The 57,671-nt window shown below is 40.2% G+C and carries 54 protein-coding genes (2 of these 54 cut by a window edge); 19 read left to right on the top strand and 35 right to left on the bottom strand.

Features of this window, described 5'->3' with window-relative positions:
- Positions 1–100, bottom strand: partial view of a surface-displayed alpha-enolase gene (gene eno / locus FBF73_RS04795; protein ID WP_000022813.1) — the start only. The gene continues 1,205 nt to the left of window position 1, outside the view; 100 of the gene's 1,305 nt are visible here — the first part of the coding sequence; the start codon lies at positions 98–100; its stop codon lies off the left edge, out of view.
- Positions 101–263: 163 nt separating this feature from the next.
- Here eno and FBF73_RS04790 point away from each other — a divergent pair, with 163 nt between their 5' ends.
- Entirely contained in the window at positions 264–710 is a 447-nt protein-coding gene (locus FBF73_RS04790; protein ID WP_033681759.1) for a YueI family protein, read from the top strand.
- On the opposite strand, the gene FBF73_RS04785 is transcribed toward FBF73_RS04790, so the two are convergent.
- The 11 genes from FBF73_RS04785 to FBF73_RS04735 form a co-directional block, all read right to left on the bottom strand.
- A complete protein-coding gene (locus FBF73_RS04785) occupies positions 707–1,822 on the bottom strand; it encodes a glycerate kinase (RefSeq protein ID WP_136937133.1) in 1,116 nt (371 codons plus the stop codon). The two genes, FBF73_RS04790 and FBF73_RS04785, sit on opposite strands and share 4 nt — an antisense overlap.
- Complete coding sequence (serB, locus tag FBF73_RS04780; protein WP_136937132.1) at positions 1,819–2,475, bottom strand: phosphoserine phosphatase SerB; 657 nt, start codon at positions 2,473–2,475, stop codon at positions 1,819–1,821. The genes FBF73_RS04785 and serB overlap by 4 nt, the downstream gene beginning before the upstream one ends.
- Positions 2,476–2,533: 58 nt before the next feature.
- On the bottom strand, positions 2,534–3,967 hold the full coding sequence (gene glgA / locus FBF73_RS04775) for a glycogen synthase GlgA (protein ID WP_136937131.1): 1,434 nt from the start codon (positions 3,965–3,967) through the stop codon (positions 2,534–2,536).
- On the bottom strand, positions 3,964–5,103 hold the full coding sequence (glgD, locus tag FBF73_RS04770) for a glucose-1-phosphate adenylyltransferase subunit GlgD (protein ID WP_136937130.1): 1,140 nt from the start codon (positions 5,101–5,103) through the stop codon (positions 3,964–3,966). The genes glgA and glgD overlap by 4 nt, the downstream gene beginning before the upstream one ends.
- Positions 5,093–6,235, bottom strand: a complete 1,143-nt coding sequence (locus FBF73_RS04765) for a glucose-1-phosphate adenylyltransferase (protein ID WP_000787283.1) — start codon at positions 6,233–6,235, stop codon at positions 5,093–5,095. The genes glgD and FBF73_RS04765 overlap by 11 nt, the downstream gene beginning before the upstream one ends.
- The gene (gene glgB / locus FBF73_RS04760) at positions 6,225–8,153 is read right to left on the bottom strand and encodes a 1,4-alpha-glucan branching protein GlgB (RefSeq protein WP_136937129.1); all 1,929 of its coding nucleotides are present in this window, start codon (positions 8,151–8,153) and stop codon (positions 6,225–6,227) included. Before glgB ends, FBF73_RS04765 begins: the two co-directional genes overlap by 11 nt.
- 319 nt (positions 8,154–8,472) lie before the next feature.
- Positions 8,473–10,752: a type I pullulanase gene (pulA, locus tag FBF73_RS04755; protein WP_125411406.1), complete on the bottom strand. Its 2,280-nt coding sequence runs from the start codon at positions 10,750–10,752 to the stop codon at positions 8,473–8,475.
- A 117-nt stretch (positions 10,753–10,869) separates the two neighbouring features.
- Positions 10,870–12,828: an NAD-dependent DNA ligase LigA gene (ligA, locus tag FBF73_RS04750; RefSeq protein WP_136937128.1), complete on the bottom strand. Its 1,959-nt coding sequence runs from the start codon at positions 12,826–12,828 to the stop codon at positions 10,870–10,872.
- Between the two features lie 92 nt (positions 12,829–12,920).
- A complete protein-coding gene (locus FBF73_RS04745) occupies positions 12,921–14,099 on the bottom strand; it encodes an MFS transporter (RefSeq protein WP_124787683.1) in 1,179 nt (392 codons plus the stop codon).
- A 79-nt stretch (positions 14,100–14,178) separates the two neighbouring features.
- On the bottom strand, positions 14,179–15,042 hold the full coding sequence (locus tag FBF73_RS04740; protein WP_124787726.1) for an XRE/MutR family transcriptional regulator: 864 nt from the start codon (positions 15,040–15,042) through the stop codon (positions 14,179–14,181).
- Between the two features lie 2 nt (positions 15,043–15,044).
- Positions 15,045–16,946 carry an ABC-F family ATP-binding cassette domain-containing protein gene (locus tag FBF73_RS04735; RefSeq protein ID WP_124787684.1) on the bottom strand — a complete coding sequence of 634 codons (1,902 nt, stop codon included), beginning with the start codon at positions 16,944–16,946 and terminating at the stop codon, positions 15,045–15,047.
- A gap of 153 nt (positions 16,947–17,099) precedes the next feature.
- Between FBF73_RS04735 and FBF73_RS04730 the strand changes: the two genes are divergently transcribed.
- Positions 17,100–18,818 (top strand): phospho-sugar mutase, encoded by a 1,719-nt coding sequence (locus tag FBF73_RS04730; protein ID WP_124787685.1) that lies wholly within the window; start codon positions 17,100–17,102, stop codon positions 18,816–18,818.
- A gap of 110 nt (positions 18,819–18,928) precedes the next feature.
- The gene (locus FBF73_RS04725) at positions 18,929–19,276 is read left to right on the top strand and encodes a thioredoxin (RefSeq protein WP_070479057.1); all 348 of its coding nucleotides are present in this window, start codon (positions 18,929–18,931) and stop codon (positions 19,274–19,276) included.
- A gap of 32 nt (positions 19,277–19,308) precedes the next feature.
- Here the strand turns inward: FBF73_RS04725 and FBF73_RS04720 are convergent, their stop codons facing one another.
- The 8 genes from FBF73_RS04720 to FBF73_RS04685 form a co-directional block, all read right to left on the bottom strand.
- Positions 19,309–20,118 carry an MBL fold metallo-hydrolase gene (locus FBF73_RS04720; RefSeq protein WP_054384038.1) on the bottom strand — a complete coding sequence of 270 codons (810 nt, stop codon included), beginning with the start codon at positions 20,116–20,118 and terminating at the stop codon, positions 19,309–19,311.
- A gap of 1 nt (position 20,119) precedes the next feature.
- Positions 20,120–21,469: a cell wall metabolism sensor histidine kinase VicK gene (vicK, locus tag FBF73_RS04715; RefSeq protein WP_124787686.1), complete on the bottom strand. Its 1,350-nt coding sequence runs from the start codon at positions 21,467–21,469 to the stop codon at positions 20,120–20,122.
- A complete protein-coding gene (gene yycF, locus FBF73_RS04710) occupies positions 21,462–22,169 on the bottom strand; it encodes a response regulator YycF (RefSeq protein ID WP_033681745.1) in 708 nt (235 codons plus the stop codon). The genes vicK and yycF overlap by 8 nt, the downstream gene beginning before the upstream one ends.
- A 54-nt stretch (positions 22,170–22,223) precedes the next feature.
- Positions 22,224–23,399: an A/G-specific adenine glycosylase gene (mutY, locus tag FBF73_RS04705; RefSeq protein WP_136937127.1), complete on the bottom strand. Its 1,176-nt coding sequence runs from the start codon at positions 23,397–23,399 to the stop codon at positions 22,224–22,226.
- A gap of 82 nt (positions 23,400–23,481) precedes the next feature.
- Complete coding sequence (gene pta / locus FBF73_RS04700; protein WP_136937126.1) at positions 23,482–24,456, bottom strand: phosphate acetyltransferase; 975 nt, start codon at positions 24,454–24,456, stop codon at positions 23,482–23,484.
- Between the two features lie 43 nt (positions 24,457–24,499).
- Complete coding sequence (locus FBF73_RS04695; RefSeq protein ID WP_124787688.1) at positions 24,500–25,396, bottom strand: RluA family pseudouridine synthase; 897 nt, start codon at positions 25,394–25,396, stop codon at positions 24,500–24,502.
- Positions 25,393–26,211 (bottom strand): NAD kinase, encoded by an 819-nt coding sequence (locus FBF73_RS04690; protein WP_033681742.1) that lies wholly within the window; start codon positions 26,209–26,211, stop codon positions 25,393–25,395. Before FBF73_RS04690 ends, FBF73_RS04695 begins: the two co-directional genes overlap by 4 nt.
- Positions 26,195–26,866, bottom strand: coding sequence for a GTP pyrophosphokinase (locus tag FBF73_RS04685; RefSeq protein ID WP_136937125.1), 672 nt, complete (start codon positions 26,864–26,866; stop codon positions 26,195–26,197). Before FBF73_RS04685 ends, FBF73_RS04690 begins: the two co-directional genes overlap by 17 nt.
- 127 nt (positions 26,867–26,993) lie before the next feature.
- Between FBF73_RS04685 and FBF73_RS04680 the strand changes: the two genes are divergently transcribed.
- From FBF73_RS04680 to FBF73_RS04650, 7 genes are all read left to right on the top strand, one after another.
- Complete coding sequence (locus FBF73_RS04680) at positions 26,994–27,563, top strand: CYTH domain-containing protein (protein ID WP_136937124.1); 570 nt, start codon at positions 26,994–26,996, stop codon at positions 27,561–27,563.
- Positions 27,564–27,675: 112 nt separating this feature from the next.
- Positions 27,676–28,635, top strand: coding sequence for a ribose-phosphate diphosphokinase (locus tag FBF73_RS04675; protein WP_136937123.1), 960 nt, complete (start codon positions 27,676–27,678; stop codon positions 28,633–28,635).
- 9 nt (positions 28,636–28,644) lie between these two features.
- Positions 28,645–29,760, top strand: a complete 1,116-nt coding sequence (locus FBF73_RS04670) for a cysteine desulfurase family protein (RefSeq protein ID WP_136937122.1) — start codon at positions 28,645–28,647, stop codon at positions 29,758–29,760.
- 4 nt (positions 29,761–29,764) lie between these two features.
- A complete protein-coding gene (locus tag FBF73_RS04665) occupies positions 29,765–30,112 on the top strand; it encodes a DUF1831 domain-containing protein (protein ID WP_000863540.1) in 348 nt (115 codons plus the stop codon).
- Positions 30,113–30,119: 7 nt separating this feature from the next.
- Complete coding sequence (locus tag FBF73_RS04660) at positions 30,120–30,335, top strand: DUF4649 family protein (RefSeq protein WP_000462491.1); 216 nt, start codon at positions 30,120–30,122, stop codon at positions 30,333–30,335.
- A gap of 82 nt (positions 30,336–30,417) precedes the next feature.
- Positions 30,418–31,059: a redox-sensing transcriptional repressor Rex gene (locus tag FBF73_RS04655; RefSeq protein WP_020901411.1), complete on the top strand. Its 642-nt coding sequence runs from the start codon at positions 30,418–30,420 to the stop codon at positions 31,057–31,059.
- Positions 31,060–31,076: 17 nt separating this feature from the next.
- Positions 31,077–31,766: a gamma-glutamyl-gamma-aminobutyrate hydrolase family protein gene (locus FBF73_RS04650; protein WP_136937121.1), complete on the top strand. Its 690-nt coding sequence runs from the start codon at positions 31,077–31,079 to the stop codon at positions 31,764–31,766.
- Here the strand turns inward: FBF73_RS04650 and radC are convergent.
- The 3 genes from radC to FBF73_RS04635 all read right to left on the bottom strand — a co-directional run bounded on the left by radC (position 31,763) and on the right by FBF73_RS04635 (position 36,609).
- Positions 31,763–32,443 carry a RadC family protein gene (gene radC, locus FBF73_RS04645; RefSeq protein WP_136937120.1) on the bottom strand — a complete coding sequence of 227 codons (681 nt, stop codon included), beginning with the start codon at positions 32,441–32,443 and terminating at the stop codon, positions 31,763–31,765. The genes FBF73_RS04650 and radC overlap by 4 nt on opposite strands.
- 42 nt (positions 32,444–32,485) lie before the next feature.
- Positions 32,486–34,777: a DNA helicase PcrA gene (pcrA, locus tag FBF73_RS04640; RefSeq protein WP_136937119.1), complete on the bottom strand. Its 2,292-nt coding sequence runs from the start codon at positions 34,775–34,777 to the stop codon at positions 32,486–32,488.
- A 161-nt stretch (positions 34,778–34,938) separates the two neighbouring features.
- Positions 34,939–36,609 (bottom strand): formate--tetrahydrofolate ligase, encoded by a 1,671-nt coding sequence (locus tag FBF73_RS04635; RefSeq protein WP_136937118.1) that lies wholly within the window; start codon positions 36,607–36,609, stop codon positions 34,939–34,941.
- A gap of 226 nt (positions 36,610–36,835) precedes the next feature.
- Between FBF73_RS04635 and coaB the strand changes: the two genes are divergently transcribed.
- The 5 genes from coaB (at position 36,836) to FBF73_RS04610 (ending at position 39,981) form a co-directional block, all read left to right on the top strand.
- Positions 36,836–37,525 (top strand): phosphopantothenate--cysteine ligase, encoded by a 690-nt coding sequence (coaB, locus tag FBF73_RS04630; RefSeq protein WP_136937117.1) that lies wholly within the window; start codon positions 36,836–36,838, stop codon positions 37,523–37,525.
- A gap of 11 nt (positions 37,526–37,536) precedes the next feature.
- Positions 37,537–38,088 carry a phosphopantothenoylcysteine decarboxylase gene (gene coaC, locus FBF73_RS04625; protein ID WP_136937116.1) on the top strand — a complete coding sequence of 184 codons (552 nt, stop codon included), beginning with the start codon at positions 37,537–37,539 and terminating at the stop codon, positions 38,086–38,088.
- Positions 38,072–38,635, top strand: a complete 564-nt coding sequence (locus FBF73_RS04620; protein WP_033688884.1) for an ECF transporter S component — start codon at positions 38,072–38,074, stop codon at positions 38,633–38,635. Before coaC ends, FBF73_RS04620 begins: the two co-directional genes overlap by 17 nt.
- A gap of 291 nt (positions 38,636–38,926) precedes the next feature.
- A complete protein-coding gene (locus tag FBF73_RS04615) occupies positions 38,927–39,454 on the top strand; it encodes an ECF transporter S component (protein WP_136937115.1) in 528 nt (175 codons plus the stop codon).
- An 11-nt stretch (positions 39,455–39,465) separates the two neighbouring features.
- Positions 39,466–39,981, top strand: a complete 516-nt coding sequence (locus FBF73_RS04610) for a transcription repressor NadR (protein WP_020902811.1) — start codon at positions 39,466–39,468, stop codon at positions 39,979–39,981.
- Here the strand turns inward: FBF73_RS04610 and FBF73_RS04605 are convergent.
- The 5 genes from FBF73_RS04605 to FBF73_RS04585 all read right to left on the bottom strand — a co-directional run bounded on the left by FBF73_RS04605 (position 39,978) and on the right by FBF73_RS04585 (position 44,675).
- Entirely contained in the window at positions 39,978–40,445 is a 468-nt protein-coding gene (locus FBF73_RS04605; RefSeq protein ID WP_136937114.1) for an 8-oxo-dGTP diphosphatase, read from the bottom strand. The genes FBF73_RS04610 and FBF73_RS04605 overlap by 4 nt on opposite strands.
- A 72-nt stretch (positions 40,446–40,517) precedes the next feature.
- The gene (locus FBF73_RS04600) at positions 40,518–41,006 is read right to left on the bottom strand and encodes a GNAT family N-acetyltransferase (protein WP_136937113.1); all 489 of its coding nucleotides are present in this window, start codon (positions 41,004–41,006) and stop codon (positions 40,518–40,520) included.
- Positions 41,007–41,020: 14 nt separating this feature from the next.
- The gene (locus tag FBF73_RS04595) at positions 41,021–41,647 is read right to left on the bottom strand and encodes an NAD(P)H-dependent oxidoreductase (RefSeq protein ID WP_136937112.1); all 627 of its coding nucleotides are present in this window, start codon (positions 41,645–41,647) and stop codon (positions 41,021–41,023) included.
- A 9-nt stretch (positions 41,648–41,656) separates the two neighbouring features.
- Positions 41,657–43,645, bottom strand: a complete 1,989-nt coding sequence (gene uvrB, locus FBF73_RS04590) for an excinuclease ABC subunit UvrB (protein WP_136937111.1) — start codon at positions 43,643–43,645, stop codon at positions 41,657–41,659.
- 76 nt (positions 43,646–43,721) lie between these two features.
- The gene (locus tag FBF73_RS04585) at positions 43,722–44,675 is read right to left on the bottom strand and encodes a CPBP family intramembrane glutamic endopeptidase (RefSeq protein ID WP_136937110.1); all 954 of its coding nucleotides are present in this window, start codon (positions 44,673–44,675) and stop codon (positions 43,722–43,724) included.
- 169 nt (positions 44,676–44,844) lie between these two features.
- On the opposite strand from FBF73_RS04585, the gene FBF73_RS04580 reads away from it, so the two are divergent.
- The 3 genes from FBF73_RS04580 to zwf all read left to right on the top strand — a co-directional run bounded on the left by FBF73_RS04580 (position 44,845) and on the right by zwf (position 49,388).
- Positions 44,845–47,010, top strand: a complete 2,166-nt coding sequence (locus FBF73_RS04580) for an ABC transporter substrate-binding protein/permease (RefSeq protein ID WP_136937109.1) — start codon at positions 44,845–44,847, stop codon at positions 47,008–47,010.
- Positions 47,010–47,750 carry an amino acid ABC transporter ATP-binding protein gene (locus tag FBF73_RS04575; protein ID WP_125411699.1) on the top strand — a complete coding sequence of 247 codons (741 nt, stop codon included), beginning with the start codon at positions 47,010–47,012 and terminating at the stop codon, positions 47,748–47,750. The genes FBF73_RS04580 and FBF73_RS04575 overlap by 1 nt, the downstream gene beginning before the upstream one ends.
- Positions 47,751–47,900: 150 nt before the next feature.
- Positions 47,901–49,388, top strand: a complete 1,488-nt coding sequence (gene zwf / locus FBF73_RS04570) for a glucose-6-phosphate dehydrogenase (RefSeq protein WP_070479013.1) — start codon at positions 47,901–47,903, stop codon at positions 49,386–49,388.
- A 44-nt stretch (positions 49,389–49,432) separates the two neighbouring features.
- Here the strand turns inward: zwf and ftsY are convergent, their stop codons facing one another.
- Genes ftsY through FBF73_RS04555 form a run of 3 tightly spaced genes read right to left on the bottom strand, consistent with a single transcriptional unit; the run spans position 49,433 to position 52,251 of the window.
- Complete coding sequence (gene ftsY / locus FBF73_RS04565) at positions 49,433–50,638, bottom strand: signal recognition particle-docking protein FtsY (protein WP_136937108.1); 1,206 nt, start codon at positions 50,636–50,638, stop codon at positions 49,433–49,435.
- 3 nt (positions 50,639–50,641) lie between these two features.
- Positions 50,642–51,460: a Cof-type HAD-IIB family hydrolase gene (locus FBF73_RS04560; RefSeq protein WP_124787701.1), complete on the bottom strand. Its 819-nt coding sequence runs from the start codon at positions 51,458–51,460 to the stop codon at positions 50,642–50,644.
- Positions 51,460–52,251, bottom strand: coding sequence for a Cof-type HAD-IIB family hydrolase (locus tag FBF73_RS04555; protein ID WP_124787702.1), 792 nt, complete (start codon positions 52,249–52,251; stop codon positions 51,460–51,462). Before FBF73_RS04555 ends, FBF73_RS04560 begins: the two co-directional genes overlap by 1 nt.
- 230 nt (positions 52,252–52,481) lie before the next feature.
- Between FBF73_RS04555 and FBF73_RS04550 the strand changes: the two genes are divergently transcribed.
- Positions 52,482–53,177 carry a VIT1/CCC1 transporter family protein gene (locus FBF73_RS04550; RefSeq protein ID WP_136937107.1) on the top strand — a complete coding sequence of 232 codons (696 nt, stop codon included), beginning with the start codon at positions 52,482–52,484 and terminating at the stop codon, positions 53,175–53,177.
- Between the two features lie 41 nt (positions 53,178–53,218).
- Here the strand turns inward: FBF73_RS04550 and FBF73_RS04545 are convergent, their stop codons facing one another.
- The 4 genes from FBF73_RS04545 to FBF73_RS04530 all read right to left on the bottom strand — a co-directional run.
- The gene (locus tag FBF73_RS04545) at positions 53,219–55,207 is read right to left on the bottom strand and encodes an ABC transporter permease (RefSeq protein WP_136937106.1); all 1,989 of its coding nucleotides are present in this window, start codon (positions 55,205–55,207) and stop codon (positions 53,219–53,221) included.
- 1 nt (position 55,208) lies between these two features.
- Complete coding sequence (locus tag FBF73_RS04540; protein ID WP_000173358.1) at positions 55,209–55,967, bottom strand: ABC transporter ATP-binding protein; 759 nt, start codon at positions 55,965–55,967, stop codon at positions 55,209–55,211.
- 383 nt (positions 55,968–56,350) lie between these two features.
- On the bottom strand, positions 56,351–57,472 hold the full coding sequence (locus tag FBF73_RS04535; protein WP_136937105.1) for an AAA family ATPase: 1,122 nt from the start codon (positions 57,470–57,472) through the stop codon (positions 56,351–56,353).
- Positions 57,473–57,475: 3 nt separating this feature from the next.
- Positions 57,476–57,671, bottom strand: partial view of a hypothetical protein gene (locus FBF73_RS04530; RefSeq protein ID WP_136937104.1) — the end only. 527 nt of this gene lie beyond the right edge of the window; 196 of the gene's 723 nt are visible here — the last part of the coding sequence; the start codon falls outside the window, past its right edge — the gene reads right to left on this strand; its stop codon occupies positions 57,476–57,478.

Genomic DNA, 57,671 nt, shown 5'->3' with positions numbered 1-57,671 from the left:
GTCCGAAAGCACCTGATTCAGTGTAAACTTCTACTTCAAGTGTTGGGTTACCGCGTGAGTCTAGGACTTCGCGAGCGTAAACATCAGTAATAATTGACATTTTTTACTCTCCTTATGAGTTAAATTTTTTACACCTCTATAATACCTTAAAACCCCTCCTTTTTCAAGAAAAAACGTTATCTTTGTGCAAATTTTCCTTAACTTTATAAAGTAATCGCTTTCTTTTGTCTGTTTTATTCTAACTTTTATGATATACTGTTTTCATGACAGATTTATCAAAACAATTACTTGAAAAAGCTCACGGTGGGCCAAAAATTAATCCGGATGAGCAAAGACGCTATCTTGGCACTTTTGAGGAAAGAGTTCTTGGATATGCAGATATTGACACAGCAAATAGTCCTCAGTTAGAAAAAGGCTTTTTATCCATTTTAGAAAACCTTCAGGAAAAAGCAGAGCCACTATTTGTGAAGATTTCACCAACTATCGAATTTGACAAACAAGTTTTCTACTTAAAAGAAGCAAAAGAAACTGATAGTCAAGCTACCATTGTATCTGAAGAGCATACTTCTTCTCCTTTTGGCCTGATTATCCATAGCAATGCACCAGTACAAGTAGAAGAAAAGGATCTTCGACTTGCTTTTCCAAAACTTTGGGAAGTTAAAAAGGAAGAACCAGCCAAAACATCCTTATGGAAGAAATGGTTTGGCTAAATCTTGCGCATATTTAATAAATTCCCTATATTGGCAGCCGTGTGCTCCAAATATAGACTGGCATTTTTCAAACTATCTTCTAGAGGTTCACTTTTCTCCAAAATTGAAAAAGCCGCTTGGATATTCTCAAATGGTAGGGAAGGTAAATCCTCAGCAATACTACCACAAATAGCAATGACAGGAACTCCGACAGGGGTTCTTTTTGCTACGCCTATCGGCGCTTTACCTGCTAAACTTTGACGATCTAGCCTTCCTTCTCCTACAACTACCAAATCAGCATCTGCAACTTTCTTATCAAAGTTGATTAGATCCAAGCAGGTATCTATTCCAGATACGATTCTTGCCTGAGCAAAGGCACACAAACCGGCAGCAATACCCCCACCAGCTCCTGTTCCTTTAATTTCTAATGTTGCAGGTGAAACTTTTTCATAAAAATCTTGGATTGCCTGATCTACGGCCTCAAACATAGTAGGATCTAGGCCTTTTTGTTTGCCAAAAATATAGGTCGCACCTTGAGGACCACATAAGGGACTCACGACATCTGCTAAAATACGAATTTGCACATCTTCAGGAATTTCATAGCGATTTTCTATTGAAACAGAAGCTAAGTTCAATAAGGATTGACCACAAGAGGGCAAGACATTTCCATTCTTATCATAAAATTGATAACCTAAACCAGCAGCCATCCCCAGTCCTCCATCATTACTGGCCGTGCCACCAACACCGATATAGATATCTTTAATCCCTTTAGCAATGAGATGGCAAATCAACTCTCCGATACCACGAGTTTGGATTTGCAGTGGATTTCGTTTCTCTATCGGAATCTTTCCAAGACCAACCAAGTCAGCTACTTCAAATAGTGCCAGTTCCCCTTTTTGAAAATAGCGCATGGCTTCTTTTGGTCCAAAAGGTCCTGTAACTTGGATCCATTTTTCTTCAAAGTCAATAGAATGTCTAATAGCATCAACGGTACCTTCTCCCCCATCACCAATAGGGCAGAGAAGACATTCTACATCTGCTATTGATTGTTGGAAGCCTCTTTTAATAGCTTCAGCCACCTCTTCAGCGGTCAAGCTTTCCTTAAATGAATCTGGTGCAATTACAATCTTCATATTTTACCCCATTCTAACCAGTCAATCAAAGGAAGAACTTCTAAAAAATCTCTCTTATCAACATAATTCGGTATTTCTTTTTTGAGCACTTCTTTGGCACAAAAGGCGATTCCTAGTCCTGCTGACTTCAACATTAATAAATCATTGGCTCCATCACCGATTGCAATTGTTCTATCTTTAGAAAGTTTTAGTTCCTCTCTCCATTGTTCTAGAGTCTCTTTTTTGATCTGGGGACTGATAATTTGTCCAACTAATTTTCCTGTTAAAAGACCGTCTTTGACTTCAAGTTGGTTGGCATAAAAATAGGCAATTCCAAGAGATTTTGCTAATCTCTCAACTATTGGTGTAAATCCACCGGACACCAGACCAACTAGGATGTCGTTCTTTTGGAGAATAGAGATAAATTTCTGGGCATTTGGCGTTAGATGAATAGTGTTGAAGACTTTATCAAAAACCGAAATAGGAAGACCTTCCAACAAGGACACTCTGTCTCGTAAACTTCTTTCAAAGTTCAACTCTCCTCTCATTGCCCGACTTGTAATCTGCGAAATTTCTTCCTCACGACCTGCCTCTCTTCCCAACAAATCAATCACTTCTTCTAGGATTAAGGTTCCATCAACATCCATAACACACAATCCTTTTACTTGAGACATCACTCCTCCTCTCTAAATAGCCCAAAAATCGTATGAAATCATCATACGATTTTATCTATTAATTAACTAAACTATGGTACAAGTCAAGGTATGACCTGCAGGCTGTATCCCATGAGAAATCACACTCCATAGCTTGTTTTTGTAGATTTCTCCAAACGTCAGGATGGTTTCTATACAAGTCCAATGCTGTTTGGAAAGTCCAATTCAACCAGTAAGGAGATAGATTGTCAAAGCTAAAGCCAGTACCGCTTCCTTCTATTGGATTGAAAGCGCGAACGGTATCTCGCAAGCCACCAACTTCATGGACCAATGGCAAGGTTCCGTAACGCATAGCCATCATTTGAGACAAGCCACACGGTTCAAAACGACTCGGCATGAGGAAGAGGTCACAGGCAGCATAGATTTCTTGAGCTAGTTTGACATCAAAAGTGATATTTGCTGATAGCTTGTCTGGATAGATTTGAGCAAACCATGAGAAGGCTCCTTCAAAGGCTGGGTCGCCAGTTCCCAAAAGAACAATCTGAACATCTTCTTGCAAGATCTGGTGCAGACTTTCGACCACTACATCAAAACCTTTTTGACGTGTCAAACGAGAAACAATTCCCACCAGAGGAACGTCAGCTCTAACTGGCAAGCCAACTCTCTCTTGTAATTTTGCCTTATTCTGTGCTTTTCCAGACAAATCGTCCTGATTAAAATGATAATCTAATAGGGCATCCGTCTGAGGATTATACAAATCATCATCAATCCCATTCACGATACCAGAAACTTTACCAGACTCCATTCGAAGAATCTGATCCAAGTTACATCCAAACTGACTAGTCATAATTTCATGGGCATAGCTAGGCGAAACGGTTGACACACGGTCTGCGTAAAGAATTCCAGCCTTCATCCAGTTCAGACAGTTGTTCCAGCGAAGGGTACCATCAGCATAACGTTCAAAGTCAACTCCAAATAGATCCCAAAGCATTCCTTCAGAAAACTGACCTTGGAACTCCAAGTTATGAATTGTTAAAACAGTTTTAATACTACGGTAAGCTTGAATCCAATTGTACTTTTCCTTTAACAAGAAAGGAACCATAGCTGTATGGTAGTCATGAACATGAAGAAGGTCAGGGATAAAGTCAATCCTTTCCATAGCCTCAATGGCAGCAAGTTGGAAGAAAGCAAAGCGTTCTCCGTCATCAAAATCACCGTAAACATGACCACGGAAGAAATAATACTGGTTGTCAATAAAGTAGAAGGTTACACCGTTTAAAACTGCTTTCTTAATTCCACAGTACTGGCTTCTCCACCCAACTCTGACCTCAAAATGGAGAACATCTTCAATCTGATCTCCAAACTTAGCTTCTACCATGTCATAGTAGGGTAAAATCACTGCAACTTCATGTCCCGCTTTTACCAGTGATTTAGGAAGAGCGCCAATGACGTCTCCCAAACCACCTGTTTTTGAAAAGGGTGCACCCTCAGCTGCTACAAATAAAATTTTCATGAATGAATATCCTCTGTTACTTTAGCACCTTTCTTAACGACGACTGGATGTTCTGCAGTTCCACGGATCACAACTCCATCTGCAACTTCCACACCCTTGTCCAAGATAGCATATTCTACCTGAGCACCTTCTCCAATAACAACACGAGGGAATAAGATGCTATCTTTAACCAAGCTATCCTTATGGACATGAATATTGCGTGATAGAACAGAATTAGCCACTTGACCTTCAATGATACTACCAGAAGCAAACTGAGATGTACTTACCTTAGATGTATTGGCGTAGTAAGTTGGCTCTTCGTTTTTAACCTTTGTATAAATCTTTTGATTTGGTGAGAAGAGAGAATAGAATTTTTGCGATTCAAGCATATCTTTGTTAGCTTGGTAATAAGACTCTACAGAGTGAATATTTGCAAGGTATCCTGTGTACTCGTAGGCAAAAGCCCCTTCTTTGGCAGCTAAATCCCGTAAAACATAGCGCAATTTCTCTGGATGTTCTTTCTTAGCTTCTTCTTCTAAGCGTTCAATCAACCAAGGTGTATCAACAACAAAGATATCTGTAGACATATTGTAAACTTCATCTGTTGACTTGCTATCAAAGAGTTTATGAGAACGAACATGGTCTGTTTCATCCACTTCCAAGATTGCATTTACTTCTGAAATGTCTTTCTTAGCTAGTTTTTTATAAACTACAGTGATAGGTCCTTTTGTTGTACTATGTAGGTGAAACACTTGGTTCAAATCAATATTAATCAAAACATCACAGTTGAGTGATACTGTTTGGTTTGACCCAGAGCGTTTTAAATAGGTGAGCAGCTGTTGGTAATATTCTTTTCCTACTGTGCTACTCTCAACGCGTGTATTATAAATTCCTAGATAATAGTGACTAAGAAGAGTGGACAAGCCCCACTCACGCCCTGAACGGATATGGTCAAAAACAGAACTAATATTATCCTGCTGAAAAATACCAAAAACACTGCGAACACCAGCATTGGCAAGACTTGAGAGCGGGAAGTCAATCAAACGATATTTACCGCCAAATGGCAAACTAGCTACTGGACGGTGGTCTGTCAATGTTGACATATCATGAAAACCAACTGTGTTTCCTAAAATGGCAGAATATTTATCAATCTTCATCTGTTGCTACCCCCACTACTTCATTATATCCTACAACTTGTACTTCTTCTGTTCCATCAATTTCGACACCATCAGAAATAACTGCACCTTCACCAATAATGGCACGTTTGATTTTAGCTCCGTGTCCAATAATGGCTCCACTCATGATAACTGAATCTACTACTTCTGCTCCTTCGCGAACTTGCGCCCCTGTTGAAAGGATAGAGTGTTTAACAGTTCCATCTACAAAACAGCCATCTACAACCAAGGAATCTTCCACATGAGCATTTGCCCCAAGGAAGTTTGGTGGTGAAATTAAGTTTCTTGAGTAAATCTTCCATTGACGGTTACGGCTGTCCAAGGCATTTTCTGGAGAAATGTACTCCATATTCGCTTCCCAAAGCGACTCAATAGTACCAACGTCTTTCCAATAACCATTAAATTCGTAGGCATAGACACTTTCACCTGACTCAAGGTAATTTGGAATGACATTTTTACCAAAGTCTGACATATCGACATTGCTCTTTTCAGCAGCGACTAACATATTGCGGAGACGTTGCCAATCAAAGATGTAAATCCCCATAGAGGCTTTGGTAGATTTAGGTTGGGCTGGTTTCTCTTCAAATTCAACAATGCGGTTATTGGCATCTGTATTCATGATACCAAAACGGCTAGCTTCTTTAAGAGGAACATCAAGAACTGCGACTGTCAAACTAGCATTATTATCCTTGTGAGACTGGAGCATAGCATCGTAGTCCATCTTATAGATATGGTCACCCGAAAGAATCAAAACATATTCAGGATTGACACTATCGATGTAGTCGATATTTTGATAAATAGCGTGACTAGTTCCTTCAAACCAACGATTTCCTTCACTTGCAGAATATGGTTGAAGGATAGAGACACCAGAATTAATACCATCTAGACCCCAACTTGAACCATTCCCAATATGGTTGTTGAGAGCAAGTGGTTGGTACTGTGTAATGACTCCAACATTGTTGATGCCTGAGTTGGCACAGTTTGAAAGAGCAAAGTCAATGATACGGTAGCGCCCACCAAATTGTACAGCTGGTTTAGCAATGCTTTGAGTGAGTTTACCGAGACGAGTTCCTTGCCCACCAGCAAGAATCAAAGCTAACATTTCATTCTTCATTTTCTACTCCTTTTTGGTTTTTACTTGTGACAGTTTTAGTAGGTTTCAAGCGACGTTTGATTTTCCAAACACTTGCTCCCATAGCAGGTAGGGTAAAGGTCAAGGTCTGCTCATAATCTTTCCATAGTCCTTCTTGCGTTTGAACAGTTTGATTATGTTCTTTCCAAACGCCTCCCCACTCTTCTAACTCAGTATTCCAGACTTCTTCGTAAATCCCTGCAACAGGAAGGCCGATTGTAAAATCTTTTCGTTCAACAGGTGCCATATTAAAGACACAGACTAACATATCGCCCTTTTTACCCTTACGGATGAAGGACAGAACACTTTGGTCTCGATTATCCGCATCGATGATTTCAATACCATCATAGCTGGTATCAATTTCCCACAGACAGCGGTGGTCTTTGTAAAACTGGTTTAGCTGAGAAGTGAAATACTTCATCTTAGCATTCATTGGATCTTCTAGGTTAGACCATTCCAACTGCTCTTCAGATTTCCATTCTAGAAATTGCCCATATTCACTACCCATGAAGAGCAATTTTTTACCTGGGTGACAAATTTGGTAAGTGTAGAGATTGCGCAAGCCTGCGAATTGATTATAGCGATCTCCCCACATCTTGTGCATCATACTCTTCTTGCCATGAACCACTTCATCGTGTGAGAATGGTAGGAGATAATTCTCCTTGAAGACATACATAAAGCTAAAAGTCACCAGGTTAAAGTCGTATTTACGATAAATCGGATCTTCTTCATAGAAACGGAGGATGTCATTCATCCAACCCATATTCCATTTGTAGTCGAAGCCAAGACCATCTGAATCCTTAGTGTCAGTAATCTGAGTAGCTGATGAACTTTCCTCAGCTATCATCATAACGTCTGGATGAGCTTGTTTAATAACATCATTCAAGCGTTGAAGGAAATAATATCCCTCGTAGTTGAGATTGCCCCCATCTTTATTAGGCGTCCATGGAGCATCGTCGTAGTCAAGATAGAGCATGTTGCTAACCGCATCCACGCGAATACCGTCCAAATGGTAAAAGTCAATCCAAAACTTAATACTAGAAATCAAGAAAGACTGGACTTCATTCTTTCCAAGGTCAAAATTGAGTGCTCCCCAACCATAGTTATGAGCCTTATTATGGTCTTGGTATTCAAAAGTCGGTGTTCCATCATAATAGGCCAAGGCATCATCATTGATAGTAAAGTGACCAGGTACCCAGTCTACAATAACGCCTATATTGTTTAAGTGACATTCCTCAACAAAATCTTGAAACTCTTCAGGGCGACCATAGGCATGCTCCAGAGCAAAGTAACCCATAAGCTGATAGCCCCAACTCAAACCTAGTGGGTGAGACATCAAAGGCATAAACTCAATGTGAGTATAGTTCATATCAACCAAGTAAGGAATGAGTTCATCTTTCAATTGAGCAAAACTATAGGGGCTGCCATCAGGATTTCTCTTCCAAGAGCCAGCATGAGCCTCGTAAATATTGACAGGACGCTCTTCAAAACTCAAGCGTTTTCTACGAGCTAACCAGAGACCATCCTTCCATTTTTTCTCTGGAATATCTGTTAAAATAGCCCCAGTCCCAGGTCGTGCCTCATATCGAATAGCCAAAGGGTCAATCTTCATCAGCTGATGACCATTTGCACGCGTGATATGGTACTTATAAATTTGGTCTTCTTGAGCAAGACTGGTAAAGACTTCCCAGACTCCAAATTCATTCCGTTCCATTGAAATTTGATTCTCTACCCAATTAGTGAAATCCCCTACCAAATGAACTGCCTGAGCATTGGGTGCCCAAACTCGGAAAGTATAGCCAGACACACCAGATTTTTCTTCCCTATGCGCTCCCAGATAATTCTGGAGGTGAAAATTTTTACCTGTTATAAAGGTTTCTAAAGCTTTTTTCTTATCCATACACCCTCCTGTTTCTGTAAGCGTTTTCTATAGATTTATTATACTACCTTTTTAGGGAAGATTCAAGTAAATTACGGAATTTGCTAAAAATTCTTTTGAAAGTCTTCAACAAATTCACTGATGTGTTCACTTGTAAATCAAGAAATTTTCAGAAACGCTTTGAAAACGAAATGTTTTTTTACAATACCATCATAAAGTTCGTTATTTTACTAACAAAAAAATAATTTTAAGTAAAAAAATAAACCAGGAAATGAATTTCCTGATTTTATTGTTTTTAAGAGATAAAGTACTGCAAATGAATTTAAATTGTAATTCTATTCTACAAAACTTTAAAGACGCTGGCACTGACGCCACCAACCATGTCTTTATCACTTAAATGGCTATTGGTCACCAATAATTCTAGATTTCCAGCATTTTCAAACTGGAAGTCTTGTCCTTTAGCATTAAATACAACCAGTAAATGTTCTTCCCCTTGAATCTCATAGACAATCCAACCACTATGTTCGTTGGCTGAATGAACAAAAACATGATGGTAAATCTCATCATAAGTTGGATAAGAAAAGGCACTGCTTTCTGTCTTCAATCGAATCATCTGACGGATAAACGCAATACTATCTTGACGCTCATTAATCAAGTCCCAGTTCACTTGATTGACGCTGTCAGGAGCATTATAGCTATTCATAGCACGTTCTCTATCATCATGTGTCAGCTCACCATTTTCACCAGTCGCAACCAGTTTGGTACGACCAAATTCTTGACCGATTTCCATAAAGGCCATCCCTTGCATGAGTAGATTCATAGCTGTGGCAGTTTCGACCTTACGCATGATTTGCTCTGAACTTTGGTCTGGATGTAGGGTTGCCAACAAATCGTGAAGATTGTAATTGTCATGGGCCTCCACGTAGTTGAGCACTTGGTTTGGATGTGTATAGGTTCCTAATTCACGACTGCCTAGGATTGCTTTGGCAAGAATTGGCTCTGTCGCAGCACCACTAACAAAACCTGACTTGATAGTACCATAAACTTCTCCACCTTTGACAGCATCACGCTGATTGTCATTAAAGAAACCAATGTTTGGCATCTGGTAGGCATTGTCCTTCTTAGCCTTATCATAAGGCGCAAGACCTGTTCCCATATCCCAGCCTTCTCCATAGAGGATAATGTTAGGATCAATTTCATCCAAGCTCTGACGAATCATCTGCATGGTCTTGACATCATGAATCCCCATTAAGTCAAAACGGAAGCCGTCAATATTGTATTCCTGCACCCAGTATAGGAGAGAATCAATCATGTACTTGCGGAACATTTCGTGTTCACTGGCTGTTTCATTTCCAACACCCGTTCCATTCTGGAAGGTACCGTCTGGATTCATACGATAATAATAATCAGGGACAGTTGTTTGGAAAGGTGCATCAACTACTGAGAAGGTATGATTATAGACCACATCCATAATGACACCAATACCCGCATCATGATAAGCTTGAACCATGGTCTTCAAATCACGAATAACCTGAGCTGGATCATCTGGATTGGTTGAAAGGCTCGTTTCTGGTGCATTATAGTTTTGTGGATCATAACCCCAGTTGTAGGTTACATTCCCATCCGCATCATATTCTTTGTGACGGTCTGCAATTGGTTGCAATTGAACATAATTGTAGCCTATCTTCTTGATGTAATCAAAAGCAGTTGACTGACCGTACTGGTTAACCGTTCCAGTCTGAGCAGCACCCAAGAAAGTTCCTCGAAGATGTTCATCCACACCTGAGGTCGATGATTTGGTCAAATCACGAATGTGCATTTCACAAATAACTGCCTTACATGGATTTGTCAAGCGCCAAGTAGCCTCTGAACCGTGCTTGACCTCGAAGTTTGCAACTTGCTTTTCTTCATGGCTCAGGATAGCTGATCGTTTGCCATCGGGACTGGTCGCAATTGTGTATGGGTCTCGTGTCAGTGTTTGGTGGTGAGGGAATTGAACTTGATACTGATAAGCCTTACCAGTCAAATCTTCCTCAACATCCAAACTCCAGACACCGATTGTATTGTCCTTATGATTATAGGAGTAGCTATTGCCTCTTTCCATATCAAATGTTTTCCAAACAGGAGCATCATTAGCAGCTGATTCATAAACGACAACCTGTACTTCTGTAGCTGTAGGAGCCCAAAGGGCAAAATGAGCCTGATTATCCTCTACACGGCAACCCAATTCACCTTGGTACCCCCAGTGGTGGTCGAAACTAGCACTATTGATAGCCTTGTCAAAGGCAAAAGGATTTTGATTCTTATAGAAAGGACTGGCAATAGCAGGATTTTCAGAATAATAAATCCTATCATCCCCTTCCAAAATCCAGACTTCTGTTAAAAGAGGATAGTGATTAAAACGGATAGCATACTCTTTACTAGTTTGGCCTGTATGAACCACAAAATTCAAGCTTTCTAGGGCATGAGCACTTGGGTGTTCAAAACTAAATAAGGCGCCAAAATAATCTTCTTTGTAGGTCAGCAAATCAATTCGTTGATCCTGACTTTTTACAAAAGAGCAAGTATCGTATTCTCCATTCTTACGATGGTAATGAATGCGCATAGGGTAGTTAAACATTTTTTATTTTTCCTCTTTACTTCTTGATTTGTTTCTATTTTACTAATAAATTCTTGACCGATTTTGTCCCGATTAACAAACTAGTTATACTGTCTAAACTCTGTTTTTAAACGTTCATTACAGACTTTCTAGCCAAGCTTCATCTCGAACTTCGATACCAAGTTCTTGTGCCTTTTGAAGTTTACTTCCAGCATCTACACCTGCCACAACGAGGTCGGTCTTTTTAGAAACACTGCCTGTTACCTTGGCACCAAGACTTTCGAGTTTACTTTTAGCTTCTGAGCGCTTGAGCCGTTCCAATTTTCCTGTCAATACAACGGTCAAGCCTGACAAGGCTGCATCCGCTACTACTGTCTGACCTTTATAATCCAGATTGACTCCAGCTTCTTTCAATTCTCTGAGGAGAATTTCAGAGCCTTCTGTCGCAAAGTAAGTCTGAAGACTCTTGGCAATCACGCCACCCAGACTTTCAATACTAGCCACTTCCTCTGGATCTGCCTGAGCCAGATTTTCGATTGAATGAAAATGTTGGAGTAAGAGCTGACTGGCCTTGCTTCCTACATGACGAATTCCCAGACCAAACAAGAGCTTCTCGGCAGAATTTTCCTTTGATGCTTGGATAGCCTGATACAGTTTAGAAGCGGACTTTTCCTTAACACCTTCTAAAAGGAGGAAATCTTCTTCTTTCAAACGGTAAATATCTGCCACATCCTTGACTAGATCTGCAGCAAAGAGTTTCTCAACAATAGATGGCCCAAGGCCTGTGATATTCATGGCATCTCGAGAGGCAAAGTGAATCAAACTTCCCATGATTTGTGCTGGGCAATCGGGGTTAACACAACGTAAGGCAACTTCATCTTCAAAATGAAGCAACTGACTATCACAACTTGGGCAATTTGATGGAATATCTAGTTTTTCTTCAGAAATCCGTTTGGATTCTACCACACGCAAGACGGCAGGGATAATATCTCCAGACTTACAGACGATAACCGTGTCGTCTTTACGGATATCTTTTTCAGCAATATAATCCACATTGTGCAGAGTCGCACGGCTAACAGTTGTACCAGCTAGTTGTACTGGTGTTAGATTGGCAGTTGGGGTTACAACACCCGTACGGCCAACTGTCCAGTCAACTGATAAGAGTTGAGCTTCTTTTTCTTCAGCTGGGAACTTGTAGGCCACTGCCCACTTTGGAGCCTTAACGGTAAAGCCAAGTTCTTCTTGACCTGCTAGGTCGTTGACCTTGATCACCACCCCATCGATATCATAAGGCAGATTGTCCCGTTCCTCTCCTACTTCTTGGATAAAATCCCAGATTTCATCTATGTTTTCAGCCAAGATTCGCTTAGGATTGACTACAAAACCTAGTTGTTCTAGGTGCTTCAAAACCTTTTCTTGACTATCTCGAGTTGAAGGGCTGGCTTCTTGATAGAGAAAGGTTGCAAGATTGCGCTTGGCTACTACTGCTGTATCCAGCTGACGCAGGGTTCCTGCTGCCGCATTACGAGGATTGGCAAATTCAGGCTCTCCATTTTCTTGGCGAGCTTGGTTGACCTGATCAAAAGAAGCGCGTGGCATGTAACACTCCCCACGAACTGTGATATCTAGTTCTTCTGGCAAGGTCAAAGGAATGTCCTTAACACGCTTGAGGTTTTCTGTGATATTTTCCCCAACAGAACCGTCTCCACGTGTTGCACCAACAACTAAAATCCCCTTTTCATAAGTCAGCGAGATAGACAAGCCATCGATTTTCAGCTCACAAATATAGGTTGGATGGGCTACTTCCTTACGAACACGCGCGTCAAAAGCTTCAAGCTCCTCACGTGAAAAAGCATCCTGCAAACTATAAAGAGGATACTGATGACTGTATTTTTCAAAACCATCTAAAACCTTACCACCAACACGATGGGTTGGACTGTCTGCTGACACTTGATCTGGATAGGCAGTTTCTAACTCAACCAACTCTCGGTAAAGGCGATCATACTCACTGTCAGAAACCGACGGATTATCGCTGGTATAGTACTCAGTCGCATAGCGATTGAGCAAGGCGACTAACTCATTCATTCTTTTATTCATAAAACCATTTTACCACAAAGTAAGCCCTCCTCACAAACGAGAAGGGCGGAAAAAACACTCAGATTGGAATTATTTTTGAAGTACAAGCAAACTTATGTCTCTTTTTCAAAATGAGTTCGCACATACACGAGGGATAGACAAGACAGGATGATAACCCCGCTTCCAATTATCAAGAAAGAAAAGAGATGTACACTTGGTAGCACTGTCATAAAACCTTTGGCAATAGGCATAAATAGAATGGCTAAGGTAAAAATTGTGCTTAATACTCTCCCCAAATATTCCCCCTCAACCTTGGTTTGCACCTGAGTAAAAAAGTGAATATTAAAAATTGTCATAAACAATTCACAAACTAAATTTCCAGAAAAGGAAAGCAAATTTGGAAGTGGTAATCCCATCATAAGAACTCCGACACCTGTCAAAGCCAGTAAAATCAAAAGATTATAAACATTAGCTTTAATTTTACTAGCTAGAAGAGCCCCAATGATGGAACCAATAGCCCCCATAGTTAAAATACTTGCATAGGCTCCTTCTACTCCGTAAAGCCTATTTGAAAAGGGGAGGAGAAATTCAAAAGCGGCAAAAAAGAAATTAACACTGGAAGCTACTAACAAAAGGAAAAAGATTTCTTTCTGGCTCCAAATATAGGCAAGTCCATCTTTCATATCAGCAAAAATGGCTTTCCAGCTGAAAGTCTTTTTCTCTTGTTCCTGAGTCTCTTTTTTAGGGAGAAAAGCTACCAAGGTAAATGCGATGAAAAAACTAATGGCATCTAAAACAAGCGTCGTATGGAGACTGGCAAATTGTAAAACAAGGAAGGAAAGTACAGGAGAACTTACAGCTACAACCTGCAAGGCTAACTCTAAGCGAGCATTGTAGGTCACAATCTCGTCTTTCTCAACAACCTCAGTTATAATGGCTTTATTGGCTGTACGAGAAAATGCAAATGCAACCGCCTGAACAATATTGGCAAAAATCAAAGCCCCAATCATCCAGCTGTCATTCCTTATGAAAGAAATAGCCAGACAAAGAATCCCACAAACAAGGTCTGTCGCCATTAAAATCCTACGACGAGAAAAACGGTCTGAAATAACTCCACCAAAAGGATTGACGAGAATAGATGTGACGAGTTCAGAAATCTGATACATTCCTAAAACAGTCTGCCCGATAGTACCCATGGACGCCAACCAGACACTATTTCCATAATCATAGAGCATATTCCCTATCTTGTTAACAGCTCCGCGGCTAATCAACTGTACTGCATAGCGATTCATATAAAAACTCCTCTCAAATTTTGAAACTATTGTATCAAAACTGAAAGGAGCTTTTTATTTTTTCCCTTATTTGGGAAAACTAATCTTTGACAAATTTCTCGTAGTGTTCCTGATAGTAGGCTACTTGCTCTGGAAGACCTAGTAGGTCAAAAATATGCATGGCTTCTTGCATCTGCTTACACCCTTCTTTACACTGTCCTTTTTGGTACAAGGAAAATCCTTTTAGATAATGGAAAATATTACGCTCATACAGTTTGATCCCTTTACCAATAATCTTCTCTATATAAGCCTCGAAATAACTAGCATTATCAAAAGAAAGATGCTCTAAACAATGTTGATAACAATTGAGGGCCAAAATCAACACCAATCTCTTATGGCGACCAATCTCTTGGTAAAATTCCTCCCTCTCCATAACTTCTCTACCAATCCGAGTGACATAGTCCACATCGTAGAAACTATAGAGGTTCCCGAAAAGAATCAACTCATACATGGTCCATTCTTCTGTTTTGAAGAGATAATCTGCTACCTTATCCAAATCATCCTGTTTCATCTCATAACTCGAATCTCTTTGACAAATCAGACCTTGTAACAAAATCCAATTCAGCTCAAAATAAAGGGGAGTCGTCGAACTCTTAGCTTTTTCAAGTTGTTCCCTTTGAAGCTTTTGAAAACCTGCAATATCATTTGAATAGTAAAGAGGCACAATTTGTCCCATCATGGCAACATGTTCATGATTATGAAAATTCCTTGCCTTGTCCATGAAATTTTCGATTGTAACATGAATGTTATCCAAAATCTCAAAGAAACGTGAGACTGCTAGGTCAGACTCCCCAAGCTCAAAGCGAGATAACTGGGAAGTTGAACAGGACTCCCCTGCCGCTTCCTTTAAAGAATAATTTCCACTTGTTCGAAATTCACGAAATACTTTTCCAAGATGTTCCATCTTTACACCTGCTCTGATAATTCTTCCCATTCAAGCATAGCTTCTTCCTGACGATGGCTGATTTTGTCCAGCTCAGCCTGTAATTCCATGAGTTTACCTGCTTCGTTGGTTTCCAACATTTGTTCAGAAATGGCTTGGCTTTGACTTTCTAGTTCTTCAATTTCAGCTTCTAGAGTTTCGATTTGTCGCATGAGTTTGCGAACTTCTTTTTGACTTTCTTTCTGAGCCTGATAGTCATTGACTGGACTTGCTTCCTTTGCTTGATTGCTAGTTGAAGCTTCCTCAGTCTGACTCATTTCTACTTCTGCTTTCTTCTCGACATAGTAGTCGTAATCACCCAAGTAAAGAGTCGAGCCATTCTCAGACAATTCCAATACATGAGTTGCCACACGATTGATAAAGTAACGGTCGTGGCTGACAAAAAGCAAGGTTCCATCAAAGTCAATCAAGGCATTTTCTAGCACTTCCTTGCTATCAATATCCAAGTGGTTGGTTGGCTCATCCAGAATCAAGAAGTTATTGTTTTCCATAGACAATTTAGCTAAAAGCAAACGAGCTTTTTCGCCACCTGACAGCATACCGACTGATTTTTTAACATCATCTCCTGAGAAAAGGAAGGCACCTAGACGGTTGCGGATTTCAACTTCTGGTGTCAGTTTAAAATCATTCCAGAGTTCATCCAATACAGTATTACTTGGTGTCAGCTTGCTTTGGCTTTGGTCATAGTAACCAACCTCAACATTAGCCCCAAAGCGCTTTTCACCCTTGATAAAAGGAATCTGATCCACGATTGATTTGATAAAGGTTGACTTGCCAATACCATTGGGACCAACGATGGCAATAGCATTCATCTTACGAAGGTCTAGGTTAATAGGCTCTGACAATACTTCCCCATCATAGCCAATAGCCGCATTTTCAACAGTCAGAACAACATTACCCGAGGTTTTCTCAGACTGGAAGGTCATATTGGCTGATTTCTTACCAGCTTCAGGCTTGTCTAAGCGGTTCATTTTTTCTAGTTGTTTACGACGAGATTGGGCACGTTTGGTCGTTGAAGCTCGGACTAGATTGCGATTGACAAAGTCTTCCAGAGCAGCAATTTCCTTCTGTTGCTTTTCATAGTTTTTTGCCTCAGTTGCTAGTTTTTGCTCCTTCAACTCGACAAAACGAGAGTAATTGCCCACATAACGATCCAAGGAATGCTTGGTCAAATCTAGCGTAATTGTCGCAACCTTGTCTAAGAAATAACGGTCGTGGCTGACAATAATGAGAGCACCGCTATAATTTATCAAGTAATGCTCTAGCCAAGCAATAGTTTCAATATCCAAGTGGTTGGTTGGCTCGTCCAAGACCAAGAGATTAGGTTTTTCAAGGAGCATTTTGGCTAGAGCCAAGCGAGTATTTTGACCACCAGAAAGATCTGCAATTTTCATCTGCCACATAGATTCGTCAAACTTGAATCCATTCAAAATCGCTCGAATATCAGCTTCATAGGTAAAGCCACCTGCCTGACGAAAATTCTCAGATAAGCGGTCGTAATCTGACATCAGCTTATCCAAATCCTCACCAGACTTTTCACCCATCTCCAACTCCATCTGACGAAGTTGTTTCTCCGTTCGACGCAAGTCATCAAAGACATGAAGCATCTCGTCGTAGATGGTATTTTCAGACTCAAAACGGCTATCTTGGGCTAGGTAAGACAGAGAAATATCTTTTTTCTTATTGATTTCTCCACTAGTTGGCTCCTCTTCTCCAACCAAAATCTTCAAAAGAGTAGACTTACCTGCACCATTTTTCCCAACAAGGGCAATCCGATCTCGTTCATCAACCTGCAGGTTGATATTATCAAAAAGAACCTCTCCTGCAAAAGAACGTTCAATTTTATTAGCTTGTAAAATAATCATACAAACAGTATAGCATGTTTCCCTAAGGCATTCAAGACTTGATAAACCAGCATATAACACCACTTTTATGAAATTTATGCTGCCGTTTTACTAAAATGCTAAAAAGTGCTATAATGTGAACGGTTAAAACAATTTACAAAAAGGAGAATGTTAATGTCTTACCAAGAAAATTACCAGAAATGGGTTGATTTTGCGGAGCTTCCTGACTACCTTCGTCAAGATTTGGAAAATATGGATGAAAAAACGAAGGAAGATGCCTTCTATACAAACCTTGAATTTGGTACTGCAGGTATGCGTGGCTTGATTGGTGCTGGGACAAACCGTATCAACATCTACGTTGTTCGCCAAGCTACTGAAGGATTGGCTCGTTTGATCGAGTCAAAAGGTGGAAATGAAAAAGAACGTGGTGTGGCAATTGCCTACGATAGCCGTCACTTCTCACCTGAGTTTGCCTTTGAGTCTGCGGCAGTTCTTGCTAAACACGGCATCAAATCTTACGTATTTGAAAGCCTCCGTCCAACTCCAGAACTATCATTTGCAGTTCGTCATCTCAACTGTTTCGCAGGTATCATGGTCACAGCCAGCCACAATCCTGCTCCATTTAACGGTTACAAGGTTTACGGTGAAGACGGTGGACAAATGCCTCCACACGACGCGGACGCTTTGACTACTTATATCCGTGCAATCGAAAATCCATTTGCAGTTGAAGTTGCTGATGTGGAAGCTGAAAAAGCTTCTGGCTTGATTGAAGTTATCGGCGAAGCTGTCGATGTGGAATACCTCAAAGAAGTCAAGGACGTTAACATCAACCCATCCTTGATTGAAGAATTTGGTAAAGACATGAAGATTGTCTATACACCACTTCATGGTACTGGTGAAATGTTAGCTCGTCGTGCCCTTGCCCAAGCAGGATTTGATTCTGTTCAAGTCGTTGAAGCGCAAGCAACTGCCGACCCAGACTTCTCAACTGTAAAATCTCCAAACCCAGAAAGCCAAGCAGCCTTTGCTCTTGCTGAAGAACTTGGTCGTCAAGTTGGTGCAGATGTTCTTGTGGCAACTGACCCTGACGCTGACCGTGTTGGTGTTGAAGTTCTTCAAAAAGATGGTAGCTACCTTAACCTATCAGGTAACCAAATCGGTGCTATCATGGCTAAATACATCTTGGAAGCCCATAAAAATGCTGGAACTCTTCCTGAAAATGCAGCCCTTTGCAAATCTATCGTATCAACTGACTTGGTAACGAAGATTGCTGAAAGCTACGGCGCAACTATGTTCAATGTTTTGACAGGTTTCAAATTTATCGCTGAAAAAATCCAAGAGTTCGAAGAAAAACACAATCACACATACATGATGGGATTTGAAGAAAGCTTCGGTTACTTGATTAAACCATTCGTACGTGATAAAGATGCTATCCAAGCCGTTCTAGTCGTTGCTGAACTTGCTGCCTACTACCGTTCACGTGGTTTGACCCTTGCTGACGGTATCGAAGAAATCTATAAAGAATATGGCTACTACGCAGAAAAGACTATCTCTGTTACCCTTTCTGGCGTCGATGGTGCAGAACAAATCAAAGCGATTATGGCTAAATTCCGCAATAATGCTCCAAAAGAATGGAACGCAACAGCTATCACTGTCGTAGAAGACTTTAAAGCTCAAACTGCTACTGCTGCTGACGGTACTGTTACAAACTTGACAACTCCTCCAAGTGATGTGTTGAAATACACACTTGCTGATGGATCATGGATTGCTGTTCGCCCTTCAGGTACAGAACCAAAAATCAAGTTCTACATTGCAGTTGTAGGTGAAACTAACGAAGAATCACAAGCTAAGATTGCTAATATCGAAGCAGAAATCAATGCTTTTGTAAAATAAAGCCCTATAAAAGATGAGACCAACCAATTTCATCTTTTTTCGTATCAAATCTAAGCAATTTTAGAAACTTTATGGCATACTAGACATATCAATGAAAGCGAGGTAATCTCATGGAACAATTTTTAGATAACATCAAAGACCTTGAAGTCACTACAGTTGCGCGTGCGCAAGAAGCTCTTGATAAAAAAGAAACTGCAACCTTCTTTATCGGTCGCAAAACTTGCCCTTACTGCCGTAAATTTGCTGGTACCTTGGCAGGTGTCGTAGCTGAAACTAAAGCTCACATCTACTTCATCAATAGTGAAGAACCAAGCCAACTCAATGAGTTACAAGCATTCCGCTCACGCTATGGTATCCCAACTGTACCAGGTTTTGTTCACATTTCAGATGGACAAATCAATGTCCGTTGCGACTCTTCAATGTCAGCACAAGAAATCAAAGAATTTGCAGGATTGTAAAATATATTAAAAAGAAGGCACTCGCCTTCTTTTTATATATCTGTCAATGGTGTTGCGGTATCTGGTGAGGTATCATAAACCTTAAAGTCTACTCCTACACCTAAATCAGCTTGGGCTAGCTGGTTGACCATGGTCATGTGAGCCAGCTCCTTGATATTGTTTTCCTTAGATAAATGCCCAAGGTAGATTTTCTTAGTGCGATTTCCTAGGGTCCGAATCATAGCTTCAGCACCGTCCTCGTTAGAAAGGTGACCCAGATCCGATAGGATTCGTTGTTTGAGTCGCCAAGCGTAAGAGCCAGCTCGCAAAATCTCTACATCATGATTGGACTCGATAAGATAACCATCTGCATTTTCGACAATCCCTGCCATACGGTCACTAACATAGCCTGTATCTGTCAAAAGGACAAAACTCTTATCATCCTTCATAAAGCGATAGAACTGCGGTGCGACTGCATCATGGCTAACACCAAAACTCTCGATGTCTATATCTCCAAAGGTTTTGGTTTTACCCATCTCAAAGATATGCTTTTGCGAAGAATCCACCTTGCCAAGATACTTACTATTTTCCATAGCCTGCCAGGTCTTTTCATTGGCATACAAATCCATACCATACTTGCGAGCCAAAACTCCCACTCCGTGGATATGGTCTGAATGCTCATGTGTAATCAAGATGGCATCCAAATCTTCTGGCTTACGATTAATTTCAGCAAGTAAGCTGGTGATTTTCTTACCAGACAAGCCTGCATCTACTAAAAGCTTCTTTTTTGGGGTTTCCAGATAAAAGGAATTTCCACTGGAACCCGACGCTAAAATACTGTATTTAAAGCCTATTTCACTCATTCTATTCTTCTATTTCGTCCTCCCAGACTTCTTCTTTCACTGCATCCTTATCATAAGGGAGCACAATGGTAAAGGTTGATCCCTTACCATATTCACTCTTGGCCCAAATAAAGCCCTTATGTTGTTTGATAATCTCTTTAGCGATAGCTAGTCCTAAACCAGTACCACCTTGGGCACGACTTCTAGCACGATCCACACGATAAAAACGGTCAAAGATAAGTGGCAAATCTTGTTTAGGAATACCCAATCCTTGGTCTGAAATGGATAAAATCATCTGATCATCAGTTGTCTTCATGGTCACTGTGATTTTCCCACCATCTGGAGAATATTTAATGGCATTGTTGAGAATATTATCAATCACCTGTGTCATCTTGTCTGTATCAATTTCAATCCAGACTGAGGTAATTGGATAATCTCTCACCAGTTCATATTTCTTCTCTTCATCCTGCCCTCTTATCTGATCAAAACGGTTGAGGATAAAGGTAATAAAGGCAGTGAAATTGATCAATTCCACATCTAGGTGACTGGTTGCATTATCAATCCGTGAAAGATGGAGGAGATCCGTCACCATCCTCATCATACGGTTGGTTTCATCTAGAGACACCTTGATAAAGTCTGGTGCGACAGGTTCTGACAAGGCCCCCTCATCCAAGGCTTCAAGATAGGATTTCACACTAGTTAGAGGAGTACGTAGTTCATGACTAACGTTCGAAACAAAGAGTCTCCGTTCGCGCTCCTCCTTCTCCTGCTCTGTCGTATCGTGTAAAACAGCAACTAAACCTGAGATAAAACCAGACTCACGACGGACCAAGGCGAAGCGTACACGAAGGCTCAGATATTCACCATTGGCATCCTGAGAATCAATCATAAGCTCAGGAACTTGGGTAATCAAATCACGAAGTTCATACTCATCTTCAATCTTAAGCAATTCTAGAATACTTTTATTAAGAATCTCTTCCTTCTGAACGCCTAGCTGTTTCTTAGCCATGTCATTAATCATAGTAATCTTGCCACGACGATTGGTCGCAAGGACTCCGTCTGTCATGTAAGAGAGGATACTGTGCAATCGTTTACTCTCTTGTTCCAGATTTTCTTGAGTCAAGCGGATTACTTCTGATAAATCATTGAGATTATTGGTAATATTAGTGATTTCAGAGCTTCCCTGCATATCCAATACCTGAGAATAATCTCCTGCAATCAGGTCTTTAACTTTTTGGTTAATTTGCTTCAACCGAATATTATCTCGACGATTTTCTAGTAAGAGCAAGGTCACCACTAAAATAAAGCCAAGTAAAATGAGGATAAAGATAAAATCACTGGTTAAAACTGTATCTTTAATTAGTTTAATCATTATTTCTCATATAATAACCAACACCGCGACGTGTTAGAATATACTCAGGACGACTTGGTGTGTCTTCAATCTTCTCACGCAAACGTCTGATAGTTACGTCAACAGTCCGAACATCTCCGAAATAATCATAACCCCAGACCGTTTCAAGCAAGTGTTCACGCGTAATCACTTGACCGATATGAGAGGCCAAGTGGTACAAGAGTTCAAATTCGCGGTGGGTTAAGTCTAGTTCTTCACCGTATTTCTTAGCCACATAGGCATCTGGCACAATCTCCAAGTCCCCAATTTGCAAGGGCTGGGTTTTCTTTTCATCTGATTCTTGATTATCTACAGAAGCCAAGTCCGTGCGACGGAGAAGAGCTTTGACACGCGCCTGCAACTCACGATTTGAGAAGGGTTTTGTCACATAGTCATCTGCTCCAAGCTCTAAACCGATAACCTTATCAAATTCGCTATCTTTAGCAGAAAGCATGATAATAGGCACACTACTAGTCTTACGAATTGTCTTAGCAACTTCTAAACCATCAATTTCTGGAAGCATCAAATCCAGAATAATAATATCTGGTTGCTCTGCTTCAAATTGTTCTAGCGCTTCACGACCATTAAAAGCAGTTACAACTTCGTAACCTTCCTTGGTCATATTAAACTTGATAATATCCGAGATTGGTTTTTCATCATCTACAATTAATATTTTTTTCATTTGTTCACCTTTTTCTCTACTATTATATCAAAAAATAACAAGAAGACACAATAGCTAGTCTTTGCTACTGTCTAAGTTGGCTTTTGCATAAGCCTGCCAGATTTTTTGTTGGGGTTTAGCAAGTGGAACATCCTTGAATTCTTCTGGTGAAAGCCAGCGAACTTCCCTATCTGAAAAATCATGGAAATCACTTACCTGACCTGCTACAATCTGTACATGCCACTTACGATGGCTAAAAACATGATTGACAGTCTCAAAATAAACATCAAGCCAGTCAACATCTAGGTCATAGTCCTGCTGAAAACTCTCTTCTGGACTGGGACCAAAGTTCACATTTTCTTCTGCAACCTGATGAAAGAGGTCAAACTGCTCTTCTTGCGAAAAGTTATCAACTTCTATCAAGGGGAAATGCCAAAAGCCTGCCAATAGCTTTTCGCTTTCATTTTTTTCAAGTAAAAATTGTCCCTGAGTATTTTTGACCACCAAGGCTGTAAGGTAAATAGGAATCGGCTTTTTCTTGGGAGCCTTGATTGGATAACGGTCCATTGTGCCATTCTGATATGCCGCACTAAAGTCCTTAACTGGGCTTTCTTCTGGTCTGGGATTTACAGGCGCCTCAATATTAGATCCTAAGTCCATCAAGGCTTGATTAAAGTCACCTGGCCGTTCTGGGTCAATCAGGATTTCCATCATTGCCTGAAAAATTTTTCGATTACTTGGAATCCCAATATCGTGGTTGACTTCAAATAGACGGGCCAAAACTCGCATGACATTACCATCTACAGCTGGCTCAGGCAAGTTAAAAGCAATACTGGAAATGGCTCCTGCTGTGTAAGGACCAATCCCTTTCAAGCTAGAAATTCCTTCATAGGTATTTGGAAATTGACCACCAAAGTCAGTCATAATCTGCTGGGCAGCAGCCTGCATATTGCGAACTCGAGAATAATAACCCAAACCTTCCCAAGCCTTCAGTAAACGCTCTTCAGGCGCAGTTGCCAAACTTTCCACTGTCGGAAACAAGTCCAAGAATCGTTCGTAGTAAGGAATAACCGTATCCACCCTGGTTTGCTGAAGCATAATTTCAGACACCCAGATATGATAAGGATTTTTACTTCTCCTCCAAGGTAAATCTCTTTTGTTTTCATCATACCAGGCAAGAAGTTTCTCACGGAAAGAAACAATCTTCTCATCCGGCCACATGACGATACCGTATTCTTTCAAATCTAACATATCTCTAGTATAACACAGAAGACTCTAACTGTCCTTTTCCTAGTATTAAAAAGCCTCTTCCCAAAGGAAAGAGGACTAAATATTATTTATGAACTGCTTGAGCTGCTGTGATAAGGGTTAACTTGTAAACATCATCAGCATTGCATCCACGAGAAAGGTCGTTAACTGGCTTGTTCAAACCTTGCAAAACAGGTCCAACAGCCGCAAAACCGCCAAGACGTTCTGCCATCTTGTAACCGATATTTCCTGCCTCGATACCTGGGAAGATGAAGACATTTGCTTGACCAGCTACTGTACTTCCAGGAGCTTTCAGAGCTGCAGTTTCTGGAACGAAGGCTGCATCAAATTGCAATTCCCCATCGATTTCAAGGTCAGGACGCAAGTCGTGAGCAATTTTAGTTGCCTCAACAACCTTATCAACGCTTTCTCCAAATCCTGAACCTTTAGTAGAATAGCTTAGCATAGCAATTTTAGGCTCGATTCCAAACATCTTAGCTGTAATTGCTGAGTTGATGGCAATTTCAGCCAAAGCTTCCGCGTCTGGATTGATATTGATGGCACAGTCCCCAAAGAGGTAACGCTCCGTACCACGAACCATGAGGAAGGCACCTGAAGTACGAGTTACATTTGGACGAGTTTTAATGATTTGCAGGGCTGGACGTACTGTTGAAGCTGTTGAGTGAATAGCTCCAGACACCATTCCATCAACCAAGCCCAAGTAAACCAACATAACACCAAAATAGTTGACATCTTCAACCAAAACCTTGCGTGCATCTTCTTCAGACATTTTGCCCTTGCGACGTTCTACCAAGGCAGCAACCATTTCTTCAAATTTATCGTAGTGTTGAGGATCAATGACTTCATAACCGTCCTCGATACCTTCGATTTCAAGATAAATTTTAATTTTTTCAGGATTTCCAAGCAAAACAGGAATCACTTCTGTTTCTTTTACCAGGCGTTTAGTCGCTTGAAGAATACGAGGTTCTTCCCCTTCAGGGAGAACGATACGAGCATTTTTACCAACTAAGTTGGCTTTGAGACTTTCAAAAACTTCCATGAGTTTTCTCCTTTAAGATAATAATTATACTCTGAAACAATTTTTATAGAGTATTAGTTGATAACTGGGTAATAAGGTTACTGAAATCATCCGGCAAGGGACTTTCTAACTGCAAGTCTTGCTCTAGAAAAGGATGATAAAAGGATAGGTAATGGCAATGTAGGGCTTGGCGCTGAATTCCATCATCTAGACTACCACCGTACAAGTCATCTCCCAACAAAGGAAAACCAATATGAGAAAAGTGGACTCGGATTTGGTGGGTTCGCCCAGTGTGCAGGCGAATATCGACCAAGTGAATATTTCCATAAGAAGCTACAATCTTGTAAGAAGTATGAGCATACTTTCCACCTTTAGCTACACGTCTGGTAATAATGGAGTCTTCATCACGCGCAATCGGGGCAATAATTTCCCCCTCTGACTCCAAGTATCCTTCACCTTTAACCAAAGCAAAGTAGCGTTTCTCGATAGATTTTTTCTGCAACTGCTTGTCTAGTCGTGCATGGGCATAGCCGTGCTTGGCAAAGAGCATCAAGCCAGAAGTGTCCCTATCGAGCCTAGTCACAATGTGAACCTGCTGATTTTCATAGTTTTGCTTGACATAGTAACCCTTAATAAAATTGGCAATGGTATTGGAGTGATTGACACTAGGAATAGAAGCAACTCCATAGGGTTTATTCAAGACTAGAAAATGGTCATCCTCATAGAGAATGTCTAATGGTCTCTCGATAGCTTCTAGAGTTTCAAAGCCTTCCTCAGCGGGAATATCAATGGTAACGCGGTCTCCAATATCCAATAGATAGGTTGCATTTTGCGGTTGGTCATTGACCAGTATAGCTCCGCCTCGAAACTTAATCTTAGCCAGCAGCCCCTTAGAAACCTCATGCTTTTTTAAGAAGGTCTTAACCTTGACATGCTCATCTGCGATAAATTCAAACCTCATTCGTCCACCTCGCCGATAAATGCATCCTTAACACGATTCCAAAAACTGGTATGGCTAGGTGATGCTACAAAGTGAATCTTATGATGGTCGATTTGATACTCAATTCGCTCAATATTGCGGAAAGAATAAACGCTATTGTCAACAGAAATGGTATGGTAATCGTTTCTCGTTGGAATGAGTTCAATCTTATCCTTTTTAGGAACAATAATGGACGAACCCAGCGTTCGATAAACACGATTGTTAAGGCTTGCAATTTCCGTTAATTGCAAAGCTTCAATGGTTGGGTGTAAAACAGCTCCACCAAGCGACTTGTTATAGGCTGTACTACCAGTCGGTGTCGAAACTGTTAGCCCATCTCCACGAAAACGTTCAAAGTGAACACCATTAATCACAACGTCCGCCACCATGGTTCGATCAGACCTGCGGATACTGGCTTCATTTAGTGCTCTAAAAATCTTCACTTCACCATTTTCAAGAAAGACCTTCACATTTAGAACAGGGTATGATACCTTTGCACCAGTATCTAGCTGCAAATTAGTCACTAGCTTATCCAACTCAAAATCACGGTAGTCCGTATAGAAGCCCAAATGTCCAGTGTGAACACCAATGAAGCGGACCTTGTCAAGCTGGTTTTCGTACTTATGAAAGGCCGACAAGAGCATACCATCCCCACCAATGGAGATGACAATGTCCGGATTGGTATCATTGAGTATAAACTGGTTTCTCTTCAAACGATCTCGCAATTCATACAAAACCCTTTGACTTTGCGGTTTTCTATTAGCTATCAGGTCAATTCGTTTACCTGTATTCTTCATCTGTATCGTCACTGTTTCCTACACCGTCATTTAATTTTCTACTCAAAGGATCAAAAAGAGCCTGGGCTTCCTGGATATCATCTCGAATTTTACCCATTTCTTCATCCAACTGATGGGCAATTTTGGCAGTAATTTCCAGTCTCTTTTTAATTTCCTCTGGGAAATCCCCTTGGTACTTGTAGTTGAGAGAATGTTCTATCGTTGCCCAGAAATTCATGGCCAAAGTACGAATTTGAATTTCCGCCAAAATGGTCTTGGCTCCATTGATGGTGTCAACCATATATTCTACTACCACATGATAGGAACGGTAGCCTGAAGCCTTTCGATGAGTAATGTAATCTCGCTCTTGTACAATCCGCATATCCTGACGCTTGCGCAAAATAGCCACAACTTCTTGGACATCATCTACAAACTGGACCATCACACGCAAACCAGCAATATCCTGTAAATCGTGTTCCAAGGTCGCATAAGTAATACCACGTCGAGGCATTTTTTCCTTGATACTTTCAATTGGCTTGACTCGACCAGTCACAAACTCAATCGGAGAATGCTTATTTTGCTTACGATATTGCTTACGAATACCACGTAGTTTAATCTTTAACTCACCAACAGCTTGAATGTAAGGATCTAGAAATTCTTCCCATTCTAAGGTCATATATTCTCCCTTGTTCCCATATTATCCTTCAAAATATCTTTGATTTTTTCTCCAGATTCATATACAATAAATACAAAGCTATTATATCATATAATCCGCTTTCATAGATAAAGAAAAGGTAAGAAAATTGAAACATTTAGAAATTGAATTGAAAACACTCTTGAAAAAAGATGAATATGATCGTCTAAAAGACCAATTCACAGGTGTCACTCCTGTCCGTCAAAAAAATTACTACATCGACACACCTGATTTTGAACTTCGAGAAAAGAAAGTTGCTATGCGCATTCGCACTTTTGAAGACTGGGCAGAATTGACACTCAAAGTCCCACAGAGTGTTGGAAACATGGAATACAATCAAAAATTGCAACTAAAAGATGCGGAAAACTATCTGGCTAAGCAAGAACTTCCTCAGGGGCTAGTACTGGATGAATTAGCCAAACATGGTATCCAAAGCAAGAACTGGCAGGTACTAGGTTGTCTAACAACATTTCGCTATGAAATGCAAACATCTATTGGTCTCATGGCACTGGATGAGAGTCAGTATTTTGATATAATAGATTACGAATTAGAACTTGAAGTGGAAAATCACGAGCAAGGCAAACAGGATTTCCAGCAATTTTTAGAGGAAAATCATATTTCTTATCAAAAAGCTTCTTCAAAATTGGTTCGATTTGTCAAAAGCATGAAAAATAGCTGAAATAATCTCCAATTTTTGGTAAAATAGAAAAGATAAAAATACACAAATCCCAGTTCATATATGTAAGGTAAATATAACTAGGATTTATAAAGTTTACAGAGGATGGTCCATAATGTCAGATAGAAAAAATATGAAACTTTTCACACTCAACTCTAACCAAGAGATTGCACAGAAAATTGCACAAGCTGTTGGTGTCCCACTTGGAAAACTGTCATCACGTCAATTTTCAGACGGAGAAATCCAAGTGAATATTGAAGAAAGTGTCCGTGGTTATGATGTTTACATCATCCAATCAACAAGTTTCCCTGTTAATAACCACCTAATGGAATTGTTAATCATGGTTGATGCTTGTGTGCGTGCAAGTGCCAATACTATTAACGTTGTCCTTCCATATTTTGGCTATGCACGCCAAGACCGCATTGCTTCACCTCGTGAGCCACTTACAGCTAAACTAGTCGCTAACATGCTGGTTAAGGCTGGAGTTGACCGTATACTTACGCTTGATTTACATGCTGTTCAGGTTCAAGGATTCTTTGACATTCCTGTTGATAACCTCTTCACAGTTCCTCTATTTGCAAAACATTACTGCGATAAGGGCCTACTTGGTTCGGACGTAGTTGTCGTTAGCCCTAAAAATTCAGGTGTCAAACGTGCTCGTAGCCTAGCTGAATACCTTGATGCTCCTATCGCTATTATCGACTATCCTCAAGACGATGCAGGCCGCAACGAAGGTTATATTATCGGTGATGTCGAAGGCAAAAAAGCTATCTTGATTGACGATATTTTAAATACTGGACGTACCTTCTCTGAAGCTGCAAAAATCGTTGAACGTGAAGGAGCTACAGAAATTTATGCTGTTTCTAGCCACGGTCTCTTCGTTGAAGGAGCTGCTGAACTTCTTGACAATACAAATATTAAAGAAATTCTTGTGACTGATTCAGTGGCAACAAAAGAAAAAACTCCTAAAAACGTACGCTACATCACTGCTAGTGAGTTAATTGGTAATGCCATCGTCTGTATCCACGAAAGAAAACCAGTCAGCCCACTCTTTGCCTACAACAAAAAGAAATAAGGTGATTCTTTGATTTATTTGGACAACGCTGCAACGACTCCCATGTCAGCAGTTGCTATTTCAGCTACGACCAAGGTTATGCAAGAAACCTATGGAAATCCTTCTAGTATTCATGGGCATGGTCGTCAAGCTGGCAAACTCTTGCGAGAAGCCCGTCAGGAACTAGCTCAGTTACTGGGAACAAAACCTCAACATATCTTTTTCACTTCTGGTGGGACTGAAGGAAATAATACTGCTATCATTGGATACTGCCTTCGTCATCAAGAACAAGGAAAACATATCATCACAACTGCCATTGAGCACCATGCTGTCCTTGAAACCATTGATTACTTGGTTCAACACTTTGGTTTTGAAGCAACCATTATCCAGCCAGAAAATCAAGAAATTACAGCTCAACAAATTCAAAAGGCTTTACGCAACGATACAATCTTGGTTTCTACCATGTTTGCCAATAATGAGACAGGAAACCTACTGCCCATTGCTGAAATTGGCCAAATACTCAAGCAACATCCTGCCGCCTATCATGTTGATGCAGTTCAAGCTATTGGTAAAATCCCTATTCATCCAGAAGAATTGGGCATTGATTTTCTCACTGCTTCTGCCCATAAATTCCATGGTCCTAAGGGAATCGGCTTTCTCTACGCATCTAGCATGGACTTTGATTCCTATCTACATGGCGGAGACCAAGAACAGAAAAAACGTGCAGGAACTGAAAATCTAGCTGCCATAGTGGCTATGGTTGCAGCCCTAAAAGAAGACCTAGAAAAACAAGAAGAACATTTTCAACATGTACAAAATCTAGAAACTGCCTTTCTGGCAGAGCTAGAGGGAGTTCAGTATTACCTGAATAGAGGCGAACACCATCTCCCTTATGTTCTCAATATTGGATTTCCTGAACAGAAAAACGACCTCTTGCTCCTTCGGCTAGATTTAGCTGGAATTTCTATCTCTACTGGCTCAGCCTGTACTGCAGGCATTGTTCAATCGAGCCATGTTCTTGAAGCTATGTACGGAGCAAATTCAGAACGCTTGAAGGAATCCGTTCGTATCAGTTGGTCGCCACAAAATACTGTTGAAGACCTACAAACCCTCGCAAAAACCTTAAAAGAAATTATCGGAGGTTAGCCATATGGCATTTGAAAAAACCATTCAGTTAAAAAATTGTCGTTACGACTACACTCTTAGTCCTTCTGTTAAGAAATTCACCCTCAAGGATAACACATTTTTTGAGACAAAAGTTGGTAACTATGAATTGACTCGCCTTTTGGAAAAAGTTCCGAACAGCGGTGAGGGATTCCAACTCAAAATCATCATTAACAAGGAACTTACAGGTGCTAAAATCAATATCACTGACAAGTTTGGGCTACGTCTAGTTGATATTTTCAAATCAGAAGACCACCACATTCATCAGGAAAAATTCTACTTCCTCATGGATAGCTTGGTAGAACGTGGTGTCTTTACAAAATCGGAAAGATAGAGCCAAAATGTTTGAACTGACCTATAAGGACAGCTATCATGTAGAGCGGACTCTCAAGTATGAGGATTACGAAGCTCTCATGCTGGCTCTGTCAGGATGTGTAACCCTACCAGATACACTTTATGTGACTTCTTTGACTTTTAAGGGGCAGGAAGTTTATCAAGGACTGGTCGGAGACCTCTACCGTTTTCTATCACATGCAGATTTTTTACATCAAAACTAAGATTTTTCTTAGTTTTTTCTTGTTTTTGTTGATTTTTTCACAATGTTTCTATAAAATAGAAGAATAGAAAGGTTGTGATTTTGTGAAAGATAAACAGTCTGCTATTCCAAAAGCTACAGCGAAAAGACTCTCTCTCTACTATCGAATTTTTAAGAGATTTCATGCAGAAAAGATTGAACGTGCCAACTCTAAACAAATTGCAGAGGCCATTGGTATTGATTCAGCGACAGTTCGTCGTGATTTTTCCTATTTTGGTGAACTAGGTCGTCGTGGTTTTGGCTATGATGTCAAAAAACTGATGACGTTTTTTGCCGATTTGCTCAATGATAACTCCATCACCAATGTCATGCTTGTGGGTATTGGAAATATGGGCCATGCCCTTCTCCACTACCGCTTCCACGAGCGTAACAAGATGAAAATTATCATGGCCTTTGACCTAGATGACCATCCTGAGGTCGGTACCCAAACTCCTGACGGGATTCCCATTTACGGGATTTCTCAAATCAAGGAAAAAATCAAGGATGCTGATGTGAAGACTGCAATCCTGACCGTTCCCAGCGTTAAGTCACAAGAGGTTGCTAATCTCTTGGTTGATGCTGGCGTGAAAGGAATTCTCAGTTTTTCACCAGTCCATCTGCATTTACCAAAAGACGTGGTCGTTCAGTATGTCGATTTGACAAGTGAACTCCAAACCCTCCTCTACTTCATGCGAAAAGAGGATTAGAAAGCGAAAATCATTTTATGAAAAAACCAGTTATTGGGATTACAGGAAACGAAAAAACTCATCCAGATGATGACATCATGATGAGCTACGCAGCAAAAGGCTTTGTTGAAGGCGTTAAAGACGCTGGAGGGATTCCCATCATCCTACCGATTGGTGATCAAGAAATGGCCTGCCACTATATCAGTATGATTGACAAGCTCATCTTAACGGGTGGGCAAAATGTTGATCCAAAATTCTATGGCGAACCGAAAACCATTGATAGCGATGACTACCACCTTCAAAGAGATATCTTCGAACTGGCCCTCATCAAAGAAGCTATTAACCAGAAAAAGCCTATTTTCTCCGTCTGTCGTGGGACTCAACTCTTTAACGTTGCCATGGGTGGCACTTTGCATCAAGATATTGAAGACCACTGGCAGGATTGTTCGGCTGAATACACAACTCAACGCTTGGTGACAGAACCAGATACCGTTCTCCGAGAAATCTATGGAGAAATTTCCCATATCAACTCCTTCCACCACCAGAGCATCAAGGATTTAGCACCAAATTTAAAGATTGCGGCTCATGATCCTAAAGATGGTATCATTGAAGCTGTCATGAGTACGGATGATTTCTCCTTTCTCGGTGTCCAATGGCACCCAGAATTTCTTTTTGAAAATCGTCCCAAAGATAAAAACCTCTTTGACTATGTCGTTAATGAACTTTAAATTAAATCTGTCTTTTCACGGTAACTAAAGTAATTAGAATGAGAGACAATCAAATGGTCCAAGAGGACAATCCCCATTAGGTCGCAGGCTTTTTTGACAAGTTTAGTGACATGATCATCATTACGACTAGGGGCTACCGCTCCTGAAGGATGATTGTGGACCAAGATGAGAGAGGTCGCCATATGCTTGATGGCATAGTGAAGGATCTCTCGCGGTTCAGCGATACTACGAGTTGCAGAACCGATAAAAATGGTCTGTTGATGGATGATTTGATTTTGAGTATTGAGATAGAGCGCCACCAGGTGCTCTTGTTTTTTATGTCCCAACTCCTGTTGCATCTTCTTGGCTAACTTTTGGCTACTAAGAATACTTTCCATCTCAATAGTCTCATGTTTATGAACACGATGCCCCAGTTCAATCATAGCTTGTAATTCTATAGCCTTAACACGACCGATACCAGACAGACTCTGCAATTCTTGCAGGGTCATTTTTTTCAAATCTGTTAGGCTTGAAAGATTGTTCAAAACTTTCTGGGCAATTTCAAAAACGCTGGCTTGACGTGTTCCTGTCCTGAGTAAAATAGCTAGCAACTCTTGATTACTGAGCGCTTCAACTCCTTCTTTTGCCAGCCTTTCTCTTGGTAATAGTGAATCTTCTTGAAATGAAATACTGTACATAAAAATCCTCCTCACTTTATTATTCGTGAGAAGGATGGAAAATTATATTTTTTTCTCAATTGGAGCTACACTAGCTAAAAGTTTTTTCAAACCTACTTCTGGGAAATTGATTTTTAATTCCTGCGTAGCACCGCTTCCTGAAACTTCCAGAACAGTTCCCTCTCCCCATTTCTTGTGGAGAGCAATGTCACCAATGGACCAATTTGCCTCGCTAGACCCTGATTTTGCTCCAGCTGTAAATTGACCAAACGGAAGACCGCTTGACTGGATAGATTTTGGGGCAGCACTGCGTTTACGGTCTTGAAGAGCCTGGGCAAGACTCATACCTTGACCAAAGGCAAGACCACCACTGCTATAAGATGCCTTAAAGCTTGAATTTGAAGGACGAGACAGACCTTGATACTCAAGCAAGTCTGAACTGATTTCGTTAATAAATCGAGTAGGACGGTTGTAGTTGGTGCGACCGAAAAGCAGACGCGAGTTGGCGTTGGTCAGATAGAGAATTTTCTCTGCACGCGTAATTCCTACATAGGCCAGACGGCGTTCTTCTTCTAATTCATCTTGATCTTCAGCTGCACGGCTAAGCGGAAAGAGATTTTCTTCCATCCCAATCAAAAAGACAACTGGAAACTCGAGACCTTTGGCAGCATGCAGAGTCATTAGGGTAACTTCTGATGTCTCCTGACTACCTGAATCTGTGTCCGCAATCAAGGCTAAATCATTTAAGAAGCGACTCAGTTTGTCCAGACCAGTTTCTTCTTCTGGCCCATCAGATGTGTCATCAAAGTTTTTCGTCACAGAAAGGAACTCTTCAATATTTTCAACCCTAGCCTTGCTTTCTAAAGTCGCTTGGGCATTAAGAATATCGATGTAACCTGTTTTTTCTAGAACCGCCTCAACCAACTCAGTAATGCTTAACTGGTCCAGTTGCTCCCTCAAATCCAAAATCATATTGGCAAAATCCCAGATAGACTGGGCTGCTTTACCCTTGATACCAGACAACATGATATTAGCAGAAGCATCTAGCATGGACATGTTTTGCATATTCGCAAAGTCACGGATTTTTTCAACGGTTCCTGGCCCAATTCCACGTTTAGGCTCGTTGATAATACGCTCAAAACTAATATTGTCACTCAAATTAGCAATGAGGTTGAGATAAGCGATAATATCGCGAATTTCCTTACGGCTGTAGAACTTGGTTCCACCTACCATAGTATAAGGAATGTTTGACTTGAGCAGGGCTTCCTCAATAGTACGAGACTGGGCGTTTGTCCGATAGAGAACGGCAAAATCCTTGTGAAGGAAGTTTTGACTCCGACCAAGTTCATCTATAGTTCTGGCTACAAATACAGCCTCATCTAGCTCATCATTGGCACGATAGTAAACGATTTGTTCTCCATCCGCATTCTGGGTCCAGAGATTTTTAGGGAGACGGTTTTTATTGTTTTTAATAACTTCATTGGCCGCTTGGAGAATGGTTTTAGTTGAACGATAATTCTCCTCCAACAAAACAACCTTGGCTTGGGGGTAATCCTTTTCAAAGTCCAAGATATTCTGCATATCAGCACCACGCCAACCGTAAATAGACTGGTCCGCATCTCCAACCACACAAATATTTTTAAAACGGGATGCCAAGAGTTTGACCAATTGGTACTGAGCATGGTTGGTATCTTGGTACTCATCAACGTGGATGTACTGGAATTTCTGTTGATAGTAAGTCAAAACATCAGGATTTTGATCAAAGAGACGCAGGGTCAGCATAATCAAATCATCAAAGTCAACCGACTCCGACTGACGAAGCTCTTTTTGATAAGCAGTGTAACACTGGGCCACGATTTGCGTATACATATCTCCAGCTTGGGAAGCATAAGCTACATCATCAATCAAATCATTCTTAGCATTGGAAATGGTTCCTAAGATGCTTCGTTCATTCCATTTTTTAGGATCCAAGTTTAACTGCTTGAGAATGCGTTTCATGAGAGTTCGTTGTTCACCAGGATCCACAATAGTAAAATTACGGTTGTAGCCAATATGGTCCGCATCCCGACGCAAAATACGAACACACATGGAGTGGAAGGTCGCAATCAGACAGTCCTGAGTGGATGGATTGAGGCTATAAGCACGCTCCTTCATCTCACGCGCAGCCTTGTTAGTAAAGGTAATGGCCAAGATATTCCAAGGATTGACCATCTTTTCATCAATCAAATAAGCGATACGGTGGGTCAAAACACGAGTCTTTCCAGAACCAGCCCCTGCCATGATTAACAAGGGACCTTCTGTCGTTTGCACCGCCTCAGCCTGACGGTCATTCATTCCATTTAATAATGCGTTCATCTTCTCTTCCTTACTCTTGAAGTCAATATTTCTATTATATCAGAATTCAGGGAAAATATCTTTACCTAGACTGATTGCGTCTAGAAGGCAACTTCTTATATCTAGATAAAAAATGAGCTTGGATATTATTTCCAAACTCATTTAAAATCAATTGCAATATACTAGAACAAGCCTAATACTGTTCCATCGCTTTCAACATCCATGTTGAGAGCAGCTGGTCGTTTTGGAAGTCCTGGCATGGTCATGACATCACCAGTTAAGGCAACGATAAAGCCTGCACCTAATTTTGGAACCAATTCACGAATGGTAATTTCAAAGTTTTCAGGTGCTCCAAGTGCATTCGGATTGTCTGAGAAACTATATTGAGTTTTAGCCATACAGATTGGCAATTTGTCCCAACCGTTTTGAACAATTTGAGCGATTTGTGTTTGAGCTTTCTTTTCAAAGTTAACTTTGCTACCACGGTAGATTTCAGTAACAATCTTTTCAATCTTTTCTTGAACAGAAAGGTCATTGTCATACAAACGTTTGTAGTTAGCTGGGTTTTCAGCGATAGTCTTAACAACCGTTTCAGCAAGAGCTACACCACCTTCGGCACCATCAGCCCAGACACTTGCTAGTTCAACTGGCACATCAATAGAAGCACAGAGTTCTTTTAAGGCTGCGATTTCTGCTTCAGTATCAGAGACAAATTCATTGATTGCTACAACTGCAGGTACACCAAATTTACGGATATTTTCAACATGGCGTTTCAAGTTGGCAAAACCGACACGAACAGCTTCTACATTTTCTTCAGTCAGAGCGTCTTTAGCCACGCCACCATTCATCTTAAGGGCGCGAAGGGTTGCAACAATAACTACTGCATCTGGAGATGTTGGCAAGTTCGGTGTCTTAATATCAAGGAATTTCTCGGCACCAAGGTCTGCACCAAAACCAGCTTCAGTAACTGTGTAATCAGCCAAGTGAAGGGCTGTGCTTGTTGCCAAAACTGAATTACATCCATGAGCAATATTGGCAAATGGACCACCGTGTACAAAGGCAGGAGTTCCGTAAATTGTCTGAACCAAGTTTGGCTTAATAGCATCCTTCAAGATCAATGCTAAAGCACCTTCAACCTGCAAATCACCTACTGAAACAGGGGTACGGTCATAACGATATCCGATAACGATATTAGCCAATCGACGCTTCAAGTCCTCAATGTCTGTAGCCAAGCAAAGAATTGCCATGATTTCTGAAGCAACGGTAATGTCAAAGCCATCCTCACGTGGAATACCATTTAGAGGACCACCAAGTCCAACGGTCACATGGCGAAGAGCACGGTCATTCAAGTCAACGACACGTTTCCAGAGGATACGACGTTGGTCAATTCCCTGCTCATTCCCTTGGTGCAAGTGGTTGTCAATCAAGGCTGAAAGAGCATTGTTGGCAGTCGTAATGGCATGCATGTCCCCAGTAAAGTGAAGGTTGATGTCTTCCATTGGTAGAACTTGGGAATAACCACCACCAGCCGCACCACCCTTAATACCCATTACTGGACCAAGAGATGGTTCGCGAATAGCAATCATGGTTTTCTTACCGATTTTGTTTAAGGCATCCGCAAGACCAATGGTAATGGTTGATTTTCCTTCACCTGCAGGTGTTGGGTTGATAGCAGTAACCAAAATCAATTTCCCAACTGGATTGCTCTCAACTGCACGAATTTTATCAAAGCTGAGCTTAGCCTTGTACTTTCCATACAACTCCAAATCGTCGTAAGAAATTCCAAGTTTCTCTACAACATCAACGATTGGTTCCAACTCAATACTCTGTGCAATTTCAATATCTGTTTTCATTCAAAACTCCTCTAACCTCTTATATGATAATTCATTATAACACAAAAAACAGATTTTTAACAGAAAGGAACTCTGTTAACGTTCGTAAAATTTGTGTTTTTAAAGGATTTTAGTCTTCTTTCTTAATTTTTATATGGATTTATAGTTTGCAACTATACGCTTTTCTTTTACCAAAATTTTATCACTTTCATTTTACTTACCGTTTATTTTTGTGTACAATAGTGCTATGAAAATTTTAGTTACATCGGGCGGTACCAGTGAAGCTATCGATAGAGTCCGCTCTATCACTAACCATTCTACAGGTCGCTTGGGGAAAATCATCGCAGAAACCTTGCTTGCTGCAGGGCATGAAGTTTGTTTGATAACAACAAAACGAGCTCTGAAGCCAGAAGCTCATCCCAACCTAAGCATTCTAGAAATTAAAGACACGAATAACCTTCTTCATGAACTGCAAGAACGTATTAAGGATTATCAGGTCTTGATTCACTCAATGGCCGTGTCTGACTACACTCCCGTTTATATGACGGGGCTTGAGGAAGTTCAGGCTAGCTCCAATCTAGAAGAATTTTTAAGCAGGCAAAATCATCAAGCTAAGATTTCTTCAACTGATGAGGTTCAGGTTTTGTTTCTAAAAAAGACACCCAAAATCATCTCTCTAGTCAAGGAATGGAATCCTGCTATTCATCTGATTGGTTTCAAACTGCTGGTTGATGTTTCCGAAGACCATCTGGTTGACATTGCTAGAGAAAGTCTTATCAAGAACCAAGCTGACTTAATCATTGCGAATGATCTCACTCAAATCTCAGCAGTTCAGCACCGCGCAATCTTTGTTGAAAAAGAACAGCTTCAAACAGCCCAGACTAAAGAAGAAATTGCAGAACTCCTCCTTGAAAAAATTCAAGTCTATCATTCGTAGAAAGGAAAGCTATGGCAAACATTCTCTTGGCTGTAACGGGCTCAATCGCCTCTTACAAGTCGGCAGATTTAGTCAGTTCTCTAAAAAAACAAGGTCATCAAGTCACGGTTTTAATGACTCAGGCCGCTACAGAGTTTATCCAACCTTTGACACTACAGGTCTTATCACAGAATCCTGTCCACCTTGATGTCATGAAGGAACCCTATCCTAATCAGATTAATCATATCGAACTTGGAAAAAAGGCAGATTTATTTATCGTAGCCCCTGCAACAGCTAACACTATTGCAAAACTAGCCCACGGATTTGCTGACAACATGGTAACTTGTATGGCTCTAGCCTTGCCAAGTCATATTCCCAAACTCATCGCACCAGCTATGAATACAAAAATGTATGACCATCCAGCAACTCAGGCTAATCTGAAAACATTAGAAACCTACGGCTATCAGCTGATTGCTCCAAAGGAATCCCTACTAGCTTGCGGAGACCACGGACGAGGAGCTTTAGCCGACCTCACAATTATTTTAGAAAGAATAAAGGAAACTCTCGATGAAAAAACGCTCTAATATTGCACCTATTGCTATCTTTTTTGCAACCATGCTCGTGATACACTTTCTGAGCTCGCTTGTCTTTAACCTTTTTCCATTTCCAATCAAACCGACCATTGTTCATATTCCTGTCATTATTGCCAGCATTATCTACGGTCCACGCGTTGGGGTTACACTTGGGTTTTTGATGGGGCTACTTAGCTTGACGGTTAACACAATTACAATTCTACCGACAAGCTACCTCTTCTCTCCCTTTGTACCAAATGGGAACATCTACTCAGCTATCATTGCCATCGTCCCACGTATTTTGATTGGTTTAACTCCTTATCTAGTCTATAAACTGATGAAAAACAAGACTGGTCTGATTTTAGCTGGTGCCCTTGGTTCACTGACCAACACAGTCTTTGTACTTGGTGGAATTTTCTACCTTTTTGGAAATGTTTTTGATGGTAATATCCAAAAACTCCTAGCAACTGTTATCTCAACAAATTCGATTGCCGAATTAGTCATTTCCGCAGTTCTAACCCTAGCCATTGTTCCAAGACTACAGACTTTGAAAAAATAAAAACAATCTCCACTTCCAAACCTGAAAGTGGAGATTTTGTTTGAAGTAGTTCCTTTTTTGTGAAATCTTTATCAATATTTATACTCAATGAAAATCAAAGTGCAAACTAGGAGGCAAGCTGCAGGTTGCTCAAAACACTGTTTTAAGGTTGCAAATGGAAGCTGACATGGTTTGAAGAGATTTTCGAAGATTATTAACTTAAAAACGACCTATAAACCCAAGTAAATCCTTGCTTTATTGTCTTCTTTATAGTACTATACTAGTGTATATACAGTTAAAAAGGAGATTCTTATGAACACACGGAAAAAGACACAATTTATGACAATGACTGCCCTCTTAACGGCTATTGCGATTTTGATTCCAATTGTTATGCCTTTCAAGATTGTCATTCCACCTGCTTCTTATACTTTAGGAAGCCACATCGCTATTTTTATCGCTATGTTCTTGTCGCCCTTGATGGCAATTTTTGTCATCATAGCCTCTAGTTTTGGATTTTTGATGGCTGGCTATCCCATGGTTATTGTTTTTCGAGCTTTTTCCCATATCTTTTTTGGAACTTTGGGGGCTCTTTACCTACAAAAATTCCCCGATACCCTAGATAAACCAAAAGCTTCCTGGATTTTCAACTTTGTGTTAGCGCTTGTCCATGCCCTTGCTGAAGTATTGGCCTGTGTCGTTTTTTATGCAACTTCGGGTACCAATGTAGAAAATATGTTTTATGTTCTATTTATACTAGTTGGATTTGGCACAATTATCCATAGTATGGTAGACTATACATTAGCACTAGCTGTCTATAAAGTGCTTCGAAAACGCCGTTAAAAGGAAAAGCTATGACAAAAGATCGCAAACAAGCCCTGCTCCAACTCTTGAAAGAAACTCCTAAAGCCCTCAATGGCCAAAGTTTAGCTGAACATTTTCATGTTACACGCCAGGTCATTGTACAGGACATTGCAATTTTAAGAGCCGATGGCGCTCCTATCCTATCCACCAATCGTGGCTACGTCTATAAGCAAATTGAAACCAACCCTTATGTTCACAAACTTTTCAAAGTGAAACATGAAGTTGAAGAAATCGGTCAAGAACTCCTTGCTATCGTTGATAATGGTGGACGTGTTCAAAATACCTTGATTGACCATCCCGTTTATGGAGAAATCGAAACCTTGCTGAAACTGTCTTGTCGCAGAGATGTGCAACATTTTCTAGAACAAGTCGAGCATTCAGATTTTAGACCTCTGTCTGAATTGACAGATGGCATCCATTACCACCTAGTCGAAGCTGAAACACAGCAAGACCTCCGCTATATCGAGGAGGCCTTGGATCAGCTAGGTTATTTAGTAAAAGACTAGAAGATTTTCTTCTCCCAATCATCTTCTGTACGGCGAGGGTAGAAAAACTCTGATTTGTCAGGAGCTTCCATCATCTCCATCAAGGGTAACATATCATAGGCCAGATCCAAGTTTGGAATCTGGTCTTTTTGCACCCAAGAAACTTCTCCTTCATCTGAAGAGCGAAGGCTACCAGAGAACTCAGTCGCCTTATAACAAATGACAATATAGCGCCCACCTGTATCTAGTGGCCAATTTTTAATGCCGACAAGTTGAGGATTTTGGATAGTCAATCCTGTTTCTTCGTAGATTTCACGAATGACAGACTCCGCAAAAGCCTCACCATTTTCAACATGACCTCCAGGAAAGGCATAACCAGACCAGCGATTTGTTTCAGGAGAGCGATACTGCATAACCACGCGCTGAGTTTCGGGGTCTTCAATCAGACAAATGTTTGTTAAAATTGTTAATTGTGCTCGAGACATAAATTTACTCACTTTCTAATTTATTAAATTTTTAGACTTGATACCAGTACCATTAGCTTCTACTTTTTAAAATTATTTAGAATAGAATACCATCCGTTTTTCCTTTATGGGCTTTCCAAGTTCAAGTATCTTTTCTTGTTCATCAAAAGTAAAGCCCATTTTTTGATAGAAAGCAATTGCGCGCTTATTATCTTTCAATACCCATAATAAAATTTCAGAAAAATGATTAAGAGCAATCAAAGCTGCTTTTATTAACTTTTGTGCAATACCTTTTCCATAATAGTCTTTTAAAACATATAAGGCAATAATTTCGCCAGCTTTAATAGTCTCATCACGAAAGTTTCCATAACTGATAAAACCAACTACCTTCATGCCATCCATCGCGATCAATGTATTTTCTGGATATTTTTGACTAAAGAATCGACATCTTTCTAGTGTCATCGTCTCCTGAAATTCTGCAGGTAAAAGGTCATCATAAGCCTCTCTCCACGTCTGCCAGTGAACGAGGGACTTACCTTCTATTTCTTCAGGAGTTTCCATTGATTTGATAATAACCGTCATTTATTTTCTTCTCCTTAATTCAACACCCTGACTTCCTTTGCTACTTTTTGTAGAAATTTTTGTCTTGTTGAACTTGTATTTACTTCACGGCCTAACTCTCCCAAGATTGAAACCCTCTTTGTTTTTATGCCACAGTGATTCAATACAGCATTCTTTAATACTGATATTCCATAACTGTCTGGAATGTTAATCGGACCTGAAAATACTTTGTACCACCAAGTTGGTGCCATGGAGGTTGCATAGATACTAGCTGTTTTTCCTTTTAGTAATTTTTTGAACTGTTTACCTCTCAAGTAGTTCAAAATAAAGCTTCCACGATTATTTGCGGAGTATGCAATGCCTGGCGTAAAAACACGATCAATCCACCCCTTCAATAGACTAGGCATACTACTCCACCAAATAGGATAAACAAAAATGAAATGATCTGCCCACTGGATTAATTCTTGAGAGCGTAGAATAAACGGATTGTCCTCCATTCTTTGTCGATAACCATAACGTAAAACAGGATCAAACTCTTCCTCATTAAGATTAATCACTTCAAGTTCATGTCTATTTGAGTCTATACTTTCTACAATCGTTTGAAAAATTGCTTGGCAGTAACTTTCTTTATCAGGATGTCCATTGATAACTAAAATATTCATAAAATTCCCCTAATCCAAGGCTTTGACTTCCAACATCATATCACGAATCTGAGCTGCTAGTTCAAAGTCAAGCACTTCGACGGCTTCTTGCATTTGTTTTTCTAGTTTCTTGACAAGTTCTTTGCGTTCTTGTTTGTTGAGGCTATTGATATCGACTTCCTTGTCTTCTTCCTTAGCAACTGCCTTGGTCACAGCAATCAGGTCACGGATTTCTTTCTTGATTGTCTGAGGCACGATACCATGCTCTTCATTATAAGCCATCTGGATTTTACGACGACGGGCCGTTTCATCTATAGCACGTTGCATAGACTGAGTCACAGTGTCCGCATACATGATAACATGCCCTTCGCTGTTACGGGCAGCACGTCCAATGGTCTGGATGAGACCACGCTCGTTACGAAGGAAACCTTCCTTGTCAGCATCGAGAATAGCTACGAGGCTCACTTCAGGAACGTCAATTCCTTCACGGAGCAGGTTGATTCCGACCAAAACATCAAAGACACCCAAGCGCAGGTCACGGATAATCTCTGTCCGCTCTAAAGTCTTGATATCTGAGTGCATGTACTTGACCTTAATGCCCATTTCTTTAAAGTAGTCTGTTAAATCCTCTGCCATTTTCTTAGTCAAAGTGGTGATAAAGGTTCGTTCATTCTTTTCAACACGGGCATTAATTTCACCTAAGAGGTCATCAATCTGTCCCATAGTCGGACGGACTTCAACCTCAGGGTCCAAAAGCCCTGTCGGTCGAATGATTTGCTCGATCACTGTCCCAGTCTGTTCATTTTCATAATCACCTGGTGTCGCTGAAACGTAGACAATCTGATGGACATGGCTTTCAAACTCTTCACGGCGTAAAGGACGATTGTCCAGAGCAGACGGCAAACGGAAACCATAATTAACCAGCATTTCCTTACGCGAACGGTCTCCATTGTACATGCCCTTGATTTGTCCCATAGTCATGTGACTCTCGTCAATCATAATCAAGAAATCATCTGGGAAGAAGTCGAGAAGCGTATAAGGAGGCTCTCCTTCGCTACGACCATCCATGTGGCGAGAATAGTTTTCAACCCCGTTGGTATAGCCCATCTCACGCAACATTTCGATATCATACTCTGTCCGCTGTTTCAAACGTTGGGCTTCAAGCAATTTGCCTTCCTTCTCAAAGACAGTTAACTGCTCCTCCAACTCGGCCTGAATCTTGGCAATGGCAACTTCCATATGGTCGTCATTGGTCACAAAGTGTGTCGCAGGGAAAATCGCCAAATGATCCACTTCTCCCAACACCTGACCTGTCAGAGCCTCAACTTCACGAATACGGTCAATTTCGTCTCCAAAAAATTCAACTCGAAAGGCATGCTCATCACGAGAGGCTGGGAAAATCTCCACCACATCCCCACGAACACGAAATCTCCCCCGTTGGAAATCAATATCATTGCGTTCAAACTGAATATCGACCAAGTCATTCAGAAGTTTATCACGGGAAATTTCAAGACCTGGACGGAGACTAACGACACTATCAGCGTATTCCTTGGGCGAACCCAAACCATAGATACAAGAGACAGAGGCAACGACAATAACATCATTACGCTCCAAAAGAGCCGAAGTCGCTGAGTGACGAAGCTTGTCAATCTCATCATTGACAGAGCTATCCTTTTCAATATAGGTATCACTAGAAGGCACATAGGCCTCTGGTTGGTAATAGTCATAGTAGGATACAAAATACTCAACAGCATTTTCAGGGAAAAATTCCTTAAACTCCCCATAGAGCTGACCTGCTAGAGTCTTATTATGGGCAATGACCAGAGTTGGTTTATTGACTTTGGAAATAACCTGACTCATGGTATAGGTCTTCCCAGTTCCAGTCGCCCCCATCAGAATCTGAGCTTTTTCTCCCCCCTCGATATTATCAACCAACTGCTCAATAGCTTGAGGTTGGTCTCCTGAAGGTTCATATTTTGATACTAGTTTAAATTGATTGTCTGTAATGCGATTGATCATAAGAATCCTCTCTCGATGTGCTATTCCTATTTTAGCATACTTGTAGCATTTTCACGAAGAAAAGGACGGACCTGAGTCACATCCTTTCATTTTCTTTCTTTAATTGATGAGCGAGATAGAAAATCAAAAGTAACAAGACTAAACTTGTCATGATAGAACCTTCTATCCCAAAAGCCCCACCTGATAGCCAGCCTTGATCGCCTTGTGGTAAAAAGGTCATCAGCGATGTCCCAGACGGCTGACCGCTAACCAAAATCCCAAAGAGATTGCCCTGAGCAAAATTCCAGGCGCCATGAATACCTGCTACACCCCAAACTGTATCTGTTTTGAGAAGGTAAAGTGACATGGCAACTCCGAATAAAAAGAGATTCACTAGAGATAGAGGGGTGAGACCAGAATTGCCCATATGAAGCAGGGTAAAAAATAGGCTAGATATAAGAACAGCTAATTTTAGATTGGTTCTTAAGGCCAATTGAGGAAGGAGCCAAGCACGGGCCACCACTTCTTCTGTTGTCCCCTGTAAAATCCAAAATGGGATAGTAAAGACAACAAAAGTAAGTGAATAAGGATTCAATCGAATGGACTCCAAACGATATTGCCCTAAGGCTACTAAAACTAACAAGGTCAGAAGAAAAAGTGCCAGGCCTAGGCCAAATCCTTTAAAAAGATTGCTTAGGAAATTCTCTCTATAAAATCCTAAAGTTCGAATAGGTCTTTTCTCAACTTTTCTAGTCCATCTAAACACAGTGTTGAGTATGAAACCAAAGGCCAGCAATTCTAAAATTAAACGAAAATCACTTGTTTTATCCATCAATCTCTGCTGCAAGGTCTGCAAGTAGGTAGCAAAAGCTTGACCAGCCTCTCCAAAATTTCTAGCAAGTCCGATGAGAGCTAACAAACTAATACCGTACAGAGTATAAGCCACAAACTCTCCTATGAAGACAAAAGCAAAGGCTAACAAGGGGCTTGTGTAAATGTTTAAACTCATTTTTGAAGCTTGGAAGTCTTTAAATATTCTTTTGTTCTTCATATCCCTGTCCTCTTTTCTTCTATTATATATTATTATAGCACTTTATAGTAGCAATTCAAGAAAGAAAAGAAATAACCTATGTTACATTTTCTGACACAAAAATATAAAAATTTGCCTTTTTTTACTTTTTCTGATATAATGGGAAAATATTCGGAAAAGGAGACTAAAAATGAAGAAAAAATTTCTAGCATTTTTGCTAATTTTATTCCCAATTTTCTCATTAGGTATTGTGAAGGCAGAAACGATTAAGATTGTGTCTGATACCGCCTATGCACCTTTTGAGTTTAAAGATTCAGATCAAACTTATAAAGGAATTGATGTTGACATTATCAACAAAGTCGCTGAGATTAAAGGATGGAACATTCAGATGTCCTATCCTGGATTTGACGCAGCGGTCAATGCGGTTCAAGCTGGTCAAGCTGACGCTATCATGGCAGGGATGACAAAGACGAAAGAACGTGAAAAAGTCTTCACCATGTCTGATACTTACTATGATACAAAAGTTGTCATTGCAACTACAAAGGCACACAAGATTAGTCAGTACGACCAATTAAAAGGTAAAACTGTTGGTGTTAAAAACGGAACTGCCGCTCAACGTTTCCTTGAAAGTATTAAGGACAAATACGGCTTTACCATTAAAACATTTGACACTGGTGATTTGATGAACAACAGCTTAAGTGCTGGTGCCATCGATGCCATGATGGATGATAAACCTGTTATCGAGTATGCCATCAACCAAGGTCAAGACCTCCATATTGAAATGGATGGTGAAGCTGTAGGAAGTTTTGCTTTCGGTGTTAAAAAAGGTAGCAAATACGAGCACTTGGTTACTGAATTTAACCAAGCCTTGGCTAAAATGAAACAAGATGGTAGTCTTGATAAAATCATCAAGAAATGGACTGCTTCATCATCTTCAGCAGTGCCAACTACAACTACTCTTGCAGGCTTAAAAGCTATTCCTGTTAAAGCTAAATACATCATTGCCAGCGATTCTTCTTTTGCACCTTTTGTTTTCCAAAATTCAAGCAACCAATTTACTGGTATTGATATGGAATTGATTAAGGCCATCGCTAAAGACCAAGGTTTTGAAATTGAAATCACCAACCCTGGTTTTGATGCTGCGATCAGTGCTGTCCAAGCTGGTCAAGCAGATGGTATCATTGCTGGTATGTCTGTCACAGATGCTCGTAAGGCGACTTTTGATTTCTCAGAATCCTACTACACTGCCAATACTATCCTTGGTGTCAAAGAATCAAGTACCATTGCTTCTTATGAAGACTTGAAAGGGAAGACAGTTGGTGTTAAAAACGGAACGGCTTCTCAAACCTTCCTAACAGAAAATCAAAGCAAATACGGTTACAAAATCAAAACCTTCGCTGATGGTTCATCAATGTATGACAGTTTAAACACTGGTGCCATTGATGCCGTTATGGATGATGAGCCTGTCCTCAAATATTCTATCAGCCAAGGGAAAAAATTGAAAACACCAATCGCTGGAACTCCAATCGGTGAAACAGCCTTTGCCGTTAAAAAAGGAGCAAATCCCGAATTGATTGAAATGTTCAATAACGGACTTGCAAACCTTAAAGCAAACGGAGAATTCCAAAAGATTCTTGACAAATACCTAGCTAGCGAATCTTCATCTACTTCAACAAGCACTGTTGATGAAACAACTATCTGGGGTTTGCTTCAAAACAACTACAAACAACTCCTTAGCGGGCTTGGTATCACTCTTGCTCTAGCTCTTATCTCATTTGCTATTGCCATTGTTATCGGAATTATCTTCGGTATGTTTAGCGTTAGCCCATACAAATCTCTTCGTGTGATTTCTGAGATTTTCGTTGACGTTATCCGTGGTATTCCATTGATGATTCTTGCAGCCTTCATCTTCTGGGGAATTCCAAACTTCATCGAGTCTATCACAGGCCAACAAAGCCCAATTAACGACTTTGTAGCTGGTACTATTGCCCTCTCACTCAATGCAGCGGCTTATATCGCTGAAATCGTTCGTGGTGGTATTCAGGCCGTTCCAGTTGGCCAAATGGAAGCCAGCCGAAGCTTGGGTATCTCTTATGGAAAAACCATGCGTAAGATTATCTTGCCACAAGCAACTAAATTGATGTTGCCAAACTTTGTTAACCAATTCGTTATCGCTCTTAAAGATACAACTATCGTATCTGCTATCGGTTTGGTTGAACTCTTCCAAACTGGTAAGATTATCATTGCCCGTAACTACCAAAGTTTCAAGATGTATGCAATCCTTGCTATCTTCTATCTTGTAATTATCACACTTTTGACTAGACTAGCGAAACGCTTAGAAAAGAGGATTCGTTAATGGCAAAATTAAAAATTGATGTAAATGATTTACATAAGTATTATGGCAAAAATGAGGTTTTAAAAGGAATTACAACTAAGTTCTATGAAGGAGATGTTGTCTGTATAATCGGTCCTTCAGGTTCTGGTAAGTCAACTTTCCTCCGTAGCCTCAATCTTCTAGAAGAAGTTACTAGCGGTCACATAACTGTGAACGGTTATGACTTAACTGAAAAAACTACCAACGTTGACCACGTCCGTGAAAATATCGGAATGGTTTTCCAACACTTCAACCTCTTCCCACACATGTCTGTATTGGACAACATTACCTTTGCTCCTATTGAGCACAAATTGATGACTAAGGAAGAAGCTGAGAAATTGGGAATGGAGTTGCTTGACAAAGTTGGGCTAGCAGACAAAGCTAATGCTAACCCAGATAGCCTATCAGGTGGTCAAAAACAACGTGTGGCCATCGCTCGTGGACTAGCAATGAATCCAGACATCATGCTATTTGATGAACCAACTTCTGCCCTTGACCCTGAGATGGTTGGAGACGTACTAAACGTTATGAAAGAATTGGCTGAGCAAGGCATGACCATGATTATCGTAACCCATGAGATGGGATTTGCTCGTCAGGTTGCCAACCGCGTTATCTTTACTGCAGATGGTGAATTCCTTGAAGACGGAACACCTGATCAAATCTTTGATAACCCACAACACCCACGTCTGAAAGATTTCTTGGACAAGGTCTTAAACGTCTAAACTCAAACTGTAAGGATTTCCTTGCAGTTTTTTTCAATCTCGTATTGGATTTTTTGATTTTTCGGAAAATTATGTTAGAATTAAATTTATGAAATGAGATTTCCTCATACCTAGCAAGACTAGGAATAAAAATAGAAATTAGGTAGCTAGATGTCATCTAAGGTTATTGTTACAATTTTCGGTGCGAGTGGAGACCTGGCTAAACGCAAGCTCTACCCTTCCCTTTTTAGACTTTATAAATCCGGCAATCTTTCCAAGCACTTTGCAGTTATTGGAACTGCCCGTCGTCCTTGGAGCAAGGAATATTTTGAATCTGTTGTAGTCGAATCGATCCTTGATTTGGCAGATAGTACCGAACAGGCTCAAGAATTCGCTAGCCACTTCTACTATCAAAGTCATGATGTCAATGATACAGAGCACTACATTGCTTTACGTCAATTGCAGGCTGAACTAAATGACAAGTACCAAGCTGAACACAACAAGCTCTTCTTCTTGTCTATGGCACCTCAGTTCTTTGGAACCATTGCCAAACACCTTAAGTCTGAAAACATTGTAGATGGTAAAGGTTTTGAACGTTTAATCGTTGAAAAACCATTTGGTACAGATTACGCAAGCGCAAGCAAGTTGAATGACGAGCTCCTAGCAACATTTGACGAAGAACAAATTTTCCGTATCGACCATTATCTTGGTAAGGAAATGATCCAAAGCATCTTTGCAGTTCGCTTTGCAAACTTGATTTTTGAAAACGTTTGGAACAAGGACTTTATCGACAATGTTCAAATTACCTTTGCGGAGCGCTTGGGTGTAGAAGAACGCGGTGGCTACTATGATGAGTCTGGTGCTCTCCGTGACATGGTACAGAACCACACTTTGCAACTTCTTTCTCTCCTTGCCATGGACAAGCCAGCAAGCTTCACAAAAGACGAGATTCGTGCCGAAAAGATTAAGGTCTTTAAAAACCTCTATCATCCAACTGATGAAGAACTTAAAGAACACTTTATCCGTGGTCAATACCGTTCAGGTAAGATTGATGGCATGAAATATATCTCTTATCGCAGCGAGCCAAATGTGAATCCAGAATCTACAACTGAAACCTTTGCATCTGGTGCCTTCTTTGTAAACAGCGATCGCTTCCGTGGTGTTCCTTTCTTCTTCCGTACTGGTAAACGACTGACTGAAAAAGGAACTCATGTCAACATCGTCTTTAAACAAATGGATTCTATCTTTGGAGAACCACTTGCTCCAAACATTTTGACCATCTATATCCAACCAACAGAAGGCTTCTCTCTTAGCCTAAATGGGAAGCAGGTAGGAGAAGAATTCAACTTAGCTCCGAACTCACTTGATTACCGTACAGATGCGACCGCAACTGGTGCCTCTCCAGAACCATACGAAAAATTGATTTATGATGTCCTAAATAATAACTCAACTAACTTTAGCCACTGGGATGAAGTTGGTGCATCATGGAAGTTGATTGACCGTATCGAAGAGCTTTGGGCTGAAAATGGTGCCCCACTTCATGACTATAAAGCTGGAAGCATGGGACCTCAAGCAAGCTTTGACTTACTTGAAAAATTCGGTGCCAAATGGACTTGGCAACCAGATATCGCCTATCGTCAAGATGGTCGCTTAGAATAAAAAAAATCCTGCAAGTTTGTAGCTTGCAGGATTTTTGCTTCTGATTAGATTAAGCCTTCCAAGAGACCCTTCATAAAGTTTTCTGAGTTAAACTCTCCAATATCATCGATTTTTTCACCAAAACCAATCAATTTTACAGGAATATTGAGTTCTTCTCGAATAGCTAGAACAACACCACCTCGAGCAGTTCCATCAATCTTAGTCAAGACTATTCCTGTCAAAGGTGTAATTTTTGAAAATTCTTTGGCCTGTACTAGGGCATTTTGACCTGTTGATGCATCAAGTGCCAAGAAGGTTTCATGCGGTGCTTCTGGTACAACACGTTTGATGATACGACCAATCTTTTCCAACTCAGCCATGAGGTTATCTTTGTTTTGCAGACGACCAGCGGTGTCAATCATAAGAATATCGATACCTTCAGCTACGGCAAGTTCCATTCCATCAAAGACTACACTGGCTGGGTCAGCTTTTTCAGGTCCAGTTACAACTGGAACGTCAACACGACGACCCCATTCAGCAAGCTGGGCTACTGCCCCCGCACGGAAGGTATCTGCCGCAACCAACATAACCTTCTTACCAGCTTGTTTATAACGGTGAGCTAGTTTCCCGATAGAAGTTGTTTTCCCGACACCATTAACACCGACAAAGAGCATGACTGTCAAGCCATCTTGGAAGTGGATACTTTCATCATAGTTGCCATCCTTTTCATAAAGCTCAACCAATTTCTCAATGATGACACGGCGAAGTGCATCAGGTTTCTTGGCGTTTTCAAGCTTGGCTTCGTAGCGTAACTCCTCTGTTAAGTTAGAAGCTACCTGTACACCAACGTCGCTCATGATCAGCAGTTCTTCCAGTTCCTCGAAAAATTCTTCGTCAACAGAGCGAAAGTTAGCAAAGAAGGCATTCAAGCGAGCTCCGAAGCCCGTACGAGTTTTCTTAAGACTACGGTCATATTTCTCCTGAACAGTTTCTATGAACTCAGGATTCTCTTCCTCTGGGACTTCTTCTTGAGGAACTTCTACAACTTGCTCTGAATCAATACTTTCTTCAACTGGGTATTGGATTTTCTCTTCTTGGAGCTCAGCTTGTTCAACAATTTCAACTTCTGCTTCTTCTTGAGGAACTACCTCATTTTCTGCAAGAGCAGGCTCAACATCTTCAGACAAATCAAGATTTTCTAAAGCTTCTTTTACAACTTCTTCGATTTTAGGTTCTTCTTTTTTTCCGAATAGACGGTCAAACAATCCCATATCTTAGTTCTCCTTTAGCACGTATTCTTCGATAGCCCAAGCAACAGCTTCTTCATCATTGGTCATTGGAGTCACCACATTTGCGACGGCCTTGACTTCAGGAACAGCGTTTTGCATGGCAACACCGAGCCCTGCCCATTCAATCATAGAAAGGTCATTGGCTTCGTCACCACAGGCCATGACTTGGCTTTGATCGATTCCCAGATGGCTAATTAGTTTAGCCAAACCTGTTGCTTTGTGAACATTCTTTGGTGACCACTCTAGCAACATTTCACGTGATTTAAAGATTTCATATTGGTCGAACAATTCTGGAGAAATCTTCTGAATAGCTGCATCCAAGGGTTCTTGAGCAAAGGCAGTCACGCACTTATTGTAGGTCATCTGACTAGATAAGTCTTCAAAGTCCACTGGAACAAAAGTCAATGCTGGATTGAATTTGGCATAAAGACTTTCTTGGTCCGATTGGATTTGATAAACAGTTCCTTCTGAGATTGCATCAAGAGGCAGTGATAATTTCTCTGTTTCTTCATACAAGCGTGCCACATCATCATATGAAAAGACTGTTTTATCAAGGATTTCACCTGTATTTTTCTGAACTAAACCTCCATTAAAGGTAATCGTATACTCATCTTCATGGCCGTCAGTCCCTAGCTCATGGAGAAAGAAATCCATAGCTTTTAAAGGGCGACCAGTTGTCAATACGATCTTGATACCACGATCACGCGCAGCTTTCAAGGTTGCCTTGGTGCGATCCGTCAGCCTTTTATCAGTAGTCAGCAAGGTACCGTCCAAGTCCAATGCAATCAATTTTATATCTGCCATTATAAGCCCTCCATATAAGCTATAACCGACTGGTCCTTATGGTGACCAATCACTGTCTCTGCTAATTCTAAAATTTCAGGTCGTGCATTTTCAGGAGCTACAGGATGTCCTACAACCTGCATCATATGCAAGTCATTTAGATTGTCTCCAAAAGCCATAACCTGATCCATTGTGATACCAAGTTTTTTAGCTAATTCAACAATAGCCACTCCCTTATCGACATAGTCCAGAACAATATCAATGGATTCAAAACCAGTTGTCATAGCCTTAACACCAGGTACATGTTCATTGACCCAAGCCTCTCCAGCTTCCAGAGTTTCTTCTGTGAAGTTGGTTGTAAATTTGAAAATGTCATCTGTGATATCTTCCAGACCGGCTACTTTTTGGATATTTTCATTATAATGCTGACTCTCTTTCAAATAGGTTTCATCAACCGTATCTAGTACATAAGAACCCTTCTTACCTGTCAAAAGTAATTTATTGACATCTACATAAGGTGACGTTTGTAGCTTTTCAAAAGTCGTCAAATAAAACTCACGAGACATAGTCGCTTCATACAAGTCTTGACCTTGATACTCTACTAAACTGCCATTTTCAGCGATGAAAATAATGTCATCACGAACATCAGCAAATAATTTTTCTAAGGATAGAAATCCTCGACCCGAAGCCACTGCAAAGTAAATCCCTTTTTCCTTGTAGGAAGCTAAGAGAGACTTGAGGCGGTCCATATCAAAGCGTCCATTCCCATCTAGGAAGGTTCCGTCCATATCCGTTGCTACTAGTTTAATCATAAAATCTTTCTTACTCCGATTAGTAAATCTACCTCCTATTATACCATAGATAACTAGAAAAAGGACTAGTCTATCAGCTTTGCTTCTCTTTTATCCTTCTCTACTAGCTAGTCGTGTTTCTAACTTTTAAAAAAGCTCGTAAAATTAAAATCGTGCAACTTTTTTCAGATACTTTTAAAAGATTGATTTCATTATCTGTTTCCTTTATACTGGATAAAAAGGAGATTAGTATGTCAGAAACAAATCACGAAATTGATTCAAATTTTGCAGGTCGTTTAAATATCCTGCGTGCGGGTGTTCTTGGTGCTAATGATGGAATTATTTCCATTGCTGGTGTGGTTATCGGGGTTGCCAGTGCTACGAGCAATATCTGGATTATCTTTTTATCAGGATTTGCGGCTATCTTAGCAGGTGCCTTTTCAATGGCTGGCGGAGAATATGTATCCGTTTCAACTCAAAAAGATACTGAGGAAGCAGCTGTTGCGCGAGAAAAACTCTTGCTAGACCAAGATTTGGAGCTAGCCAAAAAGTCCCTCTATGCTGCCTATATCCAAAATGGAGAATGCGAAACCTCTGCCCAGCTCTTGACAAATAAGGCCTTTCTTAAAAATCCACTCAAGGCTTTGGTAGAGGAAAAATATGGAATTGAGTATGAAGAATTTACCAATCCTTGGCACGCTGCCATTTCTAGCTTCGTTGCCTTTTTCCTTGGAAGTTTGCCTCCAATGCTCTCAGTAACCATTTTCCCAAGTGAATACCGCATCCCTGCTACTGTTCTGATTGTAGGAGTTTCACTCTTGATGACTGGCTACACAAGCGCCAAACTTGGAAAAGCCCCAACTAAAACAGCTATGATTCGGAACCTTGCTATTGGTCTTTTAACCATGGGAGTTACCTTTCTGCTAGGACAACTTTTCAGCATTTAGAATACAAGAAATACCTCGATTTTGAAGTCGAGGTATCTTTTTTACATTTGGACAATTTTACGATAACTTCTAGAGGTAATCATGAAAATCAGCACATAGGCGATGAGGAAGATAGCGCAGATAGACAAGGTCACAATCAACATCATAGTCGTATCCAGTACACCAATCACTTTTAGAATCAGACTAAGCATATGGTAGGCAAAGGCTAAATGTATGAAGGCAAAAAGCAAAGGAAGGAAGAAAACAGTTAAAACCTGTTTGTTAATGGTTTGCTTGATTTGCTTTTGATCTAAACCAACTTTCTGCAAGATAATAAAGCGCTCACGGTCTTCATATCCTTCAGAAATTTGTTTGTAGTAGATGACCAGAACGGTTCCGACCATAAAGATAATGGATAGGAAAATACCAATAAAGAAGACACCGCCAAAGAGGACACTCATTTGAGCACCAGCATCTGCTAGAGTGCTACCATACACATAGTTACCTTCAGTGTTTAATTGAGCATTAAACTTTTGTAAGTATTTTTCATATTCTTCAGCGACTTTGAGTTGCTCTTCTTCACTGATACTTACATTCATACCACCGTAAAACTGATTATAGATATCAGAATCTGGGAATTGGTCCAAAAAGGCTTGTAAATTAGGTACAACAAGGTAATTGTAATCAGAAGTCAAAATATTAAACTGGTTTGGAACATGGTTTACAATGAAATCTTTAGTAAATTCTTCTTTTACAGAAAATTGATGATCATTTAGAGTTAGAGCTTTTTGTTCTTTAACTCCCTCATTCTTTGCAAAGAGTCCGACCTCATTGCCTGATAGAGAAAGTTTTTGACCAGTCATAGTTTCATAATCTTTTTGGTCAAATACCATAAAAACTGTTTTGACTTGGACACGGTTTTGTCCTTTTTCAAAAATGGTTAACTTGCTACCTTCTTGGTTTGCAACACCAAAGTAAGCGTAACGAAGAACTTCTTTCTCTTTAATCTTATAACCTTTATCACTTGCAAACTGGCTCAAGAGTTTGTCCAAGTCTTCTTTTTCAACATTTTGTCCAGTAATGCCAAAGTCATGAGGATTTAGAACTTTTTTAAAACTTTCTGAGGCATTGAAAATACTAGTCGCTGCTGACATGGTTACCAAAACCATTGTTGACAAAATCGCGATAGTTGCTAGTCCAACCGCATTTTTCTTCATACGGAAAATCAAATTAGACACTGAGATAAGATTATTTGGTTGGTAATAGTATTGTTTGTTTTTCTTTAAAATTTGTAGGAAAACGGTAATCCCTGCATTGAACAAAAGATAAGTACCAAAGATAACAAGTAAAACAGCTAAGAAGAAGGTTGTTAGGGCTGTAAGAGGATCTTTTACTGTAAGAGAAAGATAATAGCCAATCCCTAAACTAATGGAACCAAGAATAGTTTGGAGAGGTAGGAAACGACCTTTTTTCTCTCCGCTTGCTTTCTCACGCGAGAGCTGGAGGGCATTCATACGGGCGATTCGAATAGCATTCAGGAACATGAGACCTAGGAAAATCAAACCAAAGACAACAAGTACTGTAATGACAACTTTCATCTGGAAGGTAGCAACTAGTTCAACCTTCAATTTCATCAGTTTGAGCAAGAAGGCGAAAATCAACTTGTCAAACAAGGCTCCAATACCGATTCCCGCTCCAACAGTTAGAATCCCAAATACCACCAACTCCTTAAAGGTCATACTGATCAGATGGCGTTTCTCCAAACCCAGCATGCCATAAATCCCTAGTTCCTTGGAACGGTTTTTCATGACAAAACTATTGGCATAGAGGACGATAATGGCTGACGCAAGGGTGACGACAAACATACCAAATCCTAGAGTAGCTTGAATTGTTTCACCTCCACGGATTTCCGCAATCTTGGGATTAAAGGTTAGGGAATAAAAGAGATAGGTGACGGTGACTGCCAAAAGAACAGCCAGCGCAAAAGGATAGTAGAGTTTGCGGTTTTTAATCAAGTTCGATACCGCTAACTTATTAGTTAATCGAAACATACTAATTCACCTCGCTTGCCATGACAGTCAAGGTATCAGAGATTTCTTGGAACATCTGACGCTCTGTCTTCTCTCCACGGTAGATTTGATTGTAAAGAATGCCGTCTTTGATAAAGAGTACACGTTTAGCTCTGCTAGCTGCTGCTGTTGAGTGGGTTACCATGAGAATGGTTTGGCCGCGCTCATTGATTTCATCAAAGACATCAAGTAAGGCTGCAGATGATTTGGAGTCAAGGGCTCCTGTTGGCTCATCCGCAAGGAGAATTTCAGGTTCTGTGATGATGGCACGGGCTACTGCTACACGCTGTTTTTGCCCACCAGAAATCTCGTAAGGGTACTTCTCTTGCAATTGGTTGATGCCTAGATTCTCAGCTGTCACCACCAATTTTTTCATCATTTCCGTAATAGGTCTTCTTGACAAGACAAGCGGAAGTAAGATATTGTCTTTAACAGATAGAGTATCTAGCAAGTTAAAGTCTTGGAAGACAAAGCCCAACTTTTCACGACGGAAGCTAGAAGCCTGTGAATTTTTAATGGTTGCGGTATCAGTTCCATTCAAGTAAACCTGACCACGACTTGGTTTATCCAGCATAGCTAGGATATTGAGAAGAGTTGATTTACCAGAACCAGACTCACCCATGATGGCAACGTAGTCACCTTTTTCTACGGTAAAGTGAATATCCTTGAGGGCCTCTACTTGGTTGCCCTGAAAACGAGTTTTATAAATTTTTTGAACGTGTTTTACATCTAAAAGTGTCATGAGAATCTCCTTTCTTAATATCCCATCAAATGAAATGTCGCTTGCATCATAGCGCATCCCAGTTGAACACGCTCGATTTCTTTGTGGCTTGGTTTTCTTGTTTTCTTATGTAAGATTTGTTTCATGATGTTACTCCTTTGTTCTTTATGAGTCTAGTTTACATCAAAAAAAGACCTCTTGCCATAACCTAACCTTACAAAAGAGACTTTAATCTTACATTTTTGTAAGATTGGGGGAAATGTAGGCATTTTATTAAAAATATTTTACCATAAAAACAAAGTAAGAAGAAAACCCTTGCAGATACAAGGGTTCAGATTCGTAAATTGACTGCAACGGTCAATAATACATTCATAAACAGTTTGAAGATTCATTCTTTCGTTTGATTATAAATCTATGTCACTAGAACGATTTTCATCTAAACAAAAATCATCTTTAATCAACAAAGTTAATTCTTTTAAATTCACATCTTCACTTTGGTTAAGTCGGACAGCTTGATTCATTATTAAATCTTCATATAGATTTCGAACAAAGCGACCGTTAGAAAAATTGGTGAGATTACTTTCTAACTTTTCATTAAAATAATTTAATAATACTTCTTTCAGCTTGTCATCTATATGGTAGTCGTCTTTTCTTGCTAATGTTTCAAAAATATCTAACAATTCTGTAGAAGAATAATTTTCAAAATTAATAAAATAATTAAATCGAGATTTCAAACCAGGATTTGATTCAAAGAAGTGGTTCATTGGTTCGGTATAACCAGCCACAATAACAATTAAATCATCTCGTGAATCTTCTAAAGCCTTTGTAAGTTCTGTTAAACATTCTCGCCCGTATGAATCAGTATTTTCATTTTCAGTAATACTATACGCCTCATCAATAAAGAGAACTCCACCTTTTGCCTTTTCTATGACATTTTTAACTTTCAGTGCAGTTTGTCCTTGGTAACCTGCAATTAAATCTGTTCTGGAGACTTCTAAAAAATGTCCTTTGGATAAAAGTCCCAATTGGTAGTACATTCTTCCAATAATTCTAGCAACAGTTGTTTTTCCTGTTCCTGGATTTCCCATAAAAGCCATGTGTAAAGTTCTTTTGGGAATATTTAAGCCAGACTCTTTCCTTTTTGACTGAACTTTTTGATAAATAATTAAACGACTAACTTCTTTTTTTACCCTCTCTAAACCTACTAACTGATTTAGTTCCGCCAAAAGGTCATTTAAAGATGATTTCTTTTGTTGACCTAACTCTTTTTCCAAAGTATCAAATAGGTAAGTATATCCAAGAAAGCTAGCTAGATTATCAGATAAATCTTTCAATAAAGGTGTAAGCTTGTTTCGTTTGTTAGCTTGTTGTAATAAAAAAATAGATTTATACAATTCTGCTACTGATTTTGTATCAGTATGATTTGCTATAATATTATTTACTTTATCAAGATAATTATTTTCTTTTCCAAAATAGAAGTCTAATTTCTTTGCACTACAAATTAATTTATCTCGAGAAGTTGACATACCTTACCTCAATAATATGAAAAGCAAGGCAATCACTAACATACCAATAGAAATTCCAGAAACAATAAAGACTGTTAGAAGGCGATTTGAAATAAATTGAATTTGTTGTTTACTTTCGTTCAATTCTCTCCTAAGTTGATCAATTTCACCAGTATTTGAAACCGGTTCTGCAGGAAGAGTACTTGCGAATTGTTCTAGA

This window comes from Streptococcus mitis (assembly GCF_005144795.1).
GTDB lineage: Bacteria > Bacillota > Bacilli > Lactobacillales > Streptococcaceae > Streptococcus > Streptococcus mitis_BB.
The sequence above is the reverse complement of the archived record's forward strand: the minus strand, read 5'-3'. Positions and strand labels throughout refer to the sequence as shown.

Coding starts and splice junctions, on each gene's coding strand:
- zwf (WP_070479013.1), top strand. CDS start 47,901: ATGTCATCTAAGGTTATTGTTACAATTTTCGGTGCGAGTGGAGACCTG.
- FBF73_RS04785 (WP_136937133.1), bottom strand. CDS start 1,822: ATGAAGATTGTAATTGCACCAGATTCATTTAAGGAAAGCTTGACCGCT.
- FBF73_RS04695 (WP_124787688.1), bottom strand. CDS start 25,396: ATGAGGTTTGAATTTATCGCAGATGAGCATGTCAAGGTTAAGACCTTC.
- glgA (WP_136937131.1), bottom strand. CDS start 3,967: ATGAAAATTTTATTTGTAGCAGCTGAGGGTGCACCCTTTTCAAAAACA.
- FBF73_RS04620 (WP_033688884.1), top strand. CDS start 38,072: ATGAAAAAACGCTCTAATATTGCACCTATTGCTATCTTTTTTGCAACC.
- coaC (WP_136937116.1), top strand. CDS start 37,537: ATGGCAAACATTCTCTTGGCTGTAACGGGCTCAATCGCCTCTTACAAG.
- FBF73_RS04615 (WP_136937115.1), top strand. CDS start 38,927: ATGAACACACGGAAAAAGACACAATTTATGACAATGACTGCCCTCTTA.
- FBF73_RS04790 (WP_033681759.1), top strand. CDS start 264: ATGACAGATTTATCAAAACAATTACTTGAAAAAGCTCACGGTGGGCCA.
- glgD (WP_136937130.1), bottom strand. CDS start 5,103: ATGAAGATTGATAAATATTCTGCCATTTTAGGAAACACAGTTGGTTTT.
- FBF73_RS04745 (WP_124787683.1), bottom strand. CDS start 14,099: ATGAATCGCTATGCAGTACAGTTGATTAGCCGCGGAGCTGTTAACAAG.
- FBF73_RS04555 (WP_124787702.1), bottom strand. CDS start 52,251: ATGATTAAACTAGTAGCAACGGATATGGACGGAACCTTCCTAGATGGG.
- FBF73_RS04575 (WP_125411699.1), top strand. CDS start 47,010: ATGGCAAAATTAAAAATTGATGTAAATGATTTACATAAGTATTATGGC.
- FBF73_RS04675 (WP_136937123.1), top strand. CDS start 27,676: ATGTCAGATAGAAAAAATATGAAACTTTTCACACTCAACTCTAACCAA.
- FBF73_RS04540 (WP_000173358.1), bottom strand. CDS start 55,967: ATGACACTTTTAGATGTAAAACACGTTCAAAAAATTTATAAAACTCGT.
- pcrA (WP_136937119.1), bottom strand. CDS start 34,777: ATGAACGCATTATTAAATGGAATGAATGACCGTCAGGCTGAGGCGGTG.
- FBF73_RS04545 (WP_136937106.1), bottom strand. CDS start 55,207: ATGTTTCGATTAACTAATAAGTTAGCGGTATCGAACTTGATTAAAAAC.
- FBF73_RS04610 (WP_020902811.1), top strand. CDS start 39,466: ATGACAAAAGATCGCAAACAAGCCCTGCTCCAACTCTTGAAAGAAACT.
- uvrB (WP_136937111.1), bottom strand. CDS start 43,645: ATGATCAATCGCATTACAGACAATCAATTTAAACTAGTATCAAAATAT.
- FBF73_RS04765 (WP_000787283.1), bottom strand. CDS start 6,235: ATGAAGAATGAAATGTTAGCTTTGATTCTTGCTGGTGGGCAAGGAACT.
- coaB (WP_136937117.1), top strand. CDS start 36,836: ATGAAAATTTTAGTTACATCGGGCGGTACCAGTGAAGCTATCGATAGA.
- ligA (WP_136937128.1), bottom strand. CDS start 12,828: ATGAATAAAAGAATGAATGAGTTAGTCGCCTTGCTCAATCGCTATGCG.
- ftsY (WP_136937108.1), bottom strand. CDS start 50,638: ATGGGATTGTTTGACCGTCTATTCGGAAAAAAAGAAGAACCTAAAATC.
- FBF73_RS04740 (WP_124787726.1), bottom strand. CDS start 15,042: ATGGAACATCTTGGAAAAGTATTTCGTGAATTTCGAACAAGTGGAAAT.
- FBF73_RS04550 (WP_136937107.1), top strand. CDS start 52,482: ATGTCAGAAACAAATCACGAAATTGATTCAAATTTTGCAGGTCGTTTA.
- FBF73_RS04635 (WP_136937118.1), bottom strand. CDS start 36,609: ATGAAAACAGATATTGAAATTGCACAGAGTATTGAGTTGGAACCAATC.
- FBF73_RS04720 (WP_054384038.1), bottom strand. CDS start 20,118: ATGAGTGAAATAGGCTTTAAATACAGTATTTTAGCGTCGGGTTCCAGT.
- radC (WP_136937120.1), bottom strand. CDS start 32,443: ATGTACAGTATTTCATTTCAAGAAGATTCACTATTACCAAGAGAAAGG.
- FBF73_RS04650 (WP_136937121.1), top strand. CDS start 31,077: ATGAAAAAACCAGTTATTGGGATTACAGGAAACGAAAAAACTCATCCA.
- FBF73_RS04665 (WP_000863540.1), top strand. CDS start 29,765: ATGGCATTTGAAAAAACCATTCAGTTAAAAAATTGTCGTTACGACTAC.
- FBF73_RS04685 (WP_136937125.1), bottom strand. CDS start 26,866: ATGACCTTAGAATGGGAAGAATTTCTAGATCCTTACATTCAAGCTGTT.
- FBF73_RS04660 (WP_000462491.1), top strand. CDS start 30,120: ATGTTTGAACTGACCTATAAGGACAGCTATCATGTAGAGCGGACTCTC.
- FBF73_RS04560 (WP_124787701.1), bottom strand. CDS start 51,460: ATGGCAGATATAAAATTGATTGCATTGGACTTGGACGGTACCTTGCTG.
- FBF73_RS04725 (WP_070479057.1), top strand. CDS start 18,929: ATGGAACAATTTTTAGATAACATCAAAGACCTTGAAGTCACTACAGTT.
- FBF73_RS04690 (WP_033681742.1), bottom strand. CDS start 26,211: ATGAAGAATACAGGTAAACGAATTGACCTGATAGCTAATAGAAAACCG.
- FBF73_RS04595 (WP_136937112.1), bottom strand. CDS start 41,647: ATGAATATTTTAGTTATCAATGGACATCCTGATAAAGAAAGTTACTGC.
- glgB (WP_136937129.1), bottom strand. CDS start 8,153: ATGGATAAGAAAAAAGCTTTAGAAACCTTTATAACAGGTAAAAATTTT.
- FBF73_RS04605 (WP_136937114.1), bottom strand. CDS start 40,445: ATGTCTCGAGCACAATTAACAATTTTAACAAACATTTGTCTGATTGAA.
- vicK (WP_124787686.1), bottom strand. CDS start 21,469: ATGATTAAACTAATTAAAGATACAGTTTTAACCAGTGATTTTATCTTT.
- FBF73_RS04735 (WP_124787684.1), bottom strand. CDS start 16,946: ATGATTATTTTACAAGCTAATAAAATTGAACGTTCTTTTGCAGGAGAG.
- pta (WP_136937126.1), bottom strand. CDS start 24,456: ATGGAAGTTTTTGAAAGTCTCAAAGCCAACTTAGTTGGTAAAAATGCT.
- yycF (WP_033681745.1), bottom strand. CDS start 22,169: ATGAAAAAAATATTAATTGTAGATGATGAAAAACCAATCTCGGATATT.
- FBF73_RS04600 (WP_136937113.1), bottom strand. CDS start 41,006: ATGACGGTTATTATCAAATCAATGGAAACTCCTGAAGAAATAGAAGGT.
- serB (WP_136937132.1), bottom strand. CDS start 2,475: ATGTCTCAAGTAAAAGGATTGTGTGTTATGGATGTTGATGGAACCTTA.
- mutY (WP_136937127.1), bottom strand. CDS start 23,399: ATGTTAGATTTGAAAGAATACGGTATCGTCATGTGGCCGGATGAGAAG.
- FBF73_RS04580 (WP_136937109.1), top strand. CDS start 44,845: ATGAAGAAAAAATTTCTAGCATTTTTGCTAATTTTATTCCCAATTTTC.
- FBF73_RS04585 (WP_136937110.1), bottom strand. CDS start 44,675: ATGAAGAACAAAAGAATATTTAAAGACTTCCAAGCTTCAAAAATGAGT.
- FBF73_RS04730 (WP_124787685.1), top strand. CDS start 17,100: ATGTCTTACCAAGAAAATTACCAGAAATGGGTTGATTTTGCGGAGCTT.
- pulA (WP_125411406.1), bottom strand. CDS start 10,752: ATGTTTAACTACCCTATGCGCATTCATTACCATCGTAAGAATGGAGAA.
- FBF73_RS04535 (WP_136937105.1), bottom strand. CDS start 57,472: ATGTCAACTTCTCGAGATAAATTAATTTGTAGTGCAAAGAAATTAGAC.